The organism is Sporanaerobium hydrogeniformans (assembly GCF_002735925.1).
Classification (GTDB): Bacteria; Bacillota; Clostridia; order Lachnospirales; family Cellulosilyticaceae; genus Sporanaerobium; species Sporanaerobium hydrogeniformans.
In genome coordinates this window covers 1-57,671 of the sequence record NZ_PEDL01000013.1, presented here as the reverse complement: position 1 = coordinate 57,671, position 57,671 = coordinate 1, and the positions used below count along the sequence as shown (strand labels likewise).

Annotated in this window: 43 protein-coding genes (1 of these 43 running past the window's edge); 4 read left to right on the top strand and 39 right to left on the bottom strand. The window is 35.2% G+C overall.

What is annotated here, in order from left to right; all coding sequences use genetic code 11:
• The 11 genes in view from CS063_RS11880 to CS063_RS11830 are tightly spaced (at most 55 nt apart) and all read right to left on the bottom strand, a layout consistent with a single transcriptional unit that may run on beyond the window.
• Positions 1-969: the 5' portion of a glucosyltransferase domain-containing protein gene (locus CS063_RS11880; protein ID WP_099449923.1), read on the bottom strand. It extends 879 nt beyond the left edge of the window; 969 of the gene's 1,848 nt are visible here — the first part of the coding sequence; the start codon lies at positions 967-969; its stop codon lies off the left edge, out of view.
• Positions 970-982: 13 nt separating this feature from the next.
• Complete coding sequence (locus CS063_RS11875) at positions 983-2,059, bottom strand: DUF6270 domain-containing protein (protein ID WP_099449922.1); 1,077 nt, start codon at positions 2,057-2,059, stop codon at positions 983-985.
• 20 nt (positions 2,060-2,079) lie between these two features.
• Positions 2,080-5,385, bottom strand: a complete 3,306-nt coding sequence (locus CS063_RS11870; protein ID WP_099449921.1) for a glycosyltransferase — start codon at positions 5,383-5,385, stop codon at positions 2,080-2,082.
• Positions 5,386-5,398: 13 nt separating this feature from the next.
• Complete coding sequence (locus CS063_RS11865; protein WP_099449920.1) at positions 5,399-6,430, bottom strand: class I SAM-dependent methyltransferase; 1,032 nt, start codon at positions 6,428-6,430, stop codon at positions 5,399-5,401.
• Positions 6,431-6,448: 18 nt separating this feature from the next.
• Complete coding sequence (locus CS063_RS11860) at positions 6,449-7,249, bottom strand: ABC transporter ATP-binding protein (protein ID WP_099449919.1); 801 nt, start codon at positions 7,247-7,249, stop codon at positions 6,449-6,451.
• A 17-nt stretch (positions 7,250-7,266) separates the two neighbouring features.
• Positions 7,267-8,073, bottom strand: coding sequence for an ABC transporter permease (locus CS063_RS11855; protein WP_099449918.1), 807 nt, complete (start codon positions 8,071-8,073; stop codon positions 7,267-7,269).
• Positions 8,074-8,128: 55 nt separating this feature from the next.
• Positions 8,129-9,220, bottom strand: coding sequence for a non-hydrolyzing UDP-N-acetylglucosamine 2-epimerase (wecB, locus tag CS063_RS11850; RefSeq protein WP_099449917.1), 1,092 nt, complete (start codon positions 9,218-9,220; stop codon positions 8,129-8,131).
• Positions 9,221-9,250: 30 nt separating this feature from the next.
• Positions 9,251-10,474, bottom strand: coding sequence for a nucleotide sugar dehydrogenase (locus tag CS063_RS11845; RefSeq protein ID WP_099449916.1), 1,224 nt, complete (start codon positions 10,472-10,474; stop codon positions 9,251-9,253).
• A 30-nt stretch (positions 10,475-10,504) separates the two neighbouring features.
• Positions 10,505-12,049 carry a CgeB family protein gene (locus CS063_RS11840; protein WP_099449915.1) on the bottom strand — a complete coding sequence of 515 codons (1,545 nt, stop codon included), beginning with the start codon at positions 12,047-12,049 and terminating at the stop codon, positions 10,505-10,507.
• A gap of 23 nt (positions 12,050-12,072) precedes the next feature.
• Positions 12,073-12,846, bottom strand: a complete 774-nt coding sequence (locus CS063_RS11835) for a glycosyltransferase family 2 protein (protein ID WP_099449914.1) — start codon at positions 12,844-12,846, stop codon at positions 12,073-12,075.
• Between the two features lie 37 nt (positions 12,847-12,883).
• On the bottom strand, positions 12,884-14,746 hold the full coding sequence (locus CS063_RS11830; RefSeq protein ID WP_099449913.1) for an O-antigen ligase family protein: 1,863 nt from the start codon (positions 14,744-14,746) through the stop codon (positions 12,884-12,886).
• Positions 14,747-14,915: 169 nt separating this feature from the next.
• Between CS063_RS11830 and CS063_RS11825 the strand changes: the two genes are divergently transcribed.
• Positions 14,916-16,313, top strand: a complete 1,398-nt coding sequence (locus tag CS063_RS11825) for an undecaprenyl-phosphate glucose phosphotransferase (RefSeq protein ID WP_099449912.1) — start codon at positions 14,916-14,918, stop codon at positions 16,311-16,313.
• Between the two features lie 19 nt (positions 16,314-16,332).
• Here the strand turns inward: CS063_RS11825 and galE are convergent, their stop codons facing one another.
• The 14 genes from galE to CS063_RS11755 all read right to left on the bottom strand — a co-directional run bounded on the left by galE (position 16,333) and on the right by CS063_RS11755 (position 35,092).
• Positions 16,333-17,346 (bottom strand): UDP-glucose 4-epimerase GalE, encoded by a 1,014-nt coding sequence (gene galE / locus CS063_RS11820; RefSeq protein ID WP_099449911.1) that lies wholly within the window; start codon positions 17,344-17,346, stop codon positions 16,333-16,335.
• 13 nt (positions 17,347-17,359) lie between these two features.
• On the bottom strand, positions 17,360-18,742 hold the full coding sequence (locus CS063_RS11815) for a lipopolysaccharide biosynthesis protein (RefSeq protein ID WP_180270776.1): 1,383 nt from the start codon (positions 18,740-18,742) through the stop codon (positions 17,360-17,362).
• A 16-nt stretch (positions 18,743-18,758) separates the two neighbouring features.
• Positions 18,759-19,514, bottom strand: a complete 756-nt coding sequence (locus tag CS063_RS11810) for a GT-D fold domain-containing glycosyltransferase (RefSeq protein WP_099449909.1) — start codon at positions 19,512-19,514, stop codon at positions 18,759-18,761.
• Positions 19,480-20,433 (bottom strand): glycosyltransferase family 2 protein, encoded by a 954-nt coding sequence (locus CS063_RS11805; protein ID WP_099449908.1) that lies wholly within the window; start codon positions 20,431-20,433, stop codon positions 19,480-19,482. The genes CS063_RS11810 and CS063_RS11805 overlap by 35 nt, the downstream gene beginning before the upstream one ends.
• Before the next feature lie 16 nt (positions 20,434-20,449).
• Complete coding sequence (locus tag CS063_RS11800; RefSeq protein WP_099449907.1) at positions 20,450-21,205, bottom strand: glycosyltransferase family 32 protein; 756 nt, start codon at positions 21,203-21,205, stop codon at positions 20,450-20,452.
• A gap of 13 nt (positions 21,206-21,218) precedes the next feature.
• On the bottom strand, positions 21,219-22,220 hold the full coding sequence (locus CS063_RS11795) for a glycosyltransferase family 2 protein (protein ID WP_099449906.1): 1,002 nt from the start codon (positions 22,218-22,220) through the stop codon (positions 21,219-21,221).
• Positions 22,221-22,235: 15 nt separating this feature from the next.
• Positions 22,236-23,363 carry a glycosyltransferase family 4 protein gene (locus tag CS063_RS11790; RefSeq protein ID WP_099449905.1) on the bottom strand — a complete coding sequence of 376 codons (1,128 nt, stop codon included), beginning with the start codon at positions 23,361-23,363 and terminating at the stop codon, positions 22,236-22,238.
• Between the two features lie 30 nt (positions 23,364-23,393).
• Positions 23,394-24,023, bottom strand: a complete 630-nt coding sequence (locus CS063_RS11785) for an acetyltransferase (protein ID WP_099449904.1) — start codon at positions 24,021-24,023, stop codon at positions 23,394-23,396.
• Positions 24,024-24,027: 4 nt separating this feature from the next.
• Positions 24,028-24,630: a sugar transferase gene (locus CS063_RS11780; protein WP_099449903.1), complete on the bottom strand. Its 603-nt coding sequence runs from the start codon at positions 24,628-24,630 to the stop codon at positions 24,028-24,030.
• 20 nt (positions 24,631-24,650) lie between these two features.
• Positions 24,651-25,781: a DegT/DnrJ/EryC1/StrS family aminotransferase gene (locus CS063_RS11775; protein WP_099449902.1), complete on the bottom strand. Its 1,131-nt coding sequence runs from the start codon at positions 25,779-25,781 to the stop codon at positions 24,651-24,653.
• Between the two features lie 11 nt (positions 25,782-25,792).
• Positions 25,793-27,658, bottom strand: coding sequence for an O-antigen ligase family protein (locus CS063_RS11770; RefSeq protein WP_099449901.1), 1,866 nt, complete (start codon positions 27,656-27,658; stop codon positions 25,793-25,795).
• Between the two features lie 125 nt (positions 27,659-27,783).
• Positions 27,784-30,033: a copper amine oxidase N-terminal domain-containing protein gene (locus CS063_RS11765; protein ID WP_099449900.1), complete on the bottom strand. Its 2,250-nt coding sequence runs from the start codon at positions 30,031-30,033 to the stop codon at positions 27,784-27,786.
• Positions 30,034-30,379: 346 nt separating this feature from the next.
• Positions 30,380-32,584, bottom strand: coding sequence for a stalk domain-containing protein (locus CS063_RS11760; protein WP_099449899.1), 2,205 nt, complete (start codon positions 32,582-32,584; stop codon positions 30,380-30,382).
• 342 nt (positions 32,585-32,926) lie between these two features.
• The gene (locus CS063_RS11755) at positions 32,927-35,092 is read right to left on the bottom strand and encodes a copper amine oxidase N-terminal domain-containing protein (protein WP_099449898.1); all 2,166 of its coding nucleotides are present in this window, start codon (positions 35,090-35,092) and stop codon (positions 32,927-32,929) included.
• A gap of 456 nt (positions 35,093-35,548) precedes the next feature.
• Here CS063_RS11755 and CS063_RS11750 point away from each other — a divergent pair, with 456 nt between their 5' ends.
• Complete coding sequence (locus tag CS063_RS11750; RefSeq protein WP_099449897.1) at positions 35,549-36,721, top strand: polysaccharide deacetylase family protein; 1,173 nt, start codon at positions 35,549-35,551, stop codon at positions 36,719-36,721.
• A gap of 25 nt (positions 36,722-36,746) precedes the next feature.
• Positions 36,747-38,585 carry a polysaccharide deacetylase family protein gene (locus CS063_RS11745; protein ID WP_180270775.1) on the top strand — a complete coding sequence of 613 codons (1,839 nt, stop codon included), beginning with the start codon at positions 36,747-36,749 and terminating at the stop codon, positions 38,583-38,585.
• 234 nt (positions 38,586-38,819) lie between these two features.
• On the opposite strand, the gene CS063_RS11740 is transcribed toward CS063_RS11745, so the two are convergent.
• The 6 genes from CS063_RS11740 to spoIIR form a co-directional block, all read right to left on the bottom strand.
• Positions 38,820-40,310 (bottom strand): S-layer homology domain-containing protein, encoded by a 1,491-nt coding sequence (locus CS063_RS11740; RefSeq protein WP_099449895.1) that lies wholly within the window; start codon positions 40,308-40,310, stop codon positions 38,820-38,822.
• Positions 40,311-40,321: 11 nt separating this feature from the next.
• The gene (locus tag CS063_RS11735; protein WP_099449894.1) at positions 40,322-42,064 is read right to left on the bottom strand and encodes a hypothetical protein; all 1,743 of its coding nucleotides are present in this window, start codon (positions 42,062-42,064) and stop codon (positions 40,322-40,324) included.
• Positions 42,065-42,219: 155 nt separating this feature from the next.
• Positions 42,220-43,092 carry a UTP--glucose-1-phosphate uridylyltransferase GalU gene (gene galU / locus CS063_RS11730; protein ID WP_099449893.1) on the bottom strand — a complete coding sequence of 291 codons (873 nt, stop codon included), beginning with the start codon at positions 43,090-43,092 and terminating at the stop codon, positions 42,220-42,222.
• A 20-nt stretch (positions 43,093-43,112) separates the two neighbouring features.
• A complete protein-coding gene (locus CS063_RS11725) occupies positions 43,113-43,514 on the bottom strand; it encodes a DUF1934 domain-containing protein (RefSeq protein WP_180270774.1) in 402 nt (133 codons plus the stop codon).
• Positions 43,515-43,600: 86 nt separating this feature from the next.
• Positions 43,601-44,653 carry a D-alanine--D-alanine ligase family protein gene (locus tag CS063_RS11720; protein WP_099449891.1) on the bottom strand — a complete coding sequence of 351 codons (1,053 nt, stop codon included), beginning with the start codon at positions 44,651-44,653 and terminating at the stop codon, positions 43,601-43,603.
• Positions 44,654-44,765: 112 nt separating this feature from the next.
• Positions 44,766-45,434, bottom strand: a complete 669-nt coding sequence (gene spoIIR / locus CS063_RS11715) for a stage II sporulation protein R (protein WP_099449890.1) — start codon at positions 45,432-45,434, stop codon at positions 44,766-44,768.
• Positions 45,435-45,526: 92 nt separating this feature from the next.
• Here spoIIR and CS063_RS11710 point away from each other — a divergent pair, with 92 nt between their 5' ends.
• Positions 45,527-47,926, top strand: coding sequence for an ATP-dependent DNA helicase (locus CS063_RS11710; RefSeq protein ID WP_099449889.1), 2,400 nt, complete (start codon positions 45,527-45,529; stop codon positions 47,924-47,926).
• 547 nt (positions 47,927-48,473) lie between these two features.
• Here the strand turns inward: CS063_RS11710 and CS063_RS11705 are convergent.
• From CS063_RS11705 to CS063_RS11670, 8 genes are all read right to left on the bottom strand, one after another.
• Positions 48,474-49,634, bottom strand: coding sequence for a Ger(x)C family spore germination protein (locus tag CS063_RS11705; RefSeq protein ID WP_099449888.1), 1,161 nt, complete (start codon positions 49,632-49,634; stop codon positions 48,474-48,476).
• On the bottom strand, positions 49,627-50,727 hold the full coding sequence (locus CS063_RS11700) for a GerAB/ArcD/ProY family transporter (protein WP_099449887.1): 1,101 nt from the start codon (positions 50,725-50,727) through the stop codon (positions 49,627-49,629). The genes CS063_RS11705 and CS063_RS11700 overlap by 8 nt, the downstream gene beginning before the upstream one ends.
• The gene (locus CS063_RS11695; protein WP_099449886.1) at positions 50,728-52,380 is read right to left on the bottom strand and encodes a spore germination protein; all 1,653 of its coding nucleotides are present in this window, start codon (positions 52,378-52,380) and stop codon (positions 50,728-50,730) included.
• A gap of 24 nt (positions 52,381-52,404) precedes the next feature.
• A complete protein-coding gene (locus CS063_RS11690; RefSeq protein WP_099449885.1) occupies positions 52,405-52,599 on the bottom strand; it encodes a CLC_0170 family protein in 195 nt (64 codons plus the stop codon).
• A 139-nt stretch (positions 52,600-52,738) separates the two neighbouring features.
• Positions 52,739-53,761: a LacI family DNA-binding transcriptional regulator gene (locus CS063_RS11685; RefSeq protein ID WP_330401013.1), complete on the bottom strand. Its 1,023-nt coding sequence runs from the start codon at positions 53,759-53,761 to the stop codon at positions 52,739-52,741.
• A 93-nt stretch (positions 53,762-53,854) separates the two neighbouring features.
• Complete coding sequence (locus CS063_RS11680; RefSeq protein ID WP_099449883.1) at positions 53,855-54,679, bottom strand: carbohydrate ABC transporter permease; 825 nt, start codon at positions 54,677-54,679, stop codon at positions 53,855-53,857.
• Positions 54,679-55,545 carry a carbohydrate ABC transporter permease gene (locus CS063_RS11675; protein ID WP_099449882.1) on the bottom strand — a complete coding sequence of 289 codons (867 nt, stop codon included), beginning with the start codon at positions 55,543-55,545 and terminating at the stop codon, positions 54,679-54,681. The genes CS063_RS11680 and CS063_RS11675 overlap by 1 nt, the downstream gene beginning before the upstream one ends.
• 79 nt (positions 55,546-55,624) lie before the next feature.
• Positions 55,625-56,989: an ABC transporter substrate-binding protein gene (locus tag CS063_RS11670; RefSeq protein ID WP_099449881.1), complete on the bottom strand. Its 1,365-nt coding sequence runs from the start codon at positions 56,987-56,989 to the stop codon at positions 55,625-55,627.
• Between the last annotated feature and the right edge of the window lie 682 nt (positions 56,990-57,671).

Here is a 57,671-nt window from a genome sequence, read left to right as displayed (position 1 = left end):
AAAAATAGCTATAGGAATCGTTAAAATTAATATAATTAATATAATACACTTCTTTAACTTATGAGTACCTAATGATTTAAAGAAAAATGCTCCACATATAAGAAAAAATATTATATAAATTGTTTGTTGTAAATCAGAAACAAAGAAAAACTTTTCCCCAAAGAAAAATTGGTAAAAAAGCAGGTATGTTAATCCTATATTTTTAAATTGATTTATCCCTATTTCTCCCATATTATCAAAGCCCTTGTACGAAGCAAGTTGAATATCCTGAATTTCCAATAAACCATTGAGTAATATAAGATAGCCTATAATACCAAATATACCCATCACTAAAAGCTTAATCCCTTTAATTAAAGTTTTTTTGTCAACTTTCTGTTCATAATATACTTCTACAATTAATGTCATTATACAAACTACCATACAAATACTAAGACCATATTGCCCACTACCTATAGATATAAAAAAGGCCAATATCCCAGGTATAAATCCATATTTATACTTATTTGTTAACCATACTGCCAATACCGATAAGAAAATAATTCTTGAGAATATGTGTGATGAATATAGGTATCCATACATATATGGCAATGCAGGAAACCCTATCATTAATGCAGTTGCAACTATAACACCGCCCTTAGTTTTTATCCTAAATAATGACACAATAAGCATCGAAGCTAAAGATAAATAAAGTGCTGAAATAACTCCAAGAGTCCATGAATTCAAGTCGTATATTAAAATATTGCCAAATATTCTTCCTAATCTCAAATTAGATATTGTCCCCCACCCATATAGCATATGCCTACTATCTTCATTGACTAAGCGTTGAGAAAAAAAACCCCCATGTATTATAATGAAGAATATCATAGATGATATAAAAGATAGTTTAATAACAGTATCAATAGAATTAATTTTATTTATAATATCTTCAAATGTAGGTATATTAATATTTTTATTCCTTATTTTTTGCATTACTTTAACCTCCCTAACTTTGTTGTAAGGTTACATATTTTTCAATCTTACTAAAAACGCTGATATAGTATTCCTTTTGATAATGCATTGGTGAAAGTCCCCACTTATGTTGTTCATCTGCTAAATATTCATCACTAATATTAATTACCATTGCTTGTGGCAAGTTACACTCTAAATAAGAGTACATATATTCTAGTAATTCATTAATGTTTTTATTATAAATCAAATAACTTTCATCAAACTTCTTAGTATTACCTTCTTTATCTATATAAAACTGTGCCATTTTGCATTTATGTATAATAATATGGTCTTCAAAATAAATTGCTTTGATCTTTGAGCAAAATTTCCCTAAATAATTCTCTAAAGGCATTCCATCCACATAATACTTTTTACCATTAAATATACTTTTTTTCTTTTCAACAAAAATAGGATTTTTTATATGATTACTTTCTTGTAGATACGTAGAGTACGTTACCAAAGAATTTTCTTTTTTACATTTAACTAACTTAAACCTTTCATCAATTAAATCAATAATAAGATACTTACTTCCATCTTTATTAAAGAATTCAAATGCATTCTTTTTGAAATCATTATATACACATTGCTTTTGGAATTTAGAGTTTAAAAAAATATCATCCATATTTATGTCCACTGATTTTTCAACAGCTGACACAATAGACTGCCTAGCAATGTATGTTTGTAATTTTAATCTTTTTCTTCTATCATATTCTAATACATCTCTAGTAACACAGCTTCCAAAAATACTAATACTTATAGGATTTTTTTCGTATTCAGAAGTAGGCACTGGATAATGGTTATCAAAAGTAAATTCAATTTCATTGGACATATTGGTAAATCTATCTTCACCTTGCCTTACAAATCCCATCACTTTATACTTACCATCCTCTATTAGTGGAAATTGTGCTTGATTTGAACTTGTATACGAGGAAACTTTTATCTTACTTCCATTAAGTAGCAAATAAAAGGCATATGCTAAGTTTTCATATTTTGGTTCTTGTTCTAATATAATTTCACACCATAATTTATTTTCTTCAATTTTTACATCTACTTGAAATGAATCAAATGTCACCGTGTCCTCTCCTTCACCTACTAATTTATTAGTTCAATCTCCTTTTGAATAGTAAAGACCTTGGAAGATTGTTTTCGTACTCTTTCTGCCGCATTCCTAGACAATTGCAAGAAATATTCTGGTTCATTATAAAGTTTTTCCATTCCATCTGCTATGCCTATATATTCCTCTTCTGCAACGAGTATTCCACACTGACTATCTACAAATTCTGGTATTGCTGCCACTGCACTAGTGATCGGAACAAGTCCACTTGACATAGCTTCATCCCGCGATACTCCTTGAGTATCCATCCTTGTAGGTGCTACAAACACACCATACGCTTTGTGTAAATCCGCAATTTCATCCTGACGTAAAAACTTCTTTTCGATAAATACGTTTTTAAATTTTCTTAGAGGCTTGACTGTTTCATCAAAGAGTTCTCCATTACCGATAATTCTAAACTCCATATCCTCAAAACATTCTTTATTAGATAGATGGAGGATGGCTTTTACAGTTAAATCATTGGCATATGTTCTTGTTGCATAGGGTCTGATGGAAAGGATCCTCTTCCTTTGCTCTATATCCTTGTTTATATAATTAAACATATTCGTATCAATACAGTTATGGATGATACTATATTTATCTACCGATAAATTCATCTTATAATCTTCTAACACCATGTTCATAGAATGCTTAGAGACAAAGACAAAATGAAGATTATATTCCTCTAAACTATCAAAAACTTCCTTCCAAAGGTTCATGCGCATATCGGAATCCTTTTTAGCTTTCTCTAGGTCTTCCTTTGTTTGATAGAGGTACTCTCTTCGCCACCATGGCTGAATATCTGCACCATGACTCCAAATAATAATTCTAAGCTTATCTTTAAAAGTTTTTAGTACCTCCCACATCGGTCTATCTAAAAAGTGGACACAAACTGTATCTATAGTCCCTGTTTCTAAAATATTGGCTAGTACTTCTCCCTGTCCTTCAACAACATTGATACCTTCAAATTCTCTATATTCATTTTTAGCATAGATATTCATCTTCATTACATCATAAATAAAGCCCTCTTCCTTATAGGCCATCATACGTTTATGAACAAACATATTCCTATAAAGTTCCTCTTGTGAGGGATACTGATTAGATAGTACTAGTACGTTAGATCGCGAAAGAAAGCATGCCTTTTCATCTGGTATTTTATTAGAACCAATTATAATCTCATCTATTTTAAACTCGCCACTCCCTTTAATTCTAAAATTCAATTTAAAATAAGTAGCACTTTCCGGAACCTCTGCACTAAATAATCTATTAAACTTAGTAAAGGTTGCCGAAAGCTTGTTTTTGTCTTTATCATAAAAGATACATGTTCCAAGGTTATCTAAACTTCCTATACCATTAAAAATAAAATTAATATATTTTCCCTCTATAAAATCCTTTACATTATGCCATTTTTCAATGTTTATATAATAATTTTTATCTTCCTCAAGCCTACTAACTAAAACTAACTTATTACCTGTTTGTGTAATAGTAATAGGTTCTTTGGATTTTTGTTTTATACAACTAAATAGCTCACCAGCCTCAATAGTTATTCCTTCTCCTATAAACTGACTTGTTTTTATACCTTCTGCAGCTTTTTGAATACGCTGCATAGCAATCCCTTGATCGGATAGCTTTAAATCATCTACCTCTATACAATCATGTGCCACTAATCCCTTGCAAAAGTTGAACTCATCTACGGAAATAAGCTTTTCATCTTGTAAAACTCTTGACGCTAAAATACTTTGTAAAGTATCGTCAGTAAATAAACTACTTTTTGCTATTGCCTGATCGAGTACAAGTGAATTCACTTTTTTATAAGTTGTGTTGTTTCCCTTAACGTTTAGTTTATCTTCTACATTTTCATAAAAACTTGCTTTTCCTACTCCATTAAAATTACTATAACGAGTATTTAGTGCTAAATCTAACAAGTAATTTTTCCCATAATAATTGTTAACATTAAATACTGCTATGTATTCTTCTTCACCCACTAGTTTGCTAACTTTTTGTTTTACTTGTTCTAGCTTAAGGCAGGTTATCATAGGACTACTTGTATTGACTTCATCTTCTGTAATAAGATAAAGTTTTTTTCTCAAGTAGGTCTGCTTTTCAAAAGAAGCTATGGCATACGCTATTTCTTCAGAAGTCGTTGCTTCACAAAATACATTAATAAAAGGTTGTTCTTTTTTTATATTTTTGTTAAATATCTTTTCTACAATATAAGAAAGACGATCTTCGTAGAGATGTTCACTTAATACCTTCCTTAAGCCTAATAATCTATACTTTCTAAAGGTCTGCTCATCTTTGCACCACGTTGTAACATTCTGTTTTAATGTCTCACTATCATCAGTACATATTGTTAGATCCCCAAATAGGTTTTTTACACCTCTGGAATAATTTCCTACTGTTACCGTATTTGATGCCAGCATCTCAAATACCCTGCGTGCAAACATGGTTTGAGATTGATCTACAGAGTTCATATTAATTCCAAAGTTATAGCCTTTATACGCTCTATCTATCTCACTTGAGTCTAATTTGCCTAGTATATACTTTTCATACTTCTCAGGAAAAGCATGCTCTGGTAAGGCTTTTTTATAGTTTCTATCATAAATATCTAATCCCTTCGTCTCAATAAAAAAGTTAGCAAAATCATCAAATACCTTACATCTCTTTACATATTTATGATAATATGCACCTGCAAAACAATATTTATCTTTTCTTTCATATTTTTCTATAGGATTATGGATTTGAGGTTGGGCAGCAAAATGAAGATGGTAAACATTATCATGCTTCAGTATATTTTTATATTTTTTTATACAATCAATATCTGTTGTAAAAACAAAGTCTGCCATTCTAGCTGCAATCATAAAAGTATCTGTATAGACAGGATCTTCTTTATTCCAAAAAATAATAGGGATATTTTTTTCTTGACAGTAACTAGTCATTTCAAAATATTCCTTACTTCCATTGGCAATCTTTCTATACCATAAGTTGTCTTTTCCTTGCCATGCTGATTCAATAAATATTAGATGAGGAGAAAATTTATCAATTTCACCCTTCCAACCATCTGGAGTAAGTTCAAGAAGGTTACATTCAGGCGAATAACTGTCTAAAGTGAATCGATCCATAACACATGCGATCCTTAACTCTTTCAAATGTTTAATATCAAGCTTAAAGTTATGGAGTAAATTCTGATGTAGCTTTTCTTTTTTCTCTAGCTGTATTCCTATTGTACTTAATGTATTAAAAACTTCTTTTTTAATGTCTTCAAGCTTTTTTATCCTTTTATCTAAATAACTTAAATCTAACACTTCTATACCCCCATTAACGTAACTTAGATTTTATCTTCTTTAGTAACTTGTATACCTTTATGCCTATCTTTCCTATAGAGGTATCTGTGATTAATGATAGTTTTCTTCTATACTCTGCATTTTCATGTTTTAAATAGTTGTTTTGTGTTTCAAGTCGACTTATAAGAGCCTTGCTCTCTTTTAATATTTGAACTTCATCTCCCATTTCACCATATAATTGTTGAATTAATTTAGTTACTATCTCTTTAGCTTCTGTAAGTCTTGTATTTTCTTGCAGAAGCTCTTTATTTTTCTCTAACTCATATATATACTTTTGTTTTAGAAGCTCATAATTCTCCGTGGCTTGTTTATACTTTGCATTTGCTTCTATACCATTTTGATATAAAGTTTGTATTCTTTTAGTCATTTCCCAATCAACTTCTAAAAAATTATTTTCTAACTTTGAGATTTCCTCTTGAGTATATGAAAACAGCTGAGTGTCCTCTTTATTTATAGCTATTAATCCAGTCCATCTGCCTATATACTGTACCTTCTTAATTTCAAAACTCTTTTCCACTATAGCTACTAGATTACTTAGGTAAAAAGTTGAGTAGTGATCTGGATGATCATTTACTCCAAAAGGCACTGTAATAATAATCCGCCCTGATTGCTTTAAAAACTTTTTAGCATGCTCTAGAAACTCTATAGGATTTTGTAAATGTTCTAATACCTCAGTAATTACAATGCAATCAAACTTATTATCAGTATCAAATTTCATGAAATCTATACATTTAAATTTAATATTTTCCTTACAAGCTTCAAATTCATTTTCAAGTAGATTTTCCGCAAATTTTATAGCTTCTTCCTGAATATCTAGTCCATATACCTTTTGTCCACGTTGTGCCATTAGTAAGGAAATAATACCTTGTGAACAGCCGATATCTAGTATACTATTAGCTGTATCTACTTCATTTAAAATCCATTCTATTCTTTCTTTTGTTTTTCTCTCTAGTTCTACCCCTCTTTTACCTCTATATACCTCATAAATTTTATCATTGTTCGCCATTTTTACTCTCCTTTGCGGTTATAGGTATTTCTCTTGGTACTTCTTTAAGATAGGGGTAAATTCTATTCTTTCTTCATGTGTCATTGCATTGAATTCCCTGGCAAAACCACAATAAGGCATAAGAATTTTTTCAGGTATTTCTACTCCTATAACCTTCCCCTTATTCAGCCAAACTACCTTATCACAAAAATTTTGCATTTGTCCTACTGCATGGCTTACAAAAAGTATTGTCTTTCCCTTTGTCTTGAATTCCTCCATTTTGTTTAGGCACTTATCCGTAAAACTATTATCTCCTACTGCCAGTGCTTCATCTATGATCAGAATATCTGGATTCATATGTACTGATATGGCAAAACCAAGTCTTGAGCGCATACCACTTGAATAAGTCCTAAGGGGTTGATTAATATGTACACCAATATCTGCAAACTCAATAATATCTTCTTTCATTCTTTCTGTCTCTAATTTACTAAAGCCCAATAATAAACACTTATAATCTATATTTTGTATTCCAGTTAGTTGATTTTCCATCCCAGCATTTGCTGAAAGCATATTTACTTCACCATCAACCTCAACTATACCACTAGTTGCATAAGTAATACCTGATATAATACTTGCAAGTGTGGATTTTCCTGAACCATTAAGGCCTATTAGTCCTACAATCTCTCCTTTTTTAAATTCTAGGTTAATTCCTGAAAGAGCTGTAAATTCCTGAGGTTTATAAAAGGGCAAAAAGAGCCCCTTTAGTCTTTCTGCATCTCCAGAATACAAAGGGTATCTCTTATATAAATTCGTACATTTAATTGCTAAATTACTTTCCATATTAACCACCAATTTCTTTATATTAAATCAATAAACTGTTTACGAAACTTCATATGTATATTGCATCCAATGATAAATATAACAATTGTTATAACCCAAAAAAACACACCTTGTTTCCAGTGCCACATAAGTCCTCTGCCATATAATAAACTATCTCTATAACCATCAATAATATAGGCAAATGGGTTAAGTTTTAAAATAAATATAAGATTATCTGGTAGCTTCTCTTGTACCCATACAACAGGTGTAATATAAAAAAGAAGTCTTATAATAGAATTCATTATCTTTTGAAAGTCTCTAAATATAACTACTATAGCTGATGCCATAAGGGAATATGCTACTAATATAGCAAAGCTACATAGCATGTAATAAAAAGTTTGCCACCAATAACCACTTATTGTATATCCAGAACAAAATATAATTCCTATTACTACTAGCATTGCCCATAAATGCCCTATTAATGCTGATAAAACAGACTTAACTGGAACTATAGAAAGCGGTATTGGCATCCTTTTTAATACACCACTGAAGGCATAGATTGAATTACCTGTAGTTGTTAAAGCTGTACTAATATAAAACCAAGGAATAATCCCTACAATCATCCAAATAATATAAGGATAGCCCCCTTGAGGTGGACTTGTTCTTAATCCAATTGCAAATACAAACCAAAAAACAAAAATTTGCAAAGCTGGATTAAGAAAGTTCCATAAAAATCCAAACATGGTTCCGCTATTTTGAGAACGTAATTCATAATTTGCTAACCTAAATAACCTATGTCTATTATTGTAATTTTCTTTAAATACTATTCTAATATTTTCTAACATTTTAAGTACATCCTTTCAAATAACAGGATACTAACAAGTCATAACTTTTACCTCTTTATCTAACTAATACATCTGCAATTCGCTTACAAGCATTTCCATCACCATAAGGGTTAGATGCCTTACTCATTTTTTCATACTCTTTATTATCAGTTAATAAAGTCTTAAATGCACTATATATAGTTTCTTCACCTGTGCCAACTAGCTTAAGTGTACCTGCTGCAATTCCTTCTGGCCTTTCAGTCGTATCTCTCATCACTAGAACGGGTTTACCAAGTGAAGGTGCTTCTTCTTGAATACCTCCACTATCTGTAAGAATAAGGTAGGACTTAGCAAGAAAGTTATGGAAGTCTAGTACATCTAATGGTTCTATAATACGTACTCTTTCATGCTCTCCAAATATCTCTTTAGCAGCACTTCTTACAATAGGATTCATATGAATGGGATAAATCACTTTTATATCTGGTGTTTCATCTACAATTCTTTTAATTGCTCTAAACATATGATAAAGTGGTTCTCCAAGATTTTCTCTACGGTGTGCAGTGAGCATAATCAACCTATTATCCTTGACCCACTCTAGCATCTCATGATTATAATCTTGTTTAACTGTAGTCTTTAAAGCATCTATTGCAGTGTTACCTGTTACATAGATTTTCTCTGGAGCTTTACCTTCTTTCAATAGATTATTACGCGAAGTTTCTGTAGGTGAAAAATGGTACTCGGCTACAATTCCTACAGCTTGGCGATTAAATTCTTCGGGATAAGGCGAATAAATATTGTGTGTACGCAGTCCTGCTTCTACATGCCCTACTGGAATTTGTAAATAAAAACATGCAAGTGTTGTAACAAAAGTTGTAGAGGTATCCCCATGAACTAATACAACATCTGGCCTTTCTTTCTCTAATACTTCTTTAATTCTAAGCAAAATATTAGTTGTAATATCAAAGAGCGTCTGCTTCTCCTTCATGACTGATAAATCATAATCGGGTTCTACTTCAAAACACGCCAATACCTGATCTAACATTTGCCTATGTTGTCCTGTTACACAGACTACTGTCTGTAATTCTTTTCTCTGTTTGAGCTCTTTTACTAAAGGACACATTTTTATAGCTTCTGGTCTTGTACCAAAGACTGTCATAACTTTTTTCATTACTTCCCTCCATCACGTTTTAAGTATATTTTATAGTCTATAAACTTTTTCGAAAGGACATACACAGCGTGTATCTAGTATAACTTTATCTTTAAGCTCATTTATATGTTGCTTTAAATGACTATGTCCAACCATAATCACCACTAAATCGACTTCTCTTTTAAATACGTCAAAATCATCATATTGATTATCTACTAACTTAGTTGTTACCATAGGGTCAAATACCTTAATCCCCTGTGCTAAATGCCTCTGCATACATTCTAAAAGCTGTAGTGTTGGACTTTCTCTTACATCATCTACATCTTCCTTATAGGTAAGCCCATATAAACCAACTCTTGAAACATCTTTGATATCGTGCTCCTTCATAATAGTAGCGATGCGTCCTAGTACAAATGCTGGCATGCTATCATTAATTTTTCTTGCTTGATGTATAAGATTTGTCAGACCTGGGTAATCTCCCACTAAAAACCATGGATCTACAGAGATACAGTGTCCACCTACACCAGGACCTGGTTGAAGAATGTTTACTCTAGGATGCATATTAGCAATACGAATAATCTCATGCACATCCATATTATCTTGTCTACAAATTTTAGCAAGCTCATTGGCAAAAGCAATATTGATATCCCTAAAGGTATTTTCCACTACTTTTGTCATTTCAGCTGTACGGATATCAGTAGTAACAATATTACCTTGACAGAAGCTTACGTAAACTTCTTTAATTTGCTCAGCAATCTCTTTGCTATCTGCACCAATGGTACGGGAGTTATGCTTAAGTTCATAAATCATATTTCCTGGTATAATACGTTCTGGTGCATGGGCAATATGAATATCTTCTCCAATTTTAAAGTTATTTTCTTCAATAACTGGCCTTATAAAGCGGTCAATGGTTCCCGGTGAAATAGTTGACTCTATAACTACGATAGCTCCCTTATCACATATCTTCATAACCTCTTTTATTGCGCTAACTACATATGTAGCATCTATTTTTTTACTGGCTTTGTCATAAGGTGTAGGTACAGCTACAATGTACATATCTGCCTTTTTATACTCACTACTAAATTCTATCCCACTTTCTAAAGCATTTTTAAAAAGCTCATCTAAACCTTCTTCTTGGAATGTCGTATGTCCACCCCTCAAGGTTTCAACCAAATTCTTATTAAAATCCACACCAATTACCTCTACACCATGAGATGCCATCATTAATGCTGTTGGTAATCCAATATATCCGAGTCCAATAACACTTACCTTCATGTTTATAACCGCCTTTTCTCTAAATTTACCCTATACAAAATATTTTTTTGTGCTTCGCTTCCTATCTTGCTTTATTTTTTTAAATAGAGATAGTTTAAACAAAACTTTTTCATTGTTTGAGTTAACTTCAAAACTATATCTAGGTCCTTCTTCACTTATACCACACTCTTCTTCAATATATGAAAACTGTGTTTGCATAAACGCTAAATTGGGTATATACTCTAGTTTACTTATCCAGATTACGAAGCCCTTTGCATCCATTTCTTGCTCATTAATTGCTCTATCATCTGCTATGTGATAGAGTTGGTTATTTCTTTCAATTAAACCTATCTTGTTTTGATAATTTATTTTATTGAAATGTTGGATTATACCATATTGCTTTTTATAAATGATATAAATCGTTGGCGGTAGGTCTTCTTGCAGTATCCCTACCTCAGTAGCAACTTGTACTAAGCGATGCCTACAGGTATGTTTTAAAAAAACATATCTCAAATTATCTTGACAATAATCTTCAACCTTTTCCAAATCAATACTCTCATTAATAAACCAAACCTTTTCTCCAAAAAGTTCTCTCATTCCCTTCGAATCATTACTTACTACCATAAGATTAGATGCCATCATTTCAAATACTCTTCTGGCAAACATTGTTTTAGAATCTTTTACAGTGTTAATATTTATACCAAATTGCACTCTTTTAAAGACTTGGCTAAGTTGTTCAAAATTAATACTTGGATGAATATACTCTTTATATTGCTCTGGGAATTGATTCAAAGGATTACCTGATTCTGAGTGTCTATCATAAATTTCTAATTTCAACCCTTTATCAATAATTGTATCAAATAGCCTTTTCATATCTTCACAACGTTCAGTTTGGTCTTGATACCAACTTCCTACAAATATAACCTGTTCTTTATTAGGCTTATGACCTAAAGGATTAAAAAGTTGGGGTGAAAAACCAAACATCAATGTATTCACTTTTTCATGACCTAGTTCCTTATATTGTGGTATACACTCTTCTGCCGTTGTATAAATATAGTCAAACAATAAAGCTGTGCTTACAAAATCATGCTCTTTATCATGAAAAAAAGTAGGGTCCTCTTTATTCCAAAACACTGTTGGAATAGAACTTTTCTGGCAAAAATCTAAAATATGAAGTAAATCTTTACGGTTTTCAAACCCTGCCTTACCATTTTTATAAATTCTGCCTCTCCAACAGTCCTTATACTTATTGATTCCTGACCATGTTGATTCACAAAAGAATAAATCTGGCTTAACCTTACGAAATACTTCCATCCAATTAGATGGTGTAACAAAAACACATTTGCACTCTTTTTTAAATCCTGCAAAAGTCATTTCATCACAAATAATAGCAATCGTTAACTCTTCTATTTGTTTATATGCCACCTCTTTCTTATCTAAAGGTGTTTCCAATTGTTGTCTATAAATATAGGGTCTTTCACTAGTTTTAAAATAAGGTATAATACGATTATAAAAAAAATGGGTAATAGGTACTACCCCTGGAAAACCGTGTAATACTTTGTATGTCCTGTAAATTCCTTTTTTCATTATACCCATCAATCATATCCTCAACTTATACTCTATGTACTTATTTCCTTACTACTATTAGTTTTTACATAATACTTTTTAATGCCATTTATCATATAGTGAAAGAAATAATAAACTGCCCCTAGTCTACCTAATTGCTCACACTTACGGTAGATAATCCACCTGTTTTTACTTGCCTGAAGTTTATCAGCTGAACGACCACCCTTTTGGTAGCGTACTAAGCTTTCTTGGAATCCAACAGCCTTACAGCCTTCCTTAAGTAGCTCTAACCATAATACGAAATCCTCGTGAAAAAACTCACTATTAAATGGCATCTCTTTTAATCTACTTTTTCTTACCAATACACTGGAACAAAGAATACTATTTTCTTTTAGTAACTCTTTATAAGTAACTTGAGCTGGTACACTACAGTAAACACCTAAACTATCCTTTTCACCTACCATCTCATAAGCTGTATAGCAAAGATCTGCTTGCTGCTTTTTTATGTACTGAAGCTGTAGTTCTAGTTTATTCTCTCTCCACTCATCATCGCTATCTAGAAAGGCGATAAACTCGCCTTTTGCTTTAGATATCCCGTAGTTTCTTGTTTGTGATACACCTAGGTTTTTTTCATTCTTATATAGAATAATTCTCTTATCTATTTTCTCTAATGCCTCTAAAATCTCAAAAGAATTATCACTGGAACAGTCATCTATAACAATCACTTCGAAATGAGTATAGCTTTGTTTCAAAATAGATTGAATTGTTTTTTCAACAGTATTAGAGGCATTATATACTGGGACTATAATAGAAATCAAATCTTGCACTTCACATAAACCTCCTAATTTAAAACTGTCACTTGCTTTAAGCTCTTTCTATCTTCTTATTCATATTATTTATAGCTAATCCTATACCTAATAAAATCCAAAAGATAGGTGCTACTGATATAACTGAATCATTAAACAAACCTGCTCCTAAATAACCTACAACGGAAAGCATGGTAGCAATCCCAATAATTTCTTCCTTTACATAACGACGTTTAAAGATATACAATCTTAGGCTTTGTATAATATAAGCTCCCACTAACACAAGAAAGCCAACAAGTGCCACAATACCTTGATTGATGCCAATTTGTAAATATAAATTATGTGGTTTATCCACAATCATGTTAGGTGTATTGTAGGCATAATACTTGCCTAGGTAATCATTTTGTGGGAATTCCATAGGATAAGTATCTGGTCCATGTCCTATAAAGAGTGTATTTTTGAGCATTGGGATACTTCTAGACCAAATATAGCCTCGTGCTGAGCCTAAACGCTCTTTACCTTGGAAACCAAAAGTCTCTGGGTAAGCAATGTCTTCCTTTTCTTGCGTAAAGCTATTAATCATATACACACCTTCTTGATCATTCATGCGGAAGACAAAGGTATTTCTTCCATTGATCACTAGTGTAAATGCTGCCCAGTTGTTATCTGTATCATAGACCTTAGTTAGGGTAAATAAGCTAAAACGCTCGTCGGCTAGAGTAACCATATCTCCTTGGTCAATAAGCTTGATGGCTGCTTGGTTTTGATCATAGGCTTTCAGCTCGCCATTTTCTAGCTGAAGGTGAAGTTCGTCGGTTTGTGTCACCAAGATAGCTTTGCCGTCTTGACAGGTAATATCCCGCACAGGAATATGGTCTTTGTAGTCAAAGTCCTGATCACTGCCACTTAAGGAAATCCCAATATCCTTTATGAGGCTAGGGATTCGCTCAAAGATAGTGCCACCTGTCATCACGTTAAGACCCACTACTACCACTACGAGAGCAAGGGCTACAGGCAAGGTGAATTTCCAATTTTTAAGGATGTTTTTGCTAAAGATAAGCACTGCTACTGCAAAAGCGAGAGCTACCCCAATGAGACCCCCACGGGATGTGCTTCCAAAAAGTAAGAATAAGGAACAAAGCATAAAAAACCCACAATACACCTTTGCTTTGATGTCCTTAAGATAAAGGCAGAGCGTTGCAAAAAGTGGCACCATGAGGGCACCAAAGCTTCCCATATAGTTGTAATGATAAAGGGTACCATACACCTTTCCCTCAGTGTATTCTAATTGAAGCATGGACTTAAGCTGTTCGTACTCGGCAGGAAAGAGGAGCTTAAGACCTAAATCTGTACTGCTTAAAAGGTTATGTCCTACGTATTCAAAAATCCCTAGGAAGGTCAGTACACCTACTAAAAAGCTTAAACTGATGATTATGTATGTATAGTGTTTAGCCTCCTTGAAGCTGTAGATGGCATAGAGCATCATGAGACCATAGGCACCGATCATCAGCATCCCTTCCATACGTCCTGGTACTCCCCAAAGAGCTGTTTCTTTATAAGGTGAAAAGAAAGTAGAAAGAAGACTAAATACTAAGAAACCACCAAGGGCTTCTACAAAAACTTTAAGCTCTTTGTATTTCTGAAGGTCTTCCTTTGAAAAGCTAAAAAACAAAATCACGAGCATCGTGACCGCTAAGAGAAGGATAAAAGTAGCTTTATGATAAGAAAAAAAGTCTGCTATTTGTGCTTGTTTAAAAACTGCCTTCACTTCTTCGGTGGCATCCATTACTTTAAGCCTTGTTATAAGTGGTACAATACCTAGAAGTAGCATGGTAGGTATAGAACTTAAGGGTATCCCCTTCTTGATTGCTGTTTGCCTTTTAGGCGAAGTCGCCTGATTGGTTTGGATAGTCTGTGACATGATTCGTCAATCCCCCTATAAATGAGTTACTCTGTCTCCATATAACATGGATTTTTTTTGTTTTAGTATAACACCTTTCCCCTTAACTTTCTACCTAATGGGATAAATTACTATAATATTTCCCAGCATTTATGCTATAATGATGAAAGCAGTAGAAAGAGGTGTTTACATGATTCGTCAAAACCAAAAATATTTAAATAGTTTACAGGTTATCCTGGATATGCTTATGATTGTGGTAGCCTTTTTAGCCGCTTATTATGTGCGATTTTTCATCATGAAGGATGGTATTATTACTCTGGAATTTATACGCAATTTCCTGCCTATCCTCCTGATGCTTCCCGTGTATTTTATCCTTTATAGTGTGTTTGACCTCTACCATTCAAGGCGTATTAAACCCTTTGCCCAAGAAATCTACAGCATACTCGTTGCAAATTTATTAGGTTTTTTGATTTTAACCTTAGGGCTTTTCTTTTTTGACTTATCTGATTTCTCACGTTATAATTTGGGACTATTCCTTATTTTTAATATAGGTGGCACCCTCTTTGAAAGAGGCTGTATCCGCTACCTATTAAGACATTATCGTAAAAGAGGCTTTAACCTTAAACACTGTTTGGTTGTAGGTACTTCCCCTACAACTGCTCAGCTCCTAGATAAAATTAAAGCGCATCCTTACTGGGGTTATAACATCCTAGGCATCATTCGTAGTGATGGACGTAAGAGCAGCGTTTTTGGTGGTTATCCTATTTTAGGGAATGTAGAAGACCTCCCTCACATTTTAACTAAATATTATGCAGATATCGTGATGATTGCTACCGATGAAAACAGTGCCGAGCAGCTAGGGACCCTCCTCAAGGTTTGTGAAACAAGCGGAGTTAAAACCCATATCATTCCTTACTATCACAAATATGTCCCTGCAAAGCCTTACATAGATGACTTAGATGGCCTGCCCATCATTGATACCCGTCATGTGCCACTGGATAATCCGTTTTGCAGCTTTTTAAAACGTGCCTTTGACATTGCCTTTTCTCTAGTAGCTATCTTCCTTATCAGTCCGCTCCTTATCTTTTGCGCAGTTATGATTAAATGTTCTTCCCCAGGACCCATCCTCTTTAAGCAAGAAAGAGTGGGGGCTAACCGTAAAAGCTTTTGGATGTATAAATTTCGCTCTATGCGTGTTCAAACAGATGAGGAAGAAAAGGATAAATGGACCACCAAGGATGACCCTCGTAAAACGTGGTGGGGCAGCTTTATGAGACGTACTAGCATCGATGAGCTCCCGCAATTTTTTAACGTCCTAAAGGGAGAAATGTCCGTGGTGGGTCCCCGTCCAGAGCGTCCTTATTTTGTAGAAAAATTTAAGCAAGAGGTGCCTCGCTATATGATTAAGCACCAAGTCCGTCCCGGCATCACCGGTTGGGCCCAGGTCAATGGCTACCGCGGAGATACCTCCATCGAAGACCGCATTGCCCACGACCTTTATTACATAGAAAACTGGACACTGTCTTTTGATTTTAAGATTATCCTTATGACACTATGGAGTGGCTTTATCAATAAAAATGCGTATTAAAAAAGGATGGGAGACACGCTCACAGGGAGTGCTCCTCATCCTTTTTAGCCTTTATAAAGTGCCAACTATCTGTGCACATTTCTTGGAGGCTCTTTTTTGCCTCCCACTGTAGAAGCTTTTTTGCCTTGGTTGTGTCGGCATAGCAAATTGCAATATCTCCTGCTCTTCTAGGCTCTATGGTGTAATGAATCTTTTTTTTGCTGATTGCTTCAAAGGTCTTAACCACTTCAAGTACGCTGTAGCCCTTTCCTGTCCCTAAATTAACTGTTTCAATCCCTTCATGTCTCTGTATGTAATCCAAAGCACACAAATGTCCCTTGGCTAGATCTACTACATGCACATAGTCTCTTACACCTGTTCCATCTGCTGTTGGGTAGTCTTTTCCGTACACCTGCAAACACTCAAGCTCCCCTACTGCTACTTGCATTACATAAGGAACTAGATTATTAGGAATACCTTGAGGCATCTCACCGATTAACCTACTTGCATGAGCTCCTATAGGATTAAAATACCTTAATAGCATTATTCGCCACGTTTGATCTGCCCTATAAAGATCCTGTAAAATACGTTCAATCATCCACTTCGTTGTACCATAAGGGTTCGTAGTGGATAATGGCATGTCCTCTCTAAAAGGCACTTCATTTGCCATCCCGTAAACGGTAGCAGATGAGGAAAACACCAGTTGCTTGCACCCAAACTCCTGCATTACCTCACAAAGCACCAGTGTCCCTATCACATTATTATCATAGTAAGCTAAAGGCTCTTTAATGGATTCTCCCACCGCCTTAAGCCCTGCAAAATGAATGACTGCTTCAATCTCATGCTTTTGAAAGACCATTCTTAACTTCTCTTTGTCTCTTAAATCTTGCTCATAAAAAGTAAGGGAATTCCCTGTTAAAAACTCTAGCTTCTCTAGCACACTACGCTTTGAATTACTTAAATTATCTAGAATGATGACTTCATATCCACTATTTACAAGCTCAACCACTGTATGACTTCCAATATAACCCATCCCACCTGTTATTAATATCATCGTACAATCCTCCCTACTTTGATAAATTGCCAAAAATATTTTTTATCCAATTCTTAAAAACCCAAAGTGATATAAGGATGGCAATCAATATAAAGAAAATACTATATGTACAATTTTGTATATAATATAGGATAGATGCCATTCCAAGCACGGTCACTCCACCCAAAACAACTATTAAATTAATATCTATGTTATATAGCTTTTTAACGACAATCATACGTAAACATGCATTCGCTATAAAGCTAATCATCAAGGCATGTACCGCTCCCATGAGACCAAACAAAGGCACTAATATACTTAATGCTAACATGTTAATAATAGCAGAACAAATCGTGGATATGGAAACAAAAAAACTATTTTTATTAGCTAAAAAAATAGTCCCTAAAAAAGATGCATATGAATTAGCTACTACTCCTAATATAACGGGAGGTATGATCGTATTTGCATCATGATACTGTTCGTTAATAATATATGGAAAAAGCATAGATATAGCTGGAAGAGCTATTGCTGTTCCCATGAGTAGTACTTTTAATATTAAATTTGCTCCTGTTTCATATATTCTATGTTTATCTACATCCTTTACTATGGTATAAGAAAGTTCATTCCAAGCAAATTCAAATACCCCAAACCCTAATACTAATATACTTCCAAACTTATTTGCCACTGCATATAGACCATTTGCTTGTACGCCTATAGAAGCTGTAATGGTAAGTCGTGTTAATCCACTCAGTAACCAGTAGGCTACCGTACTCACTCCTATGGGTATGGCAAATTTCAACATATCCTTGATTAAGGACATGGATAGGCTAGAAATTTTAAAGTATTTTAATACTTTTATCCTACTTTCTATAATAATGATTTGTGTAACTGCTCCTAAAACACTGGCTATATATAAGGATTCTATTCCTCCATCAAACAACCCTATCATAACCACATTGACTAGTATGCTGATTACACTATTGATTGTCCCGCTTAAAACAAATAATTTATTTTGTGTAAATCCCCTCGCAACCACAGCATAAAAATAAGTCATAGCCGTACTTATTCCGGTTAAATAAATCAAACCTTTATATTCAATTTCTACTATATATACTAAGAGTGTATATAAACATACTCCCACTACTTGTATGACCAGCCCATTAGAAATAACCTCGTACTTATTTTCTTCTTGTTCATAGTCAAAAATAAACCGAAATACCCCATCCCATATTTGAAAAAATACTATTGGCACAACTAAACTTATAAGGGATATACTTAGATCATAGTATCCAAAGCTTTTTGTATCTAGTTTGCTCGTATAAAGAGGTAAAAGCAAAAAAGAAATCATTTTGGTAAAAACGTTACCTAAAAAATATACTCCGGAAGTCTTTAAAAATCTTTTTGTATTACTCATCATTATTTTATTTCCTATTCTATTTACTTGGTATGCTATGAAGTGGAGCATCCCAGCAATGTCCAGTATCTATAGCCCAGTATCCTTTTTCTGCTAACTCTTTAACTAATAGTTTTGCACATGGGCCAGCAGATATTAAAATACATGTTTTTTTATTAGATAAATTCTCTATTGATTTCTCAATATTTCTAACTATGCTCTCTTTGTGAGTAAAAGCATCTACAGAAGGCACCTTCACAAATTTATACCTTATGTTATATCTATCAAAAAATTTCTTAGCATAAAGCTCATCATGATGCACAAATACTACCTGGTTCTCATTTTTCCATATGTCACTATATATTGCCTCATTACCTTGGCTAAATAAAAAGGAGTCTCCATAGGTTACATCATAATCATAATCCTTATTAAACATCCTTCTGGCCCTCGACCAACAGGCAATGTATACTCTTTTTTTTAATAATTTCATTCCCTTAACGGAAAGGAAATAAGCTGGCATACACACTAAATAGGGAGTTTGTTTTTCTTTAAAGTCTCTCACAAGAGCTTTTAATCCTGCTCCTAGTGCTTTGGAATATCCTTGATAAGAAATAGATTCTCCTCTCATGATATTAAATTCCCCATCTCCAAATCGTATTAAAGATACTTTTTTATCTACTATATACTCTACCGTTTCTTTGCAGGTATAAAATTTTGCCTTTTGGCACCCCCTCATAGAAAGCAAAAAACTCATTATAACTTTAATCCAAATTTGCATTCTCAAAAGTATGTTCATTTTTCCTCCTCAACTTATTCAAACAACTTTTAATATATTGGATCCCCTTGTAGAGATGTGTCATCATATAAAGTCCTATCTGTAAGATTCTATTAACCTGTAACTTATCTTCTAATGCTTTATAGCTCATTCCTTTGTTTCGTCCTGTCCATGTATAAAGTCCTATAATTTTACACTTTAAAATCCAAGAATTTGTATATTCTAACCATTCCTTGCACCAAAGAGTAAATCCCTCAAAGTTATTCTTATTTTTTTCCTGCCCTTGATGTGTCAAACCATCTTCTCTATATTCACATATATAGAAGGGTTCATTGGTCCATCTCATTAAATACCCATCTACGGCCATTCGATTCCATACTACTGCTTCTGTTAGAAATTTTTCTCCTTCAAATTCAGGAAAAGGATATTTTCTCATTACCTCTGTATAAAAAACTTCCGATTTGTCCCCTGTAATGCCATATTTTGTTCGTTCTATATAAGTAGTATCTTTGTACATACCATTAAACGTTGTTCCTATAAGCTCACCCGTCTCTTTAACTCTAAGACCACTTATACCACTGAATTTTACTTTTTCGTTTTTTAATGTATTTTCCCAATACACCACTTTTTCTAGTGCTTGATTAGTTAAGTAATCATCTGAGTCTACGATTAAAAAAAGTTCACCCTTAGCCATGTGTATACCTTTATTAATTGCCCGATGCTTTCCCCCATTAGGTTGTTTTATATAGTTAATAGTAAACTTGTCACAACTCTTTATTAGCTTCTTTATATATTCCTCTGTACTATCAGTAGAACCATCATCAACTATTAGCCACTCAAAATCACTATATGTCTGAGTACATAAGGACTCATATAGTCTCTTCAAAAAACGTTGCCTGTTATATGTAGGAGTAAAAACAGTTATTTTATACTTATCCATAAATACCCTCTTTAATTTATATAAATTTAATTTTTAATCTAATTTTATTAAAATTATCTTCTCCTATAATAGCTATTAATACTTTTCTTAAGATGTTTAATACAGGAGAAATTTTTATTTTAAGCTTATCCTTTGAATCCATCCATGACGCCGAAAAATGATGTATTGTATAAGTATTAGAAGTACACTTTATTTTACCTGTAACAAGGCTTTTAGGGGAGAAAAAATCTTTTGGATAAATACTAAAGTGTTCTATCTTCTGGTAGTGATTATTAAGTATAATCCCCTCGGATTGTAAATAACTTGTTATATATTGCACGTTTGTTGTTATATTTAAGGTTCCATCGTCCTTTATAAAGGTTTTATCCTTATAACTTTCTAGTAATGCCTTTATAAGTTGATTGTTAGGTTTTGCTGCTATTAGAGAAGTCCCTATATATTTAATACTTTCAAACCCTATAAATCCATCATTTTCTAATAATGGGCTCAAATCTTTTAATACTTCTACATCTGTATCCATATAGATCCCTCCATATTGATACAATGCATATAATCGGACATAGTCACTTACAAATGCATATTTTCCCTTTTCATATGCTTCTTTAACATATTTCTGACTCTTTATATCAAATCTTTCTTCATCCCATTTTATAAGTTCATAATCTGGTAACTTTTCTTTCCATGTCTTTAACATTACTTTTTCTAAGCTAGGTAATTCTTTTTTCCCAAACCAACAGTAATGTATAATTTTAGGTATTTTTTGAGTTTCCACATTACTTCTCCTTTCACGAAATACCTATGTCATATAAATATTTGTTTACTATGTAATAGCCTTTAAATAAGAGAACTATTTTTCTACCTATTATTTTATAAATAAGATGTATTTTTTTTTGTTTTCCTCTTATAGCATAGGATAGATAGTGCTTAGCCTGATTAATATCTTTTTCTATTTTAGCTCTTTGCTCTTTATTTAATGTGCTAAACTTTAGTAATGCAATACTCATCTGGAATGCACTATAATCTAGTAAATTTATTTTTAGTTGCTCATCTCCTACTCCTTCAGCTGCTTTTTTATAAAGACTGCAAATGGCTACTAGGTTTGCAATATGTTTTATACTTCCGGTATTACTTATAGAGCCTACTCTATTTTGTCTATACATATAAAATGCTTTGTTATAGGATGCAAAAGAGTGAGCTGCTAACATCATACGTAGATTCCACTCAATATCCTCACTTAGGAGTCCTACTTGGAATAATAAATTATTCTTAATTATAAACTCTCTATTGAGTACCTTCAAACTTGCAGAAGGTTCATACTGCTCTGTTTCAAATAGGTAATTCAAAACCTCTTCTTTACTTCTTCCCAAAATTCTAGTTTCATCATATAAAGCAGGTTTAATTATAATCCTATCTTTTTTATAGTACTTAGCAAATTTACAAAGTACTACTTCTACCTGTGGATTCCTAAGTAGAATATCCTGTATATCTTCTAGACATCCTTCTATCCAAAAATCGTCTGAATCCAAATACATAAGATACTCTCCCGTAGCCGCTAATGTTCCAACATTTCTAGCGTCTGAAAGTCCACCATTTATTTTATGAATAACCTTAATCCTATTATCTTTTCTTGCATACTCATCACATATATCGCCACTTTTATCTGTAGAACCATCATTAACCAATAAAATCTCTATCTCTTTAAAACTCTGATTAAGTACACTTTCTATACATTGCTTAAGATATTTTTCTACATTGTAAACAGGTATAATAATACTTATTTTAGGCATGGCACTCTCCTTTATTTACTTGATATATGCTTCATATATTTTTACTAGAGCTTGTTTCACATTATCTATTTCGTATCTTTTCACATCTATTAATTCTTGCTGTATCCAACTTGCTACCTTTGTTTTTTTAGCATAAATCTCACAAATAATTGAAATCAGTTCTTCCTTGTTTCCTTTTTCAAATAGTTTCCCATTCACCTCGTCTTGAATTAAATCCACATGTCCTCTTATTTTTGTGGCACAGATAGGTAGACCACTTGCTATTGCTTCCATGACATTAACAGGTAAGCCTTCTCTTTGACTAGGAGCTACATAAAGATCTGCTATGCTTAAAAGCTGGGGGATGTCATTTCTTAAACCTAAGAAATCTATTTGCTCTTCTACCTGTAATTCTTTGCAAAGCTTTTGGCAATAACCGTTTCTACCATCTCCACCTACTAAGAGTAATTTGAGATGAGGTATATATTCCTTAAGCCTTGGGATACATTCAATCAGCTCCTGCTGCCCCTTTTGCTTTCTTATTTCAGCTACATACATAAGGATAAAATCTTCTTTTTCATATCCATACCTTTTTCGCAAATCTTGTTTTTCTTCTACTGAAACAGCTTTGAAACGTTTTAAATCAATTCCCACACCATTCACCTTTTCAATCTGTTTAGCTGCAAATCTATGTTTCCTTGCTCTAAAAAAATCCTCTTCATTAATGGTGATTAAGCAATCCGTATAATGAGCTAATACTTTTTCAATAGGATAATAGATAAGCCAGTTAAGAAGAGGAGCCCCTTTAAAGAAATGAAACCCATGAGCCGTATAAATAACCTTTGTTCCAGTTTTACGGTTTCTTTTAGCTGCTAGCCGTGTTAAAAAAGCTGCCATAGGCATATGACAATGAATAAGCTCAAAGTTTTCTCTCTCTATAAGTTTCTTTAACTCTTTATATCCGTGTATATTGCAAGCTTTAAAAGGACTCCTTGCCATACTGATTCCATGCTTTCTATCACAATAAGGCAGAGCTGCAGAGCTATTGGTAGCTACATGTACTTCATACCCTTGTTCTTTAAAATAGTGTAGATAAGGAAGATGGAAATACTTGATATGTATATCTACTCCTGCTACGAATAATACTTTCTTATTTTTTTCCACCTTGCATCCACCTTTCAACTCATGTTTACTTTAACCTTTATCTACTATTTCTTTAGCAGGTACTCCTACTACTTTTACTCCATCTTTTATATTTCTAATTACCACAGCACCTGCTCCCACTATCACATTGCTTCCTATATGAATAGTATGAATGACACTTGCCCCCATACCTATCCAGCTTTTTTCTCCTATATAAACTGTTCCTCCTAGGCTAGAACGTGGTGAGAGATGTACCCCTGCTTCGACCCTGCAATCATGCTCCACTATTACCCCTGTATTAACTATAACTGCTTGATTGATAGTGACCTCAGCATTAACTACCGCAAGAGGCATAACTACTGTGCCTTCACCTATTTGAGCAGACCTACTAATAATAGCTTTAGGATGAATGATAGGAGGCATTTTATACCCCATTACCAATAACTTTTTCGTTAACTCTAATCGAAGTGCATTATCACCTATAGCTACTATAGCTTCTTGAAAGCTTTGTTGAAGTTCTTTACAATCAGCTATTTTACCTACAACCTGATGCCCTAGCACCTTCTCTCCTACCAGTTGATCATCTATAAAGCAAATGGCATCATAGCCTCCCATAGCCTGAGCCATTTCTAAAACAACTTTACCATGTCCTCCTGCTCCAACTATCAATAAACGTCTCATCCCATCACTCCCCAAAGTATGTCATTGTATGCTTTTGTGAGTTGTTAATGTCTTTACTCATAAAGACATTTTTTAGTGTTTTCAAAATAATTTTCACATCTAAGCTAAGACTCATATGCTCCACATACCATATATCTAATTGAAATTTTTCTTCCCAGCTCAGGCTATTGCGCCCATTCACCTGTGCCCAGCCACTTATGCCCGGTCTGACATGATGCCTTTTGCGTTGCTCTTCACTATAGTAAGGTAAATATTGCACAAGAAGGGGACGTGGGCCGATAAAACTCATTTCGCCTTTTAGGACATTGAAAAATTGAGGGAGCTCATCTAAACTTAATTTCCTAATAATCTTACCTACCTTCATCATACGCTCCATATCTGATAAAGGATTGCCTTCCGTATCATGGGTAGCTATCTTCATTGTTCTAAACTTGTATATCGTAAAAATAACTTCATTTTTACCAGGTCTTTTTTGTTTAAATAGGATAGGTCCTTTCGGATCTTCTAGTTTGATCACTAAAGCGACCATTAGCATAACAGGAAACGTTATAAAAATTAACAGCATAGCCCCTATAAAATCCGCTATACGCTTCCACCTCATGTACATGTTCTCACCCACTTTACTCATTAAAATAAGCCTTTAATAACAGCGATAACCTTATCAAGCTCCTCATCTGTCATTTTAGTATCACTTGGCAAACATAAGCCCGTTTCAAATAAAATCTTACTTATACCTTCCCCTATAAAATCATACTTTTCAAAGAAAGGTTGCTGATGCATAGGTTTCCAAAGTGGTCTACTTTCGATATTCTCTTTTTCTAGTGCTACAATAATATCAATGGGTCTTACCTTACCTTTTAAGGTAATGCAGCTGAGCCAGCAATTACTCTCTTGGAAGCTTGGCATAGGCATCATACTAAGTCCCTCTAAATTTTCAAGCTCCCTCTTGTAGTATTTATAAATATACCTTTTCTTTTGAATGCGCTCTTCCAGCACCTTAAGCTGTCCTCTGCCAATGCCTGCTAATACATTACTCATCCGATAGTTAAAGCCCAGTTCGCTATGTTCGTAATGCCTGGCAGCATCTCTAGACTGGGTTGCCCAAAAGCGTGCTTTACTTATTTTTTCTTTGTCCCTGGCTACTAGTATGCCTCCACCAGAGGTAGTAATAATCTTATTACCATTAAAGGAATAGATGCCATACTGTCCAAAGGTTCCTGTATGTCTTCCCTTGTAAGTCGTTCCTAAACTTTCAGCTGCATCCTCGATAAGTGGCACATTGTATGCCTGACAGAGCTTTATAATAGGGTCCATATCTGCTGCTATACCATATAAATGAACCACCATCACTGCCTTTACACGGTCTTTATATTTTCCTAAAGCCTTCCTTAATAGTGCTGGATCCATATTCCAGGTTGCATGATCACTATCAATAAATACAGGAGTTGCATTTTGATAAATAACAGGATTCACTGTAGCTGAAAAGGTAAGGTCTTGACATAACACAATATCTCCTTCCCCTACTCCTACTGCTTTAAGGGCAAGGTGGATAGCCGCTGTTCCAGATGATAAAGCGGCTGCATACAGTGGTTCATCTGGCTCCTTGTTTATCTTAGCTACTAACTCCTTTTCAAATGCATCTACATTCTCACCTAAGGGTGCAATCCAATTGGTGTCAAAGGCTTCTTTTATGTAATGCTTTTCATATCCTTCCTCACTCATATGGGGAGATGATAGATAAATTCTCTTTTTTCCCATTTATAAGACTCCTAATCTCTTTTCTTTGCTACTCTATAGTTGCTTGCAATCCCTATGCCTAATAGTACCCAAAACAGAGGTGCTACCGATACGGATGAGTCATTAAATATGCCTGCTGCTAAATACCCTATGACAGATAACAGCATCCCTAAACCTATGAGCTCATCCACTCCATAATGTTTTTTCAAACCATAGAGTTTAAAGCTATCGACTATGTAGACAAGAACCATCACTAAGAAACTTAAAAGTGCAATTATTCCTTGATTAACAGCTATTTGCAAATAAAGATTGTGCGGTTTATCCACCACAGTATAAATATCACTAAGCGCATAATATTTTCCCCAGTAATCATTCTGCGGAAAAACCATGGCATAGGTATCTGGTCCTTTGCCAATAAGCCAAGTTTCTTTTAATAAAGGAAGCGTACGTGACCAAATATAGCCCCTTGAAGAACCTAATAGCTCCTTTCCTCTAAAGCCTATACTCTCTGCATCCACTATTTCAATCGCTCTTTGATCATAAGGATGAACAAGAGTAAAGCCTGCTTCTCCACCTAAGTGGTACAAAAACCGTGCCTTCTCATTTTCTATAACACCTATGGCACCTACTACATTAGGTGTGTCTGTACGGTAAAATAAGGAAAACTTAATAGGCGAAAAGCGGCTGTCTTCTGTAAGGTACATGTCGTCTACTAAATAATAATCTACTTTTTCACCTGTCTCTGTTGTAAATACAATCCCTTCCTTTTGAACCTCCAAATTCAGCTCATGCTCTTGTGTCACAAGGGTTAGCTTGCCCTCTTGTACACGCATATCCCTAATAGGTAAGTTATCCTTATAATCATAATCCTTACTCACTGGTGTCAATAAGGCTACGCCTTCACTTACCAAGCTTTTAAGTTTTCCTAATGCTATATCTTTTGTTATGAAAAGAGTTGTAGTCACTACTATTAAAATAGTTGCTACTATTCCTACTGCTAATTTTTTATTTTGACTCAATCTTTTTAGCTTCTTGAGTATTTTTTTAGCTAATAATAAGATTACTACCAATAAACTAACACCTAAGCCTACCATACCTGCTCTTGAACCACTTCCTAAGAGTAAAAAAAGATTGCAGACAATCATCACACCTAAAAAGACTTTCTTAAATAAACGTTTTTCTTGTGGAATGACTACTGCAAAAAGAGGTATGAGTACTACTGCAAAGCTTCCTACATAGTTAGGATTATATAAAGTACCTGTAATCCTTGCTTTTTCAAAGCTTACGGTAATAGTTTCTCGTATTTCCTTTAAGCTTTCTGGCACAATGAGCTTAAGTCCTAAATCACTAATCAAAACATCTCTACCTATGTACTGGGTAAAGCCTATGAAAGTCATCACTATCGTTACAAAACTTGCGCTCCTAACTATTAACTTATAAAGTTTAGGGTCATTGAAGCTATAAATGCTATACCACATCATTGTCATATAACAAAGGAACATAATCATCCCTTCTGCTCTGTCAGGTGCTCCCCATAAAGCGACTTGCTTATAGGGTGATAGCAAGGTAGCTAAGCCTGTCATAAGGATCAATAGACTACTACTTATAAGGTAAATTTTTATTTTGGTATCTTTTTTTAACCATGTCTTGTTATAACATAAAAACAAAAGTATAATCATCCCTATGACCAGAGCGATTATGACTGTTGCTTTGTATTGAGAATAAAAATCATTCATTACACTTTGACTAAAGGTTTCTTCTAATAGGCCATCTAACACTAACTCCTTTAGCCTTACAACCAAAGGTACAAGACCTATCATGAATAGAATTGGAAGCATCAGTAGCCTATTTACTCTTTGTTCATTCTTCTCCTGCGTATTTCCTTTTATGTTTTCCACCTTTATTACACCCTTCTCTATCTTATATTTCGATTTTATTTATATTTTATAGTTTAACATACTTTTAGACATTAAAAAAGCTATGAGAGTATCCTCTCATAGCTTTTAACTTAGACAATGTCTAATTATTCTACTGTAAATGTAGCTGTTTGAGTTTCACCATTCCATTCTGCTTTTACAGAAAGAAGGTTAGCAAGTTCTCCAACTGGAACATAAACTCTATCATTTACCATTGTTGGAGCTACGTCCATAACTTTTGCTGCTACACCATTGATTTTAGCAACTTTGTCGCCAAGTGCTACACTGATTGTTTTTGAACCAGCTACGATTGTTGCAGTTTTTTGAGCATAGTAGATACTTGTATCTTCAATACCAAGAGCATTAGCAACAAATCTTAATGGAACCATTGTACGTCCAGCTGGATCTAAGTATGCTTTTGCATCCATAGTTTTTTCGATACCATTAACAAGGAACTTATCGCTACCGATTACGAAAGCAGCTGTACCTTTTCTTAAGCCATTGTTTGTAGAAAGATCTTCTGTGTTAGCAGTTGCTACGTTAAGGAAATCTTTAACTGTTAAGCTACCCATTGCACAACCTGGCTCAATTGCTTTACCATTTAATTTAAGATCATATTTACCTTGTGGTACTGTACGGTCAACTTTAATCTTGAAATCTGTAATTTCTACTGTAGATGCTACTGTAGATTTACGTAATACTGGAATAGTAATTTTGTCACCTGCATCTTTGATATTATCCATATCTAATTTAAGGTCACCTTCAACTACTTTTACAGTAGGTTTACCAGAGAATGAGAAACCATCATCTTGTTTGTCAAATGTGATTTCAAGTGGATTGTTTTGATCAAATCTTGCTTTATCAGTTTCTTTAATTACAAGTTTACCACCAACTTGTTCTTTAATACCAACTTTTACTGTAAGTTGATCATTAGATAATTCAAAAGGAACAACAGCATTAACTGCTACTGTAGAGATTTCATCACCAATTGCGCGTCCATTAACTGTGATTTTTACATCACCTTTTTTGTCAACTGGTACATATACTTTTACATCAGAAAAATCAATTTTGTCGATATCCGCTTGTCTTACACCGCTTGGAACAGTAAAGTCAAAACCGATAACTTCATCATCTTTATTTTTTACCCATGTAAAGTCAGAAAGACCTGTGTAACCACCTGCGCTTGCTGCTGTATAATCTGTATCGGTAGCAAATTTTGTTGTAACTTTCATTGTTTGATCAGTTACTTTATTACCTTTAACTTTGCCATCTGCGAAGAAAGCATTGTCAATTCTTACTTCCATCATTCTATCAAGCATACTATCATTTACGTTTTCTAATACAGTAAATTTAACTTTTTCATTTTTACCAGCAACGATATCTACTGTTTTCTTATCTTTCATTTCAATTGAACAGCTTAATTTTTTAGCTACAGCAACTTTACCTGTTGTTTCGCTTACTTTATCGTCACTATTTCCACTTTTAACTGTTAAGTTAATTGTGTCATCTTCAACGAAGTTTCTAGAAGCTTTTAATTTGATTGGTAAATCTTTAATTTTAATTCTACCTGGAGCTGATGCAGAATTTCCAGCCATTGTTAATTGGAAGATAATACTGCTTTGGTCATCTTCGCCATCAACTCTTACATAAGAAGCATTGCTAACAGTTGCACCTGCTGAGAAACCTTTAGATAATTCATAATTAAAGTCACCATTTGATGTAGAACCTGCTGTTAAAGTATCAAGAACAAACATATAATCTGTGTTGTCTAATTCAAGAACAACCCATTGTGATGTTCCCATAGTACCTTTAAGAGGTTCTTCAATAGTAATATCTGCTACTGTACCATTTTTGTAAATATTTTTAGCATCACCAAAACTTACAGTTGCTTTTTTATCACTAGTTTTTGCAAATACAACTGGAGCCATATCAGAGATAACTGTTCCATTACCATCTACAGCTATTGTTGCATCTCCGCCTGTTACTTTTACTCCATTTAGCGGAACAAATATTTCAGCTTCCTTTGCTAAATTAGTCTTAACATTTACTTGTAATTCAGTATCATTATTTTTCTTAATTGTTACCCCTGTAGCTATAGTTGTTTCAGTCTTTCCTGTATCTTCCCATTTTGCATTTGCAAGATTAACGAAGAAAATACTTGATGTTGTTGGACTTGCTGTTAAAGCATCTTTAAGAGTAATTTTAAGATTAGCATTTTGGTCAATAGTCTTATCCTTTTCTTTGACTATAATCCCGTTTGTTAAAGCGAAATCTGATTTTGCCATTGTCATTGCTGGTACAGCTGTTACTACCATAGCTGCAGCTAATAACATAGCGACTTTTTGACGTAGTTTCATTATTTCACGTCCCCCTTCTTAATTTTGTTAAAAGAATTTGAAAAGTTCTTTTTATCAATTTAGATTATATATTCTATATTTTTTTAAGTCAATCTAATATTCAATCTGTAATTTTATTGTAATATTATAAGCTGAATATTAGCTATGTTATATTTTTTTCTGTATTAATATAATCTAAATTAATATTTTTATATTCTGATTATATATTTTTATTCATTTAATCACAAGTTAAACTTTATCTTGTATTAATTTTGTATTTAATTTGTAATATTTAATTATATCCTAGTATAGAAAAAGGCTATAGCCCTTGAGGGCTATAGCTTTTTCTATACATGTATTACTTTAATTATTCATTGATAAATGTTGCAGTTTGTGTTTCGCCATCCCATTTAGCATCTACACCAAGAAGAGATGCGATTTCACCTACTGGTACATATGTTCTTTCATTTTTAAGAACTGGAGCTACGTCCATAGTACGTACTGCTACACCATTTAATTTAGCTGTTTTGCTTCCGATTTCTAAAGAAATTGTTTTGCTACCAGCTACGATTGTTGCTGTATTGCTTGCAAAGTAAATTTCTTTATCATCAATACCAAGAGCATTTGCAACAAATCTTAATGGAACCATTGTACGTCCAGCTGGATCAAGGTATGCTGCTGCATCCATTTCTAACTCTATACCGTTTACAAGGTATTTGTTTGAGCCGATTACGAAGCTTGTTTTACCTTTTCTTAAACCATTAGCTGAAAGGTCTTGAGTATTTGGTGTTCCTACATTGATGAAATCTTCTACTTTAACTGAACCAAAGATGCATCCTGGTTGAACTGCAGCGCCAGTAAGTTTAAGATCGTATTTACCTTCTGGAACTGTACGGTCAACTTTGATTGGCATTTCTGTAATGGTGATTGTTGAAGCTGTTTTTGATGCACGAGATACTGGAATGATGATTGTTCCGTCTGTATAGTCCATCTTATCAAGGTCAAGTTTAAGGTCACCTTCTGTTACTTTAACAACTGGTTTACCTGTGAAAACAAAACCATCATCTTTTTTATCAATAGCGATAACAAGATTTTCACCTTGTTTTAATCTTCCTTTGTCTGTTTCTGTGATAACAAGTTTTCCACCTTTTTGATCTTTAAGACCAACTTTAAGTGTAAATTCTTCACTTGTTACTTCAACTGGAGCTGTTACATTAAGAGCTGTTACTTCTACAGTTTGTCCTAATGCGCGGCCTTCAGCAGAAATCACTACATCACCTGTTTTGTCAACTGGCATGTACACTTTAACATCTTCAAATTTGATTTCGTCGTTTTTGTCAGCTTCTAATTCACCAGCTGCTACTGCAAAATCAAAACCAATTACACGATCATCTTTATCTGTAACAAGTGTGAATGCTGTAACGTCTGCACCTGCTGTGCCATCGTTCACTTTGATAGCGTTTTTGATTGCATTAACTGCTGTACCAGATGTAAGGTTAGAACCTGTTACTTCTGTGTTCGCTAAGAAACCTTGGTTAAGTCTTACTTCGATTGTTCTGTTATCAAGGATACTGTCATCTACATTTTCTTTAAGTGTAAATGTGATTTTTTGATCTTTACCAGCAACCATATCTACTACTTTTTTGTCTTTCATTTCTAATGAGCTACCAAGCTCTTTAGCTTCTGCAACTTTAACTGTAGTTGTTGTTACACCTTCACCTTCAACAGTTACAGCGATTTCATCACCTGGGTTTACAGTTTTACCAGATTTTAATCTAACTTTAGCACCTTCAATCACTACACGACCTGGAGCATTTTGAGCAGCACCACTTAATGTGAATGTGAATTCATCATCAGTAACAGATGTTACAGTAGCACCATCTTGTTTTAAAGTTACGTTTGAAGTTGTGAAGCTTGAGAAACCTTTAGAGAATTTAAGGTTACCAGCTGTTAAGCCTACAAACTCATAGTCTGTGTTATCAAGGCTAACTGTGATTGTGTTTGTTCCGATTGAACCAGCGATTGTTTCTTCGATAGTTACATCAGCTACAACACCTGTTTTATAAATATTTTTAGAATCTGCTGCTGTTACAGCTGCTTTTGAATCTGTAGTTTTAGCAAATACAACTGGAGCCATATCAGAGATAACTGTTCCGTTACCATCTACTGCTACTGTTGCATCTCCACCTGTTAATTTAACATCTAATGGGATAACAAACTCTTCCATACCTGTTCCACCAACTGGTTTTGTTACAGTTACTTCAACTTCATTTTTGTTATTTTTCTTATATTGTACAGTTACATTTGTTAATGCTGTACCTGATGTTGATGTTGCATTAGTTGATGTAGTTGGTACATTCCATTCTGCATTTTCTAAGTTTACAAAGAACATGGCTGAAGTTGTTACAGCATCTTTCATTGTAATTCTTAATTTACCATTGTTAATTGTCTCATCTTTTTTTGCGATTGTGATACCGTTTGTTAATGCAAAATCAGATTTTGCCATTACTGGCATAGCTGTTGCTACCATAGTAGCTGCAAGAACGGCTGCTAATTTTTGACGTAATTTCATATCGTCTTCCTCCTCTAATATCTAGTAATTTTTAATCGATGTAGCCCCCATAAATATTATTCCAAATTTATGTAAATTACACCATTTATCATTTATTATATTCGGTACAAGTTATTTATGCAATATAAACCAAACATTTGTAATTTCCTTGTAAATCATTTGTGTATTATGAATATATATTTTATTTTTTATTTATAAAAAAAATATTTTATTATAAATTATGTTTACTTTTTTATTTTAATCAAAATAAAATATATGTTTACAATAATCACAAAAAGATGTCCTTAAAGGCCAAGCACCTTTAAGGACATCTTTTTACTATTTGTTATATACACTTATTGATTATTTATTTTCAAAAGTAGCTGTTTTAGCTTCGCCATCCCATGTAGCTTCTACGCCAAGGATTGCACCGATTTCTGAAACAGGTACGTAAGTTCTATCACCAGTAATGACTGGAGCTGTTTCCATTGTGCGTACTGCTACACCGTTTAATTTAACGATTTTGCTTCCAATTTCCATTGAAATAGTTTTATTACCTGCAATGATTGTTACAGTATTGTTTGCAAAGAAGATATCTGTGTTATTGATACCAAGTGCATTTGCAATGTATCTTACAGGAATCATTGTACGTCCGTTAGAGATATAGGCTGCTGCATCCATCTCTTGTTTTACACCGTTCATAGTATAAGATTTTTCACCAATCTTGAATACTGCAGTACCTTTTTTAAGTCCATTAGAACCAAGGTCTTCTGTATTAGCTGTTCCGATAACAATGAAGTCTTCTACTTTGAAGCTGTTTTCTTCTTCGTTTACTTTACCTACTGTTACTTCTTCGTCAAGAATAGTATCTGCTGTTTTAACAAGTGCACTACCTTTTACAGCTACATCATAGCTTCCTTGTGGTAATGTACGGTCTGTAGATACTACAAAATCAGAAATTTCAATAGTTGAAGCTGTTTTAGAAGCACGTTTTACATTGATAATTACTTGGTTACCATCTACTTCGTAATCACCAATTTGAAGGTCTCCTTCCACTACTTTAATAACTGGTTTCGTTTTAGAGAATGTCATGCCTTGTTCAGCTGGAAGCTCAACAATAAGTTGATTTGCTTTAAGCATCGCTTTATCTGTTTCTTTAATAGTGATTTTACCACCTTTTTGATCTTTAAGACCTACTTTAAGTGTAAGAGCTTCTGACTCAACTTCTACTGGAGCTTTTACACTAAGTGCTACTGTGCTTGCTTCTTCTGCTAAAGCACGGCCAGTTGTTGTAAGAGTAATGTCACCTTCTTCGTTTAATGGAACAAATACTTTAAGGTCTTTAAATGTGATTTCATCCACTTTAGTTGAGCTTAAAGAAGCTGGTGCTTTGAAAGAGAAACCAGTGATGTAACCATCTTTGTTTGTGATTGGTGTTACATTGATTGTTTCTGAAGTACCATTTAATTCAGCTGATACTGTAAGACTTTGAGAAGCAGCATTTGTTTTAGAAAGGTAACCTTTATCTAATTTAACTTCAATTTCTCTGTTTTCTAAAATACTATCATCTACATTTTCTTTGATTGAGAAAGTAATGGCTTTTTGAGTACCTGCTACAGCCTCAACTACTTTGTCATCTTTCATAGAGATTGTGTTACCAAAGCCTTTTACTTCTGCTACTTTCACTGTAGTTGTTGTTACTTTTTCTCCTTCTACAGTTACAGCGATTTGATCACCAATAACTGGAGTTTTAGAAGATTTAAGTTTAATTCTTACGTTTTTAAGTGTAATTCTACCTGGAGCTTGTGTAGATTTGCCATCTAATGTAAGAGTTACCTCATCTCCAGTTGTTTTGTCAAAAGATGCATTTAAGTTAGAGAAACCTTTTGATAATTCAATATTACTTGAAGATAAGTTAACGAATTCATAATCTGTGTTATCAAGACTTACCTTTACTGAACCATTGTCTCCATTTGCTGGATCCATAGAACCTACTAAGCCTTCTTCAATAATGATGTCTGCAATCACACCATCTTTATAAATATTTTTAACTTCACCAACAGTTACATTTGCTTTTGCATCACTTGTTTTAGCGAATACTACTGGTGCCATATCAGAGATTACTGAACCGTTACCATCGATAGATACAGTTGCTTCACCACCTGTTAATTTAGCATTAAGTGGAAGTGTGAAGTTTTCTTTTGCTGTTGCATTCCCATCTGCTTTGATGGTTACTTGTAATTCTTTTTTGCTATTTGTTTTATACTCAATTGATAAATCGCCTACTTTAGTTGTTTGTGTACCTGTTATAGCCCACTCAGCATTTTCTAAGTTTACAAAGAACATAGAACCTGTTGTGTCTACATTATCTTTCATTTCAATTTTAAGTCCTGCACCTGTGATGGTCTCACCTTTTTGGTCTACAACAATACCATGTGTCAGTGAATTGGTTGATGCTGCCATTGCTGGAACAGCTGTTACCACCATAGTTGCTGCAAGTACAGCTGCTAATTTTTGACGTAATTTCATTATGTAAGTCCTCCTTAAAATAAGTTGTCATTTTTTGTGCGAAGAACTAAAATGCGGTTATTGGATTATGTTATCTTATTTAATAGTTTTGTAATATATGTAATATGTATGTAATCCACCACATTTGTTTTCCGCGTATCAACATGTGGCATGCTTGATAGGTTGATTATAGCTTGTTATTCTGCGTTTTTCAACACCCATTTATTGGAATTTACAATTTATACATATTTTTATTTTTTATACTTTAATGTACTTTTTAACTATTTTAGGAGATAAACCTTGGAAATAGGTGTTTTTATTTTTATACTTATGTCAACTTTTCCATTTATTACTTAATAATATTTAACACTTTTGTAATAATTTAAAGGCAATATTTCTCATTTTTTCTTGTGACGCTCCCTTAAATTGACTATAATGAAATTAAAAACAAATGATTGAGAGGAGTGAGAAGACATAATGCATAATCATTTGAAAAAAATAAGTTTTATTTTGTCAATTACACTTTGTTTAAGTGTAAACTCTACTTTATTAGCTAATACTGTTTCTTCTAAGATGCAAGACTCTGCAATGCCTGCATCTTATTTGGATAAAGAAATTCGATTTGATTCTGATACAGAAGAACTTGGTGCGGGTACTCTTTTAACTGCTCAGTCTCAACTTAAAGCTGTACTCACACAGATTGCACAAGACAAAGTTTATTACTTTCAGTACAAACTAAACGGTAAGCGACTTAAAGCTGCTATGACAGCGCCTTATACAGCTACTTTAGAGGATGTAGAGCTCTATAATGGCCTAGGTCGTTTAGAAATCATAGCTTATGATGCCTGTGATACTAAGATTTGGTCTAAACAAATGGATATCTCTTTAAAAGCAGATGAGCCTTTATTACGTAGTGAGCGTCTATCTACTTCTTACCCACTCTGGCAGAAACCTATTTATAGAAGTCATTACATCCCAGTTCTCTTATATCATGTTTTTAGTGAAGAAGTTAAACCTTCTCAAGAATATATTGCTGTAGATATTAAACATTTTGAAGAACAGTTAGCTCGCTTATTAGATGCTGGCTATACACCTATTAGCTTTTATGATTTAAATCAGTATCTGGAAAGAAAAGCTGGTCTCCCCGCAAAGCCATTTCTTATTACAGCTGATGATGGCTATCTTAATAATTACACATTAGCTTATCCTGTACTTCAAAAGTATAATGTGCCAGCTACTTTTTTCTTACCCCCTGCTTCTATTACAAAAAATAATGGTTTACCTCGTTTCAATTGGGAGCAAGCTTTAGAGATGGAGCAAAGTGGCCTTATTGATATCCAAATTCACGGCTATGACCATACGCCTTTTAATAAGCTGAGCTTAGAAGATGTACGCTATCAAGTTTCTAGGGCATTAGGCGTAATTGAACAAAAATTAGGTCAAAGGGACGTTGTCGTCGTTTCCTACCCTGAATTTCGCTATTTGCCAGAAACTCAAGCTCTTCTGTCTCAAATGAAGATTGATTTTCAGACAACGAATACAGGTGTAGTAGGAATTCCCTTTAAGAGAGAGGATATTAAACGAATCATTGTACCTAACTATATGACCCCTGACCAGCTTATAGCTAACATTGAACGATTAACTCAGTAGACACCTATACATTAAGGAGGATATGATGCTTTTTATTACAGCTTTTAAGAAATTTTATCAAAAACTTTGTATAACCTTATTACTGCTTTGTCTTTTAGCTCCTTACACTTGGGCTAAAGATTTAGTACCCTCATCCTTAGAATTAATGGTGCTTGATCCAAATGCCCCAGTTCGTAGTGTCCTTACTACTCCTAAGGTATTTAAAAATAATATCCATCAGCTTTTAGAAAAGCCTTCGACCAAGGAACCTGTACATATTGTACTTCCTATTGGTAAAACGCCTCCTTCTACTACTGCCTGGCAAAATGCTTTTACTACCTTTAAAACGTGGGAAAATGAGATCGTTATTTCTTTAGTACCTGAAGAGCCACTTGAAACTGATACCTACATAACCTTTATAAAAACCTTCCATACTTTAACCAAAAGAGCCTCTGCTGATAATATTTATCTAGTGGCTTATCCTCAAGCTTTCGATACTGTATCTCTGTATGACCTTCCTGAAATATGGGGAATCGGCCTTAGTTATACCACTTATGAGGATCAACCTCTTTTGGATAGTATTTATGAAACATTTGCCCAGGTCAAACCCCTCCTTATTAGGGAGGATATCGCCAGTTACTATGGTTCAAAAACAAGTGAGGGAGTCGTTGCTTTAAATGCTTTTTATTATAACATTGCTTTAGATTACCCTTGTATCCAAACAATCTTTTATGATTCCGAAAATCTAAAGGCAGATAAACCTTATTCGAAATTCTATACACAGCTGTTAGCGGAACCTTGGATTGATAAAAGCTATCCTACTTCACTTCAAGCCCTTAATCTACATAAAGAAGCTGATTTACCTAAAGCCTATCAGCCTCTTACCGAATATAGAACTCTTGATAAAAATAGCAAGCTTTTAGTTCAAGTAAAAGAGGAGAAGCCTGCTTCCATACACTGCATCCAGTATAGTTTAAATGGGGAAATTGTATCCCATTCCTTTACTGCTCCTTTCCTCTTTAGCTTCAATCCCGAGGAGCTTTATAATGGAGTGGGACGCCTTGAAGTAAAGGCTTTTGATAAGGCTGGAAACTTATTAGAGTCTACTACTCAGGATGTTTTATTAAGCGGAAATGCACCTTCTCCTAAAGCACCTCGCATGACCCCCTCTTATGCATTAGAACAAAAATCGACTTATACCAAAGCCGTTGTACCTGTTTTAATGTATCATGTATTTTCAGAAGCTAAGGAGCCTAATAATCCTTTTATCACGGTTGGTATCGAGCGCTTTGAGGAACAACTAAAGGCTCTTTTAGATAATGGATATACCTTTATTACCTTTAAAGATTTAGATTTGTATCTAAAAGGAGAAGCTGGACTACCCGAAAAACCTATTATCCTTACAGCAGATGATGGTTATTTAGATAATTACACACTAGCCTTTCCCGTACTTCAGAAGTATCAAGTACCTGCTACCTTTTTCGTACCACCCGGCATCGTAGGTATCGATACAGGTAACCTACACTTTACTTGGGAACAAGCTAAACAAATGGAGGAAAGTGGCCTTATTGATATCCAAATTCATGGTTATGACCATACCCCTTTTACCCTGCTCCCTTTAAAGGATGTCTATTATCAGGTTTCCCGTGCACGTGGGGTGATTGAGAAGCATCTCGGCGCACGTGACGTTGTAGCTATCTCTTATCCTGAGTTTAGGCATACTCAGGAAATGCAAAAACTGCTTACTCAAATGGGAGTTGCTTTCCAAACAACGGATACCCAAGTAGCGCTAGCGATCAACCGCGAAGATATCAAGCGTATCAATGTGCCTCATTCTATGACCCCCGAGAAACTCCTTCAGACTTTAGCTAGTGCAACCCAATAAAAAAGACGGTTCATGATGAACCGTCTTTTTTATTCATTATTTATTTTGTGCCAATCAGGACGATATGAAATCGAAAAAACGAGACGATATGGAATTGGAAATACCGGGATGATATGGAATCGTTAAATAAACGGGACGATATGGAATCGTCCCCTACAGGATGCCCCCTCGTAGGGGCGGATTCCATATCCGCCCGATTCGTTTAGGATTCCATATCCGCCCGATTCGCCTGGATTAGCCTAGAAGCATTTTTTCATTGTAATCTTTTTGGAGGTCGTAACGTAAATAATTGAGGAATTGATTTAAAAAGGTGGCACATTCTGCTTTGGTCACTTTTTTAGTTGGGAAGATGTAACCATTATTTACTGTAATAAGACCTATTTTACTTGCTGCATAAATCGCATTTTTTGCCCAAGGTGAAATGACATTATCATCTACAAAAGGGGTATAATTCCCTGCTGTTCCTATCCCTAGTCTTTCAAGTCCCATTGCCCTTATATTAAGGACATACATGGCTTCTCTTGTTAGATAACTCCCTCTATTTACCCTACCTCCTCCAATGAGTCCTGCATCATAAGCTGCTTTGGCATAAGGATAAAAACTGTCTTCTAAATCCACATCTGTAAAAGGAGACTGCTCTACTACCTTTTTACTACTTTTCTTTTCTATTTCTGGTAAAGGCATTTGGAGTGCCTTTACTAGCATGGTAATATATTCTTCCCTTGTTACAACTTGGTTAGGTGAGAAATTGTCTGGTTCCTCTGTAAAAAGCTTCAAGCTATAAGCCTTACTTACATCGGTACGCGCTGGATGCCCCAACATAGAAGGAATATCTCTTACAGAAAGCTGGTCAATAATAGGTGCACTCTGAACACTTAAGCTTCCCATTCTTTCATCCTCATAAAGATGTGGATTATCTAACTCATAATTTAATACACCCTCACTACGGATAAGCTCTTTGTAATTACCAGCAAAGCTTATAGCATCTGGTTCATTGGCACCGTAAGTGATATCTTTATAGGCTGTAATAGTTGGGGTCTCATAAACGGTATATCCTTCCCCATCCTCTCCTTTTTGAATCGTAATGGTACGTTTTTGTGTCTCTGTTTTAGCAAAGGCTTGTTCATAACCATAAATAGGGCCTTCTACCGTTACTGTGACGGTGTCTTCACCTGCTGTATACGAAGCAGTATAGTCAATGTCACCTCTATAATAGGTTACTCCTGGCGCATAATGCTCAAGTATACTTTTACTATAGGTAGAGTCTGCAGCTTTCAGCTGATAGCTCTGTCCATTGGCTAATACATTTTCTGTCCACTTGGAAATAGTAGAGGTTTTAACCGTTTGACGCCTTTCGGCATCATAGACATACTGGGTTTTAAAGCTCACACTACGTGACACACTCGCTGTCTTATCTTTATTTTGTGCACTCACTATATAGCTTTCTGTATAGTCCCCTATACCTTTGTCTTTATCCACACCTTTTCCTGGGTTAATCGTAATGGTTCCTTCTACTACCTCAGGCTTTCCAGATAAGTAAACTACTTCCTTATAAGGAAGAGTATATTTAGATACTGTATTTTTCTTAACTTGTGACTGCGCCGTCAAAGTACTCATTTTTTTACCTGAACTTACACCGCCAAAATACCCCATCTCTCCTTCTGCCGCACTAACTGGTGTAAAGGCTAACATAAGTACAAGTCCTACTGTAATGATTTTTTTCATGATGTCCCTCCCTATTCTTCCACCACTATAATGTATGCTGTGGTGCCTTCTGTCGCTGTTTTAAGATTGGTATCTAGCATGGCTCTTATTTTATCTCCCTTTTCAAGCCTCGTAACAGGCATCACCTTACCTGCTTTTATAATCACACTATTGGGTGCAACTGTAACGGTTGCCCCTATGTTTTTGCTACTATACTCCATCCACCTTTTTTGCATACGGTGGTAATAGTAAACATCCTTTAACTTAATGCTTCCCTCTGCTACTTCATATACTTCACCTTTAAGTGACTCTTTAACATAAGGCATATCTACAATACGATAAGCTTTATCACCGATAGCTACAATTGTAAATACATCATCCTTCGCTGTATTTTCTCCATAGTCTAAGAAGCTTTCAATGCTTGTTGCATTCCCTCCCTCTGTTCCAACGAACTGCGTTTCATAATCAATGGTAAAGGTACGTGGAGAAGGATAGAAATACCACAAACTATCTTCTAACATAGAGAAGGTTTCCACTTCAAATTCCTCCCGCTGTGCGATGCGTTTAATACGTCCTCTATAAACCTGTAAATCCCCTGTTGCCACAGCTGTTGTGATATTACCCACTATTAAACGATTTTCACCTGATACGACAGCTTGCAACATATCTCCTACCATAATACTATGTGGTTCGATAAGACGTTTATCTCGTACAATCATCGAATCTTTAGCAAGGACTAACTTTTCCCCTGAAAGAAGGCGGACAGATGTAGGATCTGCATACGTAACCATTGTCTTTGGAAGCACCGTTTGTAACTTGCTTTGGAAGTTTAATTTAACGGCGTTTTCTTTGCCCATATACTGCTCGGCTGCAACGTAGACATAACCTCCTGCATTCCTTAAGTTTTTGCTTACATAGTCTACAGAGACAGGTGAACCTAAATAGTATGCCTCTACCTTTTTAGGGTTCATCGTTAATGAAAAAAGTGTATGATAGGGTCCCCAGCCTAATTTACCAAGTGCCTGCATATTACGCACATTCAGTAGCTGCCTTGTACTATTGATAGAAGCTACTTGTCCTCTATAAACATTGGATATGTAACGTGTGTTATTATCTACTACTAACTCTTGAAGTGTTTCATTAATGATTCCTTCACCCATAATTCGCTGAGCAATTAAAGCCTTTACCCAGTCACCCTCTTTGATCTCACTTAAAGCAATGGTCCTGCCACCTTTTGTAACAGGTGTGTAGAGCTCTACACGATAACTATAGCTTCTGCCCTTTTCATCCTCTATTAAAATAGTTGCCGTATCGCCTGAGTTAAAGGTAAAACTTGTTACCTTACCATAGCGCATCATATAGTCATTAAAGGCACTTACATAGGTTATAAGACTCTCTTTATTTACCCTTACATAAATATAATCTCCGGGTTGTATATGCTCAATCGTTGTATCTCTTGGGTCAAACTCAAAATTCGGAAAAAGTTCATCTATATACCCGATACGGTCCTCACTTTCGTAGTAAGGTTGCTTTTCTACCGTTACCTCTTCCTTGTAATAGTTTCTAGTAAGGGTATAACCCTCTTTTGTACGGTAGGTTATATAGCCTAATTGAGGATTATTTTCCAGTACCAAACCCGACTCTTCCATAAATCTATCATTTAAGGCATCACTATACTCCTCGCCATCTAGGTAGGTCGCTGTACTTGCTAGTGCACCTGTCCCTACACTGAGTGCAAGGCATATGATTCCCACTACTCTACACCATCTTCTCACACTTATTTCCTCCTTTATATAACATGCCTTATTAAACATATCGGTTAGTTTACTCAACCTATTTAGCCTGCTAAAAGGTATTTCTAAAAAAAGAAGGCTTTCTAAGGAGTACTTAATGTTAAGACTCCTTAGAAAGCCTTCTTTTTAGATTAGGTTTAAAAGGTTGCAGTTATTTTTTTAAGGTATTCTTTAAACTCCGCTTGGAGCTCTTCTCTCTTAAGAGCAAACTCTACTGTTGCTTGTAAAAAGCCCATTTTATTTCCTACATCATAACGATTGCCAATGAAATCATAGGCATACATCGGTTGCACTTTGGCAAGCTTATTAAGCGCATCTGTCAGCTGGATTTCCCCTCCTGCTCCTATCTCTTGCTTTTCAAGGTAACTAAAGATTTCTGGCGTAATAATGTAACGTCCTAGTACTGCTACGTTAGAAGGTGCTACTTCTACCTTTGGTTTTTCTACCATATCGTTCACTTTATAAATACGTTCTTCTAACTGGATTCCATCTACAATACCGTATTTGTTGACATCTTTTCGTTCTACTGTTTGTACACCTAATACAGAGGCATTGTACTTCTCATAAACCTCTATCATTTGTTTAAGAGCGGGTTTCTCAGAATCAATGACATCATCTCCCAAAAGAACGGCAAAAGGCTCATCACCTATAAAGGTTTTAGCTGTGAGTACAGCATGTCCTAATCCTTTAGGCTCCTTTTGTCTAATATAATAAATGTTAGCAATTTGAGATACATTTCTAGCAATCTCTAAAAGCTCTTTGCTTTGCTTTTTTTCAAGCTCCATTTCTAATTCCACAGATTTATCAAAATGGTCCTCAATAGCTTTTTTGGTTCTTCCTGTTACGATAATAATATCTTCTATCCCTGAAGCTACCGCCTCTTCTACGATATATTGAATGGTAGGCTTGTCTACAATAGGTAGCATTTCCTTTGGTTGAGCTTTAGTGGCTGGCAAAAAGCGTGTGCCTAAGCCTGCTGCTGGGATAATCGCTTTCTTAATACTTCTCATAACATGTCCCCCTTTTATTTTTATTGATTGGCCTCAATTATATATATATTATCACTTATTTTTTTACCTTGCATCCTAATTTGATAGTCAAGGGCTATTTTAATCCCCTTTTCCTTTGCTTCAACCTGACAGGAATGTGTAATAATCTGAATCTCCATCTCTCCATAAGGTGTAAAATAAAGGGTACGATGAGGCATTTCCCTATTAAATTCTAAGTTACCTTGAAGTGACCCCATCCTTTTTACAGAAACAATCCCCTTTTTGGCTTTTATAAAGGTCGTCACACCTGTTTGGGTATCTTTAAAGGTAATATAGACACTGCTGCCTTTATAAGTGAGTTGCCCCTTGAACTTTGTTTCATTGGTATCACTATGACTTTCATAAATTTGCTTATCAAAAACTTTTATTGTAACGTCTTGCATGCTCTTCTCCTTAAATAGACTGATCCTATGCATAACAAGGTTACTTACGCTGCTTCTCGCAAATAACCTTGTTTCTTTCATTTATTTTATAAAGAAGCTAACTCAATGAGCTCTGTCACCAACTCTTTAATAGGTATTCCTTCCTCTTCAAAAAGCATGGGATACATACTAATAGAAGTAAAACCAGGAAGGGTATTGAGCTCATTAAAGATAATACCCCCATCTTCTTTTACAAAGAAGTCAATGCGTGATAAGCCTTTACCCTCTACTGCATCAAATACTTCTCTTGCATAGCCTCTAATCTTTTCTTTAATAGAAATAGGTAGGTCGGCATTAACTACTGTTTTTGAATCTGCATTGTTATACTTTGCATCAAAATCATAAAACTCTGCAGCTGCTAAAATCTCTCCTACACCAGATACTTTTACCTCCTCATTGCCAAGGACAGCTGTCTCTACTTCCCTGCCAATGATGGTTTCTTCTACAAGTACTTTTTTATCGTGTTTTAGAGCCTCATAAAGCCCTGTAATAAGCTCTGCCTTATTGTTTGCTTTAGAAATACCTACGGAAGACCCTGCATTGGCGGGCTTGATGAAATAAGGATAAGGAAAAGCTGCCTCAATCTTACTAAGGACCTTATCAACTTCTTTCATTTCTTTTTCTTTTACAATTACAAACTTTGCTTGAGGAACACCTTTCGCTTCTACAACAATTTTAGTAAAGGCTTTATCCATAGAAACTGCTGAAGCCACTAAGCCGCAGCCTACAAAAGGAATTTGTGCTAATTCACAAAGCCCCTGGATGGTACCATCTTCACCATTTTTACCATGTAAAACAGGGAATACTACGTCAATAGCAATGCGCACAGGTGCTTCTCCGTTTTCCTTCACCACCCAAAGACATTTATGCGTTGCATCTGGGCTAAGGATAGCAGGAATCCCATTTGTTTGCCAACCATTGCTTGCTAAATTATAATCTGTTCCCGTATATAATAACCATTTTCCTTCTTTGGTAATACCTACAGGATATACGGTATATCGGGTTTCATCCATATTAGTTAGAATGGTTGTTGCTGATTTAAGTGAAATGTCGTGCTCTGATGAGCATCCCCCAAATAGCACTAATACATTTTGTTTCATTCTGTTCCTCCTATTTATAGGTGTATCCATATATTGTATGATTTATCTTTCATTACGCTTACTCTATTTTAGTACTTTATCACCCAATATTCAACTCTAAAAAAAGGTACCCTTACCTAGGTACCTCTTTGTAATTTGCCTTGTGAAGACGTTTATTAATACTATCCACTATCTTAAAACGTATATGATACTCTCTATTATTTGCATGTGCTACTAAATTATACTGTTCTTTATTAAGTTCCTTTTTAAGCTCTTCTTTTCCTTCAATGGGCACAACACCATTTGAGGCATCCACATAGCAAAGAGGTGGATACATCACACACCACCAATTTTCCCCTTTCCCTTCTCCGATAATGATACGACAGGCTTCATAACGCCCAGCAGGAAAGACAATATCCCCATAAGATTTGGTTGGGAAGTTGGCGTAATCTAACCCTACATAAACAGGGTAATCTTTAGCATTTCGCTTAACGACAATCTGAGCAAGCTCTTCAATAGTTTCCTTGTTTTGCTCAATTAAGCTACGTGTTTGTTCGATGCTTGTGGAATCCTCAAGCATGGGCTCCATGTAACTAATGATTTCATCTCTTACTTGCTGCTTAAGAAGCTGATCCTCTACCGTATCACTATTGGCTACTACATGAAATCTTATTACCTTTGATGAGAGAGCCTTATTAACCTGACTGCTATATAGATCAAGACCCACTTTACAACCAGCAAATAAACAGACTACAATAAGGACAATAGAGAGCTGAGTAACGTGTTTATTGATTCTTATCATTGCTTCATCCCCTTAGAATTTATCTTGTAGTTTAATTATTGACACTCAGATTTTTTTTATTCAGCTTGCCCAAAAAATTTAGGAGGAATACTATGCGACTTTCGGATAAAAATGTATTTGTCTCAGTGAGAGACCTCATTGAATTTGTCCTTAAACAAGGGAATCTTGATAGTACCTTTGTGGGTTCCTCCCGAGCTGTCTTGGGAACTAAAGCTCACAAAAAGCTCCAAAAGGAAATGGGTGAAAATTATAGAAGTGAAGTTGCCTTAGCTTATACCTGTACCTATGAGGATTTAGAATTCGTCGTAGAAGGACGCGCAGATGGCATTATTCAAACCCTTGACCTTACTATTGTAGATGAAATCAAATCTACAACTACCTTGCTTCATTTAATTGATGAAGATTATAACCTGCTTCACTGGGCGCAAGCTAAATGCTATGCCTTTATGTATGCCTCTGAAAATACCCTTCAACAAATAGGTATTCAATTAACCTATTATCATTTAGATACTAAGGAGACTAAACGCTTTCTTAAGATTTTAAGCTATGATGCATTAAAGGATTTTTTTGAAGAGCTTACAGACCGCTACATCCTATGGATTAAATTTTATATGAAGTGGTGTCGTTTAAGGGATCAGTCTCTTAAAGAGCTTACTTTTCCCTTTGAAAGCTACCGTAGTGGACAAAGAGAATTAGCTGTTAATGTTTATAAAAGTATCCTTAAAGGTTCCAATCTCTTTGTTCATGCACCAACAGGTATCGGCAAAACTATTTCTACTCTTTTTCCTAGCCTTAAAGCTATGGGAGAAGGACAAGCCTCTAAAATTTTTTATATTACAGCTAAGACAATTACACGCACCGTCGCTGAGCAAGCTCTCCTAACTCTTTTTGAACAACCGCTTCATTTAAAAGCCATTACCCTTACTGCAAAAGAAAAAATCTGTTTTTGTGAAACAGTAAATTGTACGCCCTCCCACTGCCTCTATGCAGAAGGCCATTTTGACCGAGTAAATGCTGCCATTTGGGATGCGCTTCAGCATGATAATTTGTTTACTCGTCCTTTAGTTGAGCATTATGCCAAAAAGCATCGGGTCTGTCCTTTTGAGTTTGCTTTGGATCTTGCTTTGTGGGTGGACGTTATTATTTGTGATTATAATTATATCTTTGACCCTAGTGTAGCACTTAAGCGTTTCCTAGAAGCCAGTGAGTATGTTCTCCTCATCGATGAAGCCCATAACTTAGTGGATCGTGCGCGCTCTATGTATACTGCCACTTTATCTAAAAAAGATTTATTAAAAGTAAAAAGGCAGCTTCCTAAATCTGCTGACCCTATTAAGAAGGTATTAAATAAAATCAATAGCTACTTGCATACTATTAAACAAACCGTTTTTACTCAAAATAAAGACTTTATCCACAAGGAAGCTCCTCATGACCTTTACTTTTTGCTTCGTCAATTTATTAATTTGTGCGATAAACTATTCCATGCTTCTCCTTCTAGCTCCATTGATGCAGGTTTACTTCAACTTTATTTTGATGCTTATTTTTTCATTAAAATATTAGATATCTATGATAAACACTATATCACTTATGCTGCTCATGATAGGGGTGATGTACTGCTTACGCTATTTTGCATGGATCCGTCTTATGTCATTGGTGAACTCCTCGCTCATTTTAAGGCTGTTATTTTATTTTCAGCGACACTTCTTCCTATTGACTATTATAAATATCTCTTAGGTCAAGAGGATACGCCTGCTATACGCTTTGACTCACCTTTTGATAAAAATAAAGTGGATTATCTGATTGCAAAAGATATATCCACACGTTACCAAGATAGAAGGGCAAGTTATTCACAGATTTGTTTATATATTAAACAACTTGTTGATAAATGTTCAGGAAATTATTTTGTTTTCTTTCCTTCTTATCACTATTTAAATGCTGTTTATGAGGAGTTTGTCTCTCTGTTTGGTGAAGCTTATGTCCTTCATAAGCAGTCTTCCAGTATGGATGAGTTGGAGCGTGATGTATTCCTTAGTTATTTTGAGGAGCAGCCCAGTGAAACCCATATTGGTTTTTGTGTACTAGGGGGAATTTACTCCGAGGGTATTGACCTTAAATATGACCGCCTTATTGGTGTTATAATCATTGGAGTGGGCTTACCGCAAATCTGTCTTGAACGCTCTTTAATTGAAAACTATTTTAATTCCATCGGTAAAAATGGATATCATTACGCCTATACCTACCCAGGCATTAATAAAGTATTTCAAGCAGCAGGGCGCCTTATTCGTACTGAACAGGATAGGGGGACAATTCTCCTTATTGATGACCGTTTCACCTCACCCTTTTACCAAAGTCTCTTCCCCCCTGAATGGAAGGATTGCAAAATAGGAAATAAAGCTACTCTCTTCCCCCCTTCATCCTCTCCCGCCCCGGCTCTCCCGTATGGGCGGATTTCCTATCCGCCCGGAACTCCCTATCCTCCCGAAACCCTATAATGCTATATCTCCCTATCTAATTATAAAAAGAGTATGAAAATCATTAGGTGTGATGCTAAAGAATAGATAGGGTGAACGATAGGGAATCGTCTAAAAAACGGGACCTAAAAAGAACGGGACGATATGGAATCGTTAAAAAACACGGGACGATATGGAATCGTCCCCTACCGAATTCTATCGGTGTTTTGTCGTAATTTTCATAACCCACACCCTCGTAGGGGCGGATTCCATATCCGCCCGAGATTCCATATCCACCCGAGATTCTATATCTGCCCGAAATCCTATATCTGCCCGAAATCCTATATCCGCCTGAAATCCTATATCTGCCCGAAATCCTATATCCTCCTGAAATCCTATAATGCTATATCTCCCTATTTAATTATAAAAAAGTGTGAAAATCATTAGGTGTGATGCTAAAGAATAGATAGGGTGAACGATAGGGAATGGTTTAAAAAATAGGACCTAAAAAAAATGGGACGATAGGGAATCGAAAAAAGAGGGGAACGATAGGGAATGGAAAAAGGGCGGGACGATATGGAATCGTCCCCTACTGGATTGCGCCGGTGTTTTGGATGATGATGGTGGGTTCTATTTCAATGGGGAAGTTTTTGTAGCCAGTTGTTTGCCAGTTTGACTGGTATTCTTTCCATTGGTTAGGATGCTTCCTATACATTTCTAAACCAATGTTTAAGAAATCTACGTTAAGGGTCTTGGATGTAGCAATGGCCTTTAATACTTCATTTTTCACTTCACGTTCAAGTAATTGTTTAACCTCTTCAATCCTTTCAGAACTAAGAGCTGCATCCTTATTTAAAGTAAAGTATTCAGATATATCCCCAACAGAAGTAAGCTTAATCCTTGCCTTCCACTCTCCTCCCTTATTATCAAAGCTTATCTTACTTTTCTCATCTTTTATGGTATAAGTAAGATTATCTCCTTTGTAATCCACTACAAGAGGAACTCCTTTGATCTTCCCTTCAATAAATAATTGTCCTCGCATCACTTCTTGATCTAGCCAACCTACAAGCTCATAATCTTTGATTAAGGCCCCTCCTTTAATCTGAAGGGTATCCTCTTGATTTTTAACGATTAATGGAAGAGTGGTGATACTGGTATCATTTAATTCTTTAATTACACTGCCAAGGAATTGTCCTTTTGCATAGCTTACAGGACGCTCCCTATTATTAAAGTATTTCATTACGTACATTCCAACTAAAGGGTTTTGTGGATTATCTCCTTTTGTAAGCTCACCTGCTTCACCATGAGTGGCTAATATCATCGTATTTCTACTTATTGCCATATCTCTTGTTAGTGTTTCTATGGTGCCTTGAAACAGCTTTCTATCCTTTAAAATCTCTTCGCCTAGTATAAGTGCCTTTGTATGACTAAAGGTTACTGTATCTTGGGTCTTGGTTTCAATCTCATCAATACTAGCTGCAATAGATGCTGCCTCTATGGTTATATTAGACTTCACTTCATCCCCTAGACTTTCTTGCCCTGATAGTTTTTTCATGTCTGGGATGCAATATGTCAATTTATAAGCCTTTTGCTTATTGATAGGCATCTTTTCATTAAAACTAAGATTTTTATCTATCGCTAGCTCAAGTATCACATGACGTTCATTGAGCTCTACATTATCCCAACATCCTGTAAGCAAAAAGGCCATCCCTACTAAAGGTAATATCTTCAATTTATTTAACTTACTCATATTTACCTCCCACCTTCTTTATTCTAGTTATTATTAGTAATATAAGTGGGATAGGAAGCAAGAACCATACACCCATGTAATATTGAAAGTTCATGTAGTAAAGATAAACTTGTGCTAAATTTCTAGGAAGCATTGCTACAAAAAAGAGAAGGGGAATAATGGGCAGTACAAATACATTTTCTCGTTTAAATTGACAGACTCTACTTCCTATAAGAGATACAAAATAAATGCCTGAACTTACATACATAAAAATACTAAATACCCAACAGGTCATCATTAAAATTTCTTGATTCTCTACGAAAGCCCCTAAAAATTGAGCACTCTGCATCAGCGTAATAACGGGCCAAAGCTGTCTCTTGCTCTCCTCTACACCTATCCCTACAAAAGTGACCAGGATAACGATTACTTCGATAACACTCATAATCACCAAAGCTACTAAAGTGGCTCTTTTTGCCTTTTCTGGCTTCTCCATTAAACCTGTAAGCATGAGCATAAATTCAATAGGCATAAAGGATAGACTTATTAAAAAGGCTCCCTTCCCTATGGCAAGTGGCTGTACCTGAAAAAATGGCATCAGCTGCTTATAATCTGCTTTAAAAACAATAAATAAAATGACAATGATCAAAGGTATGAATATAAAGTAAATGAGTACTTCTGCCATGCGAGCAGTTGCCTCGATACCTGATTTCACCAAATAGGCAGATACGAGCAGCATGGAAAGCAAAATGACTGCAAGAGGTGTTTTAGGAAGCATTACCCTTGAAATCATTTCTGCAAACATCCTAAGCTCTAATCCTGCTGTAATAATGAGCTTTATAGCAAATGCCCAGATAATTATAAAGGCAATCCCTTTAGGTACTATCTTAGGTGTAAACTCTACCAATGTTTCACCTTTAAAATGTTCTGTGAGGCCTACTATCCCATAGACGTAGGCCACTCCAAAGACAAGTGCAATAATGGGTAATACATATCCCTCCCTCCCCACTATATGAGCAGCTGTTTTAGGAAGGAGGAGAATGCCTGTATTAAACATTTGGAGTATAAGTAAGATTTTAACTTGACTTACAGAAATTTTACCGTTATGAGAAAACATTTACTCACCTCTTTCTTTATCATCTGCAGCATGATTATCATTGGTTGTAGCACTATTAGAGCCGGGGGGTACATCTTGCTGTACCCTCTCGATTTTTAGACGTAAGCGTGTACGCTGATTTTCTCTTGCAAAAATAGGTCTACGTGTTTGCATAAAGGTTGGAAAACGTAAAAGGGTATCTTTTAAATCATTGAATTTATTTTCACTCATAATATTATAAGGAGCAAGATAAGGAATCTTAAAGCTTTCTAAGGAAGAAAGATGTGCAAGAATGATCAGCATGGCTAATAGGAAGCCATACAGCCCCAAAACAGCGGAAAGAGCTATAAATAAATATCTTATAAGCCTAAAAGCAGAGGTTAGACTATAATCAGGTATAGCAAAGGAACAAATAGCTGTAAATGAAATGATAATAATAATCATGGGACTTATAATATTGGCATCTACAGCAGCTTGTCCAATAACAATACCTCCCACTAGTCCAATAACATGTCCTATCGCTCCTGGTATCCTAATCCCAGCTTCTCTAAACAATTCAAAGGTAAGCTCCATAATCAAAATCTCTACTACCGTTGAAAAAGTAATACCTGCCCGAGATGCCGCAATAGATATGGCAAAGGGTGTCGGAAGCATGGCTGGTTGAAAATTAAGTAGTGCAACATAAAGGCCTGGCAAGGCAAAAGCTAAAAAGGAAACAATGTAACGTAAAATACGGGTAAAACTCATTATTTGCCAACGTTGGTAGTAATCCTCAGAAGCCTGATAAAAGGCATTCAGTGTCGTAGGAACCACAATAACAAAAGGTGAGTTATCCACTATAATGGCAACCTTACCTTCAAGTAAGCTTGATGCTACCTTATCGGGTCTTTCGGTGGCTTGAGTTTGTGGAAATGGACTCTTCCAACTGTCTTCTACAAGCTGCTCAATATAGCCACTATCATAGATGGCATCAATTTCATATTTATTAAGCCTTCGCATAACTTCTTCTAAAAGTTCTGGCTTTACAATATCCTCTACATACATGATAGCTACATCTGTACGGCTACGGATGCCATAGCTCATCATTTTCACTTTAAGCTTTGTATCACGGATTCTTCTTCTGATTAAGACCGTATTAAAACGAATGGTTTCTGTAAAAGCATCCTTAGGCCCTCTTACTACGTTTTCATCTGTAGGTTCTCCCACTCCTCTATTGGGCCATGCTCTATTGGAGATAATAAGTCCCTTTTCTGAGTGATCTATAAAGATGGCACTATCTCCTGATAAGACCGCATTTACCATAGCATCCATTGAATCTGTTTCTTTAATATCAAAGGTAGCAGAAAAATGCTGCATAATCAGTTGTGAGGGTGTCGTGCCCTCCCGTTCTACAGAAGCTTGTAAGTTTTTATAATCAATAATTCGCCCTAAAAAGAAGTGCTCTAATATGTCACGGTTAATCATCCCGTCTACATAAACTCCATAAATCTTAAAAGGAAAATCCTTGCCTATATCTACCTGCCTCTTGACTACATCCATGCAATTTTTAAATAGTAGCTCTATATTCTGAATGTTAACTGCAAGATCTTTGGAAAGCTGTATATTAATCTTGTTATTTTTATCATGGTAATTATCTTCATTACTTATGATGTTTTTGGTTGCTTCCTTGGGCATTACTTTAACTCCTTTCTCTTTTCATTAAATCCATAGCATTACAAACCCTATAGCTGCTAAAACAATATAAAACCATCCTGCATACCTTACAAATTGTCCTTCTCTAGTAAGGTGATTTACTTGTATAAGATTGTTACTTTGTATAAAAGTCATATAAAGTCCTAAGCCTAACATAAACAGAATGATATAAATCGAAAAAATGTCTTTAAAAGCCTCCATATGGCACTCCTTCCATCCACTTAGTACATATCTATAACCATTATTTGTAATTCCTCAAAAAATATACAGAGCCGGTGTCTGAATGTCCTGTTTACTTCTAAACAAGTTCACTCATGCACCGGCTCTGTTTAAATTATCCTTAAATTGTTCTCGTACTCTTACCTTCTAGTAACTCCACATCTAATACAATGTGCTGGTTCTTTGCACTTCCATTCATTAAGCCTAAGAGCAGCTCTACACTCATACGAGACATCTCTTCTCTAGGTTGTTTAACTGTTGCAATAGTAGGATTATAATATTTAGCCACATCCATCCCATCAAACCCCATAATGGAAATAGTCCCCCCTATACTAAACCCTAAGTCAATAGCAGCTTTGGCTGCTCCTACCGCCATCATATCAGAGATGGCAAATAGGGCAGTTACCTCTTTATGCTGACTTAAAAAATCTTTTGTTACTCCATACGCTGTTGCCACATCGTATTCCCCATAAATAACATTTTCTTCTTTTAATGGAATCTTATGATCTTCTAATGCTTTTTTATATCCTTTATAACGTAGTTTACCAATGCCAAAATCATGTTTTTCTCCTAATAACAAGGCAATGTTTTTGTGTCCGTTACGAATAAGGTAGTGGGTTGCTTCATAAGCTGCCTCATCATTGGCAATGCTTATGGTTGAGAAAGTATCATAGTTTTTCTGACTTTGTATACTCACCGAAAGTAATACAACTGCTGCCTCTACTCCTTCTAAACTCTCTTCTTTTATATCTAAGAAGTTACCCCCTAGGCAGATGACCCCTTGCAACTTCTTTTCTTTTATAAAACCAATGAGTGTATCTAGATCATTGCTATTATCATGATGGTGTAAAATCATGGTATAGCCCGCATCCTCCACACGGATACTTATATCCTTTAGCATCGCAGAAAAGAAAGGATTAAATACTCCCTTTACTAAAATCCCTACATTTTTAGTATTGGTTTGCTTTAATATCCTGGCACTATTGTTGGGAACATAGCTATATTCTTTTATGATATTTAAAACCTTTTCTCTTGTTTCAGCTTTAACATCCGGATGATTATTAAGTACCCTAGAAACGGTACTTACTCCTACTCCAGAAAGTCTTGCTATGTCCGTAATAGTCATCTTTTTCCTCCTACGTATCCTTATGAAATAATACTCTTTTGGTTTGATTCTATTATCCCATAGGATTCATGTCAATTAATAATCAGCTATTTTTATGTTTTTTATGTTATTTTATTTAATAGAGCCTTGCATAACACCCTTAATAATATATTTTTGCATAGCTATATAAAAAAGTACAATAGGCAACATTGCTAGGACAAGTCCTGCAAGACCTAAGTCCCACCTTTTTGCAAACTGCCCAAAAAAGTAAAACATCTTAAGTGGAATGGTTTGCCACTCAGGTCTATTGATTGTAAGTTGTGGTAAAAGGAAGTCATTCCAAATCCACATAGCTTGTAAGATAGAAACTGTTACACTTATTGGCTTCAAAAGGGGAAAGACCACTCGCCAAAAAGTCATAAATTTCCCACACCCGTCAATAATGGCTGCTTCCTCAATCTCTACAGGAACACTCTTTACAAATCCGTGGTAAAGCATAATCGTAAGAGGTGCCCCAAAGCCTAGATACATAAAGATAATCCCCACTGGGTTTAAAAGATTTAACTTGCCCATAATACGCACCAAAGGTAGCATGACAGACTGAAAAGGAATCAGCATAGCAGTTGAAAACATCATAAAAATAAACATACTAAGCTTTGTCTTTGTCCTTACTAACATCCACGCTGCCATAGACCCCAAAATTAAAAGAAGGCTAACTGCAATAACTGTGATATAAAGTGAATTGGTGAAGCTAGAGATAAAATCAAGCTTTTTAAAGGCCTCAGGGTAATTGTTCAAGGTAAAATATTGACCCGGCAAGCCTAATACATCAAGTAGAAAACCTTTTTGTGTCTTAAAGGAATTAATAAGTACAATATAGAAGGGTAATAAGAAAAGGACAGCTGAAAAAAGAGTAATAAGGGTTAATAAAATTTTATTTGATTTTTTTTCCACCATTACATTTCAACCTCCTTCTTCTTACTTATATACATTTGGGTAAGTGCTACAACAGCTAACACAATTAAGAAGATCACCGCTTTTGCTTGTGCTAAGCCTAGCTTATTAAATTTAAAAGCCGTATTGTAGATATTCATGGCTACCATCTCCGTTGAACCACCCGGTCCACCACCTGTTAAGGATAGGTTTTGGTCATAAAGTTTAAAGGAATTGGATAAAGTTAAAAATATCCCTACGGTAAAAGCTGGCGCCACTAATGGAAGGGTTATATTTTTGAGTACCTGCCATTTGCTTGCTCCATCAATGGCAGCTGCTTCCATGACACTATCTGGTATATTTTGAAGACCTGATATATAAATAATCATCATGTAGCCTGCCATTTGCCACGTCATTAAAATAACAAGTCCCCAAAACCCTGTAGTAGATGTAGCAAGCCACCCCTCTAGCCATTCTATACCTAACCTTGCACCTAATGCATCAAAAGCTTTTGTAAAAATAAATTGCCAAATAAAACCTAGTATTAGACCCCCAATTAAGTTAGGAATGAAAAATGCACCACGAAGTACATGACTCCCTTTGATTCCAGATGTTACAAGAAGCGCTAATAAAAAGCCAACGAGGTTGATACTCATAATAGCTGTTATTGCAAACCTGGCAGTGAACCAAAAGGCTTTGTAAAAATCTTTATCTGCAAGTACAGATTTGTAGTTATTGAGTCCTACTAAATCCATTCCTCCTGTAATACCATTCCAAGAAGTGAAGGAATAAAATATCCCCATCAATGTTGGAATAACCTGCACTACTAAAAAGGCAAATAACATCGGACCAATAAACACCCAAAACCATAACCTTGAACCTTTTTTCATCACTTCACCACCTTTATTTTAATAGAGTGCATAGAGCTCTTGGCTCTATGCACCTCTTAATTGTACCATTATTTAGAATTTATTGTCTAGATGATTTCCATCCTTCTTGGGCTGCTTTTATGGCTTCATCCCAACTTATTTCACCACCAATGTATTTTTGAAGATTTACACCGAGTACTTGTTCTCCCCATGAAGTTGGGTATCCCATAAATACCCATGGAGTTGTCTTACCAGCTGCTTGGTACTCCATGATTGCTTTACCAAGGGCATCTTGTGCTGGATATTTTTCATAGCCAGTAAATGGTGGGATAAAGAAGAATTTATTAACAATAATGTCTTTACCTTCCTCAGATGTATAAAGCCAATTTAAGAAATCCTTAGCTGCTTGTTTTTCAGCATCTGATTTTTTACAGTTAATTCCCCAGTACATAGGTACACCTAAAGGAATGCTATCGCCAGGGACTGGGAGGAAACCTAATTTATCTGCTACAGCTGGGTCAACATTTTTAACCCCTCCATAAATCCAGTTACCTTGTTGGATAGCTGCTACTCTTTCAAGTGCAATACCCTGATCCACTTGTGTTGAGTAGTCAACAGCATTCGCTTTAGCTGGCGTACTTGCATTTGGAGAGTACTTAATCATCATATCCATATAAGTTTTGTAATCAGCACTCTTTGTGAAAGCTACTTCTTTTGCTTTAAATGCATCCATACCAGTTGCAAATTCTTGATTTAAGAAAAGGTTAGAAGCATGTAAGCCCATTACCCAGAGCTCTTTAGCTGGCATTTCTACAACTGCTTCTAAGTTTGGATATTTATCCTTTAATTCACCTGATTTGATTTTAGTATCTAATGCTGCAAAAGCTGCATCCATAGATGCTAAATCTTTAATAGTACTTACATCTATACCTGCTGTCTCAAAAATCTCTTTGTTGTAAGCAATGCCATAACCTTCTACTGCAAATGGCATACCATAGATCTTTCCTTCATCAGTTACAGCACCTAGTGTTGTTCCTGCTGTACTTACCCAGCTTTGGTCACTTAAATCTTCAAGATATTCTTTCCAGTCTACAACGTCCTGTGGCCCACCAATGTTAAAAATCGTTGGCTCTTGACCTGACTGGAACAATGCTCTTTGTGCTGCACCATAGTCATCCCCACCACCTACCGTTTGGAGATTAATGGTTACATTTGGATTTTTAGAAGTATAAAGGTCAATAGCTTTTTGAAGTTCTTCAGCAATTTCTACCTTGAATTGGAAGATGTCAACTGTTACAGGTTCTGCTTTTGCTTCTTCCTTTGGTGCTTCACTTTTTACTTCTTCTTTTGCTGCTGGTGTACTAGCTGGTGCTTCTGCTTTACCACCACAACCTACCATACCTACTGCCATCGTCGTAACCATAGATGCTGCCCAGAATGATTGCATTGCCTTGTTTAATTTCATTATAAAATCCCCCTTTTCTTAACACTCTTAACCATAGATTTAAACTTTCCCTTTGTAAAGCTGTATGTAACCCAAGAAGTCTTTAGCTTCGTACATGAGGGTCCTTTGGTAAATGTGTACAACGATTCCAATTGGTACCCTTTTCGGAAACCTTATCGGTATCGTTTCCAATTACATTTTATACTAATTAGTCAAAAAAGTCAATTATATTTTCTTAATTTTATATAATTATTTTATTTATTTTTTATATTTTATTAATTACTCCTTCATCCTATGCTTCCTCTCTCCTATTTTTCTACCTAACACTATTCATAGAAGCTAAAGTAATGAGTAATAACTTTCAGTTTGTTAGGGTATTTTACACATAATAATGCTAAGAGGAAAGGGATAGGGGGGTATTCTCAGGGGCCGCAAGTAAGGGAGCTCTTCACCAGCTTCTCGGTCCTCGGATGGGTAAAATCTAAGTTCAGTCCAATAGGCTAACGGTCCTACCTATCACAAGAAAGGCACTTGTGATAACGTCCCTAAAAACAGCCTATAGGACTTCTCTAAGATTTTACATCCATCCTGTGGAGGAAGCTTGCGAAGAGCTCCCTTACTTGCTAGCCGAAGCTTTATTCTGTTCCTATTTTTTATTTTTTCTTAATTTCCTACTACAGTGATCATGCTATACAGTAAGGCA

Bases quoted from the DNA above. Each gene is read 5' to 3' on its own strand.
- CS063_RS11865 (WP_099449920.1), bottom strand. From the start codon at position 6,430: ATGGCGAACAATGATAAAATTTATGAGGTATATAGAGGTAAAAGAGGG.
- CS063_RS11860 (WP_099449919.1), bottom strand. From the start codon at position 7,249: ATGGAAAGTAATTTAGCAATTAAATGTACGAATTTATATAAGAGATAC.
- CS063_RS11855 (WP_099449918.1), bottom strand. From the start codon at position 8,073: ATGTTAGAAAATATTAGAATAGTATTTAAAGAAAATTACAATAATAGA.
- wecB (WP_099449917.1), bottom strand. From the start codon at position 9,220: ATGAAAAAAGTTATGACAGTCTTTGGTACAAGACCAGAAGCTATAAAA.
- CS063_RS11845 (WP_099449916.1), bottom strand. From the start codon at position 10,474: ATGAAGGTAAGTGTTATTGGACTCGGATATATTGGATTACCAACAGCA.
- CS063_RS11840 (WP_099449915.1), bottom strand. From the start codon at position 12,049: ATGGGTATAATGAAAAAAGGAATTTACAGGACATACAAAGTATTACAC.
- CS063_RS11830 (WP_099449913.1), bottom strand. From the start codon at position 14,746: ATGTCACAGACTATCCAAACCAATCAGGCGACTTCGCCTAAAAGGCAA.
- CS063_RS11825 (WP_099449912.1), top strand. From the start codon at position 14,916: ATGATTCGTCAAAACCAAAAATATTTAAATAGTTTACAGGTTATCCTG.
- galE (WP_099449911.1), bottom strand. From the start codon at position 17,346: ATGATATTAATAACAGGTGGGATGGGTTATATTGGAAGTCATACAGTG.
- CS063_RS11815 (WP_180270776.1), bottom strand. From the start codon at position 18,742: ATGATGAGTAATACAAAAAGATTTTTAAAGACTTCCGGAGTATATTTT.
- CS063_RS11810 (WP_099449909.1), bottom strand. From the start codon at position 19,514: ATGAACATACTTTTGAGAATGCAAATTTGGATTAAAGTTATAATGAGT.
- CS063_RS11805 (WP_099449908.1), bottom strand. From the start codon at position 20,433: ATGGATAAGTATAAAATAACTGTTTTTACTCCTACATATAACAGGCAA.
- CS063_RS11795 (WP_099449906.1), bottom strand. From the start codon at position 22,220: ATGCCTAAAATAAGTATTATTATACCTGTTTACAATGTAGAAAAATAT.
- CS063_RS11785 (WP_099449904.1), bottom strand. From the start codon at position 24,023: ATGAGACGTTTATTGATAGTTGGAGCAGGAGGACATGGTAAAGTTGTT.
- CS063_RS11780 (WP_099449903.1), bottom strand. From the start codon at position 24,630: ATGTACATGAGGTGGAAGCGTATAGCGGATTTTATAGGGGCTATGCTG.
- CS063_RS11775 (WP_099449902.1), bottom strand. From the start codon at position 25,781: ATGGGAAAAAAGAGAATTTATCTATCATCTCCCCATATGAGTGAGGAA.
- CS063_RS11765 (WP_099449900.1), bottom strand. From the start codon at position 30,033: ATGAAACTACGTCAAAAAGTCGCTATGTTATTAGCTGCAGCTATGGTA.
- CS063_RS11760 (WP_099449899.1), bottom strand. From the start codon at position 32,584: ATGAAATTACGTCAAAAATTAGCAGCCGTTCTTGCAGCTACTATGGTA.
- CS063_RS11755 (WP_099449898.1), bottom strand. From the start codon at position 35,092: ATGAAATTACGTCAAAAATTAGCAGCTGTACTTGCAGCAACTATGGTG.
- CS063_RS11750 (WP_099449897.1), top strand. From the start codon at position 35,549: ATGCATAATCATTTGAAAAAAATAAGTTTTATTTTGTCAATTACACTT.
- CS063_RS11745 (WP_180270775.1), top strand. From the start codon at position 36,747: ATGCTTTTTATTACAGCTTTTAAGAAATTTTATCAAAAACTTTGTATA.
- CS063_RS11740 (WP_099449895.1), bottom strand. From the start codon at position 40,310: ATGAAAAAAATCATTACAGTAGGACTTGTACTTATGTTAGCCTTTACA.
- galU (WP_099449893.1), bottom strand. From the start codon at position 43,092: ATGAGAAGTATTAAGAAAGCGATTATCCCAGCAGCAGGCTTAGGCACA.
- CS063_RS11725 (WP_180270774.1), bottom strand. From the start codon at position 43,514: ATGCAAGACGTTACAATAAAAGTTTTTGATAAGCAAATTTATGAAAGT.
- CS063_RS11720 (WP_099449891.1), bottom strand. From the start codon at position 44,653: ATGAAACAAAATGTATTAGTGCTATTTGGGGGATGCTCATCAGAGCAC.
- spoIIR (WP_099449890.1), bottom strand. From the start codon at position 45,434: ATGATAAGAATCAATAAACACGTTACTCAGCTCTCTATTGTCCTTATT.
- CS063_RS11710 (WP_099449889.1), top strand. From the start codon at position 45,527: ATGCGACTTTCGGATAAAAATGTATTTGTCTCAGTGAGAGACCTCATT.
- CS063_RS11705 (WP_099449888.1), bottom strand. From the start codon at position 49,634: ATGAGTAAGTTAAATAAATTGAAGATATTACCTTTAGTAGGGATGGCC.
- CS063_RS11700 (WP_099449887.1), bottom strand. From the start codon at position 50,727: ATGTTTTCTCATAACGGTAAAATTTCTGTAAGTCAAGTTAAAATCTTA.
- CS063_RS11695 (WP_099449886.1), bottom strand. From the start codon at position 52,380: ATGCCCAAGGAAGCAACCAAAAACATCATAAGTAATGAAGATAATTAC.
- CS063_RS11690 (WP_099449885.1), bottom strand. From the start codon at position 52,599: ATGGAGGCTTTTAAAGACATTTTTTCGATTTATATCATTCTGTTTATG.
- CS063_RS11680 (WP_099449883.1), bottom strand. From the start codon at position 54,679: ATGGTGGAAAAAAAATCAAATAAAATTTTATTAACCCTTATTACTCTT.
- CS063_RS11675 (WP_099449882.1), bottom strand. From the start codon at position 55,545: ATGAAAAAAGGTTCAAGGTTATGGTTTTGGGTGTTTATTGGTCCGATG.
- CS063_RS11670 (WP_099449881.1), bottom strand. From the start codon at position 56,989: ATGAAATTAAACAAGGCAATGCAATCATTCTGGGCAGCATCTATGGTT.